41 protein-coding genes and 2 pseudogenes (1 of these 43 running past the window's edge) are annotated in these 57,671 nt (G+C 60.2%); 19 read left to right on the top strand and 24 right to left on the bottom strand.

Going from position 1 to position 57,671, the window contains the following annotated elements:
* The first annotated feature begins 337 nt into the window (after window positions 1–337).
* Complete coding sequence (locus tag NKJ57_RS24600; protein WP_352498603.1) at window positions 338–673, top strand: MucR family transcriptional regulator; 336 nt, start codon at window positions 338–340, stop codon at window positions 671–673.
* Here NKJ57_RS24600 and NKJ57_RS24605 read toward each other — a convergent pair.
* From NKJ57_RS24605 to NKJ57_RS24660, 12 genes are all read right to left on the bottom strand, one after another.
* Window positions 647–925 carry a DUF2274 domain-containing protein gene (locus NKJ57_RS24605; RefSeq protein ID WP_023669268.1) on the bottom strand — a complete coding sequence of 93 codons (279 nt, stop codon included), beginning with the start codon at window positions 923–925 and terminating at the stop codon, window positions 647–649. The genes NKJ57_RS24600 and NKJ57_RS24605 overlap by 27 nt on opposite strands.
* 13 nt (window positions 926–938) lie before the next feature.
* Window positions 939–2,156 carry a TraB/TrbI/VirB10 family type IV secretion system protein gene (locus NKJ57_RS24610; protein WP_023746228.1) on the bottom strand — a complete coding sequence of 406 codons (1,218 nt, stop codon included), beginning with the start codon at window positions 2,154–2,156 and terminating at the stop codon, window positions 939–941.
* A gap of 10 nt (window positions 2,157–2,166) precedes the next feature.
* Window positions 2,167–3,195, bottom strand: coding sequence for a P-type conjugative transfer protein TrbG (gene trbG, locus NKJ57_RS24615; RefSeq protein WP_023669266.1), 1,029 nt, complete (start codon window positions 3,193–3,195; stop codon window positions 2,167–2,169).
* Window positions 3,185–3,916, bottom strand: coding sequence for a conjugal transfer protein TrbF (gene trbF / locus NKJ57_RS24620; protein WP_023669265.1), 732 nt, complete (start codon window positions 3,914–3,916; stop codon window positions 3,185–3,187). The genes trbG and trbF overlap by 11 nt, the downstream gene beginning before the upstream one ends.
* Window positions 3,917–5,239 (bottom strand): P-type conjugative transfer protein TrbL, encoded by a 1,323-nt coding sequence (gene trbL, locus NKJ57_RS24625; RefSeq protein ID WP_023669264.1) that lies wholly within the window; start codon window positions 5,237–5,239, stop codon window positions 3,917–3,919.
* A 36-nt stretch (window positions 5,240–5,275) separates the two neighbouring features.
* Window positions 5,276–6,001, bottom strand: coding sequence for a P-type conjugative transfer protein TrbJ (trbJ, locus tag NKJ57_RS24630; protein WP_023669263.1), 726 nt, complete (start codon window positions 5,999–6,001; stop codon window positions 5,276–5,278).
* A complete protein-coding gene (gene trbE / locus NKJ57_RS24635) occupies window positions 5,998–8,448 on the bottom strand; it encodes a conjugal transfer protein TrbE (protein ID WP_023669262.1) in 2,451 nt (816 codons plus the stop codon). Before trbE ends, trbJ begins: the two co-directional genes overlap by 4 nt.
* Entirely contained in the window at window positions 8,442–8,714 is a 273-nt protein-coding gene (locus tag NKJ57_RS24640; RefSeq protein WP_023669261.1) for a VirB3 family type IV secretion system protein, read from the bottom strand. The genes trbE and NKJ57_RS24640 overlap by 7 nt, the downstream gene beginning before the upstream one ends.
* A complete protein-coding gene (locus NKJ57_RS24645; RefSeq protein ID WP_023669260.1) occupies window positions 8,714–9,022 on the bottom strand; it encodes a TrbC/VirB2 family type IV secretion system protein in 309 nt (102 codons plus the stop codon). Before NKJ57_RS24645 ends, NKJ57_RS24640 begins: the two co-directional genes overlap by 1 nt.
* Before the next feature lie 11 nt (window positions 9,023–9,033).
* Window positions 9,034–10,002 (bottom strand): P-type conjugative transfer ATPase TrbB, encoded by a 969-nt coding sequence (trbB, locus tag NKJ57_RS24650; protein WP_023669259.1) that lies wholly within the window; start codon window positions 10,000–10,002, stop codon window positions 9,034–9,036.
* Complete coding sequence (locus tag NKJ57_RS24655; RefSeq protein ID WP_023669258.1) at window positions 9,999–10,412, bottom strand: CopG family transcriptional regulator; 414 nt, start codon at window positions 10,410–10,412, stop codon at window positions 9,999–10,001. The genes trbB and NKJ57_RS24655 overlap by 4 nt, the downstream gene beginning before the upstream one ends.
* Before the next feature lie 117 nt (window positions 10,413–10,529).
* Window positions 10,530–12,560, bottom strand: coding sequence for a conjugal transfer protein TraG (locus tag NKJ57_RS24660; RefSeq protein WP_023669257.1), 2,031 nt, complete (start codon window positions 12,558–12,560; stop codon window positions 10,530–10,532).
* Between the two features lie 1,228 nt (window positions 12,561–13,788).
* Between NKJ57_RS24660 and NKJ57_RS24665 the strand changes: the two genes are divergently transcribed.
* A complete protein-coding gene (locus tag NKJ57_RS24665) occupies window positions 13,789–14,742 on the top strand; it encodes a hypothetical protein (RefSeq protein WP_023669254.1) in 954 nt (317 codons plus the stop codon).
* Between the two features lie 2 nt (window positions 14,743–14,744).
* Here the strand turns inward: NKJ57_RS24665 and NKJ57_RS24670 are convergent, their stop codons facing one another.
* Window positions 14,745–14,975, bottom strand: a complete 231-nt coding sequence (locus NKJ57_RS24670; protein WP_023669253.1) for a hypothetical protein — start codon at window positions 14,973–14,975, stop codon at window positions 14,745–14,747.
* Entirely contained in the window at window positions 14,957–15,124 is a 168-nt protein-coding gene (locus NKJ57_RS24675) for a hypothetical protein (RefSeq protein ID WP_023746223.1), read from the bottom strand. Before NKJ57_RS24675 ends, NKJ57_RS24670 begins: the two co-directional genes overlap by 19 nt.
* Before the next feature lie 498 nt (window positions 15,125–15,622).
* Here NKJ57_RS24675 and NKJ57_RS24680 point away from each other — a divergent pair, with 498 nt between their 5' ends.
* Window positions 15,623–20,428 carry an HNH endonuclease gene (locus NKJ57_RS24680; RefSeq protein ID WP_156936422.1) on the top strand — a complete coding sequence of 1,602 codons (4,806 nt, stop codon included), beginning with the start codon at window positions 15,623–15,625 and terminating at the stop codon, window positions 20,426–20,428.
* A 444-nt stretch (window positions 20,429–20,872) separates the two neighbouring features.
* On the opposite strand, the pseudogene NKJ57_RS30920 reads toward NKJ57_RS24680, so the two are convergent.
* The 6 genes and pseudogenes from NKJ57_RS30920 to NKJ57_RS24710 form a co-directional block, all read right to left on the bottom strand.
* Window positions 20,873–21,061 (bottom strand): annotated as a pseudogene (locus NKJ57_RS30920) (ATP-binding protein); the annotation flags it as partial.
* 314 nt (window positions 21,062–21,375) lie between these two features.
* Window positions 21,376–22,005: a hypothetical protein gene (locus NKJ57_RS24690; RefSeq protein WP_155922515.1), complete on the bottom strand. Its 630-nt coding sequence runs from the start codon at window positions 22,003–22,005 to the stop codon at window positions 21,376–21,378.
* A 100-nt stretch (window positions 22,006–22,105) separates the two neighbouring features.
* Window positions 22,106–23,137: an exonuclease/endonuclease/phosphatase family protein gene (locus tag NKJ57_RS24695; protein WP_156936421.1), complete on the bottom strand. Its 1,032-nt coding sequence runs from the start codon at window positions 23,135–23,137 to the stop codon at window positions 22,106–22,108.
* Between the two features lie 181 nt (window positions 23,138–23,318).
* Entirely contained in the window at window positions 23,319–24,668 is a 1,350-nt protein-coding gene (locus tag NKJ57_RS24700; protein ID WP_023746221.1) for a hypothetical protein, read from the bottom strand.
* A gap of 241 nt (window positions 24,669–24,909) precedes the next feature.
* Entirely contained in the window at window positions 24,910–26,232 is a 1,323-nt protein-coding gene (locus NKJ57_RS24705) for a DegT/DnrJ/EryC1/StrS family aminotransferase (RefSeq protein WP_023827285.1), read from the bottom strand.
* 230 nt (window positions 26,233–26,462) lie between these two features.
* Window positions 26,463–28,091 (bottom strand): AfsR/SARP family transcriptional regulator, encoded by a 1,629-nt coding sequence (locus tag NKJ57_RS24710; RefSeq protein WP_352512982.1) that lies wholly within the window; start codon window positions 28,089–28,091, stop codon window positions 26,463–26,465.
* Between the two features lie 360 nt (window positions 28,092–28,451).
* Here NKJ57_RS24710 and NKJ57_RS24715 point away from each other — a divergent pair, with 360 nt between their 5' ends.
* From NKJ57_RS24715 to NKJ57_RS24755, 9 genes are all read left to right on the top strand, one after another.
* A complete protein-coding gene (locus NKJ57_RS24715; protein ID WP_050588523.1) occupies window positions 28,452–30,524 on the top strand; it encodes an N-acetylmuramoyl-L-alanine amidase in 2,073 nt (690 codons plus the stop codon).
* A 36-nt stretch (window positions 30,525–30,560) separates the two neighbouring features.
* On the top strand, window positions 30,561–31,478 hold the full coding sequence (locus NKJ57_RS24720) for a DUF3616 domain-containing protein (protein ID WP_023669242.1): 918 nt from the start codon (window positions 30,561–30,563) through the stop codon (window positions 31,476–31,478).
* A gap of 179 nt (window positions 31,479–31,657) precedes the next feature.
* Window positions 31,658–32,593 (top strand): hypothetical protein, encoded by a 936-nt coding sequence (locus tag NKJ57_RS24725; protein WP_023807855.1) that lies wholly within the window; start codon window positions 31,658–31,660, stop codon window positions 32,591–32,593.
* A gap of 268 nt (window positions 32,594–32,861) precedes the next feature.
* Window positions 32,862–33,704, top strand: a complete 843-nt coding sequence (locus NKJ57_RS24730) for a matrixin family metalloprotease (protein ID WP_031214812.1) — start codon at window positions 32,862–32,864, stop codon at window positions 33,702–33,704.
* Window positions 33,705–33,822: 118 nt separating this feature from the next.
* Window positions 33,823–37,665 (top strand): DNA/RNA non-specific endonuclease, encoded by a 3,843-nt coding sequence (locus tag NKJ57_RS24735; protein WP_352512981.1) that lies wholly within the window; start codon window positions 33,823–33,825, stop codon window positions 37,663–37,665.
* Window positions 37,662–38,840, top strand: a complete 1,179-nt coding sequence (locus NKJ57_RS24740; RefSeq protein ID WP_023672411.1) for a trypsin-like serine peptidase — start codon at window positions 37,662–37,664, stop codon at window positions 38,838–38,840. Before NKJ57_RS24735 ends, NKJ57_RS24740 begins: the two co-directional genes overlap by 4 nt.
* Window positions 38,841–38,871: 31 nt before the next feature.
* The gene (locus NKJ57_RS24745) at window positions 38,872–41,031 is read left to right on the top strand and encodes a trypsin-like serine peptidase (protein WP_023672410.1); all 2,160 of its coding nucleotides are present in this window, start codon (window positions 38,872–38,874) and stop codon (window positions 41,029–41,031) included.
* Window positions 41,028–44,402 (top strand): P-loop domain-containing protein, encoded by a 3,375-nt coding sequence (locus NKJ57_RS24750; RefSeq protein WP_352512979.1) that lies wholly within the window; start codon window positions 41,028–41,030, stop codon window positions 44,400–44,402. The genes NKJ57_RS24745 and NKJ57_RS24750 overlap by 4 nt, the downstream gene beginning before the upstream one ends.
* Before the next feature lie 311 nt (window positions 44,403–44,713).
* Window positions 44,714–44,905, top strand: a complete 192-nt coding sequence (locus NKJ57_RS24755) for a hypothetical protein (protein ID WP_023672407.1) — start codon at window positions 44,714–44,716, stop codon at window positions 44,903–44,905.
* 423 nt (window positions 44,906–45,328) lie between these two features.
* On the opposite strand, the pseudogene NKJ57_RS24760 reads toward NKJ57_RS24755, so the two are convergent.
* Window positions 45,329–45,899: pseudogene (locus NKJ57_RS24760) on the bottom strand (DUF6088 family protein).
* A 244-nt stretch (window positions 45,900–46,143) separates the two neighbouring features.
* Between NKJ57_RS24760 and NKJ57_RS24765 the strand changes: the two are divergent.
* The 4 genes from NKJ57_RS24765 to NKJ57_RS24780 all read left to right on the top strand — a co-directional run bounded on the left by NKJ57_RS24765 (window position 46,144) and on the right by NKJ57_RS24780 (window position 49,095).
* Window positions 46,144–46,440, top strand: a complete 297-nt coding sequence (locus tag NKJ57_RS24765; protein ID WP_023672403.1) for a DUF2604 domain-containing protein — start codon at window positions 46,144–46,146, stop codon at window positions 46,438–46,440.
* The gene (locus tag NKJ57_RS24770; protein ID WP_023746214.1) at window positions 46,433–47,050 is read left to right on the top strand and encodes a putative metal-binding protein; all 618 of its coding nucleotides are present in this window, start codon (window positions 46,433–46,435) and stop codon (window positions 47,048–47,050) included. Before NKJ57_RS24765 ends, NKJ57_RS24770 begins: the two co-directional genes overlap by 8 nt.
* Window positions 47,051–47,148: 98 nt before the next feature.
* The gene (locus NKJ57_RS24775; RefSeq protein WP_245261414.1) at window positions 47,149–47,535 is read left to right on the top strand and encodes a hypothetical protein; all 387 of its coding nucleotides are present in this window, start codon (window positions 47,149–47,151) and stop codon (window positions 47,533–47,535) included.
* Window positions 47,536–47,538: 3 nt separating this feature from the next.
* Entirely contained in the window at window positions 47,539–49,095 is a 1,557-nt protein-coding gene (locus tag NKJ57_RS24780) for an E2 ligase fold family C protein (protein WP_023672400.1), read from the top strand.
* Window positions 49,096–49,293: 198 nt separating this feature from the next.
* Here the strand turns inward: NKJ57_RS24780 and NKJ57_RS24785 are convergent, their stop codons facing one another.
* On the bottom strand, window positions 49,294–50,709 hold the full coding sequence (locus NKJ57_RS24785; RefSeq protein WP_352512989.1) for a mannose-1-phosphate guanylyltransferase/mannose-6-phosphate isomerase: 1,416 nt from the start codon (window positions 50,707–50,709) through the stop codon (window positions 49,294–49,296).
* Between the two features lie 241 nt (window positions 50,710–50,950).
* Entirely contained in the window at window positions 50,951–51,937 is a 987-nt protein-coding gene (locus tag NKJ57_RS24790) for a nodulation protein NodZ (protein ID WP_023708037.1), read from the bottom strand.
* A gap of 995 nt (window positions 51,938–52,932) precedes the next feature.
* Here NKJ57_RS24790 and gmd point away from each other — a divergent pair.
* The 3 genes from gmd (at window position 52,933) to NKJ57_RS24805 (ending at window position 56,707) form a co-directional block, all read left to right on the top strand.
* Window positions 52,933–54,003: a GDP-mannose 4,6-dehydratase gene (gene gmd / locus NKJ57_RS24795; RefSeq protein WP_023672397.1), complete on the top strand. Its 1,071-nt coding sequence runs from the start codon at window positions 52,933–52,935 to the stop codon at window positions 54,001–54,003.
* The gene (gene fcl / locus NKJ57_RS24800) at window positions 54,003–54,947 is read left to right on the top strand and encodes a GDP-L-fucose synthase (RefSeq protein ID WP_023672396.1); all 945 of its coding nucleotides are present in this window, start codon (window positions 54,003–54,005) and stop codon (window positions 54,945–54,947) included. Before gmd ends, fcl begins: the two co-directional genes overlap by 1 nt.
* A 338-nt stretch (window positions 54,948–55,285) precedes the next feature.
* Window positions 55,286–56,707, top strand: a complete 1,422-nt coding sequence (locus NKJ57_RS24805; RefSeq protein ID WP_023746211.1) for a phosphomannomutase — start codon at window positions 55,286–55,288, stop codon at window positions 56,705–56,707.
* Between the two features lie 187 nt (window positions 56,708–56,894).
* On the opposite strand, the gene NKJ57_RS24810 is transcribed toward NKJ57_RS24805, so the two are convergent.
* Window positions 56,895–57,671, bottom strand: the 3' portion of a protein-coding gene (locus tag NKJ57_RS24810; protein ID WP_023672394.1) for a transketolase. Its footprint extends 1,620 nt past the window's final position; the window shows 777 of its 2,397 coding nt (coding positions 1,621–2,397); the start codon falls outside the window, past its right edge; its stop codon occupies window positions 56,895–56,897.

The raw sequence follows: 57,671 nt of genomic DNA on the forward strand, positions 1-57,671 counted from the left end.
TCGATGACCACCGCAAAGCCGCTCGCTCGCTACAGCGCTGTTGAGGGCGCGCTCGCGAGCGGCTTCGCTACCGCCGAGCTACACCACCTGTCGGGACGCGACCATTTGCAATCAGAGGACTAGGAGCGTGATGATGTCTGAAGAAGCCGGCAGTAATCTATTCGCACTTACTGCGGATATCTTTTCGGCCTATCCAGAGGAACGCGGTTCCGGTCTCTGGATTGCCCGATTTGATCGCTAGTCTAAATTCGGCATTGACTAAGATCGGACAGGGCGCCAACTGAAGAAACGGCTCCGAAGCCGTCATCCTAAAAGGTCCGTCCTCCCAGACTACATAATCAGTCTTGAAGATGGAGCAGAAATACAAGTCACTCAAGCGCCATCTGGCAACCCGGCACGGATGACGCCCGATGAATACCGGGCGAGGTGGGGACTGGCGAAGGACTATCCCATGGTCGCCCCGAACTATTCGGCCGCCCGATCAGCGCTGGCAAAATCGTTAGGTTTGGGGGAGGGAAGGCTGCTCCGGCCAAGAAACCTATCTCAAAGCGTAAAGCGAACGCCTGATATCAAATTTTGCGAAGCGCTTGCTGGGATCGGTGGCAACGCGGTCAGCATCAAGAACCTAGCGGTGCGACACCAAGCGTTACGCGTTGTCCGGTGTGGAAGATGATTGCCTTCGCGGTTTCTCCGACGCGCCGGCGCCCGGCAAACCTTCCTTTCTGGCCTTGGCAAATGCCCGGTCACCTTCCAGAAACCCGACCAGCATAAAGGGGATCAGGTCAGCCACGGTTTCGGACTCGCCATAGGTCCGACGGTAAAGAGCGGCATAGTCGTTGAGTGCTTGGCTCAACGCGGCGCCAACGGTGATGGTGATCTTCGAAGGTGTCCGATCCGGAAGTTTTCCGAGTTTCAGGTTCGCCATGAAGTCCTCCTGTTCACCCCGTGTATGGCCGCAACACGAGGTCCTTGTGCACGATGACGCGCAACGGCCAACCAGGGCGCACGGTGATCGTGGGTTGGACGTTCAGGTTCTTTTCAGTGATCCGTTGGCCCGCTTGACTGACGTTCTGCTGGGTGGATTCACGAATTGCCTTGACCAAGTCGCTTTCATTTTCCCCAAAGCTCAACTCGGTACCAACCCCCAGCAATGTGGCTACCGCGACGCCCTTGATCAACTGCCAAGTATGGAAATCCACCTTGTCCTCGAGCCCGGCATAGCCGGCCGCGTCGGTCACGGGCAGATTGTCGATTTCGGTAGAGGAGCCGTCCGGCATCACGATGCGTTGCCACACCAACAGAGCGCGCCTTTGCCCAATGGCTACAACGCTGTCGTAGGTGCCGATCAGCCGTGAGCCCTGCGGGATGAGCAGGATGCTGCCGGTGACGCTGTCGTGCACATTCTCGGTGATCTGGGCGACGACAAGGCCGGGCAGATCGGAATTGATGCCGGTGATCAGGCTTGCAGCGATCACGCTACCGGCCATGATCTGATAGGGCGAAGCCGGCGTCTGCAGTGCATGCGGGTTGTAGATCCCGCCGGTGTTCCGTTGATCGATGAAATCGAGCTTGCGCTGTTGATTGTTCTGGTCGCCCTCGGCCGGCGCGACGGAAGCTCGCTGGCCTTCGGTATCTGGCTGCGGAGACGCCGTCTCGAAAGGCGAACGTCCGCCCTGCCCATTGCCAAAAGCTTCCGTTTGCTGGAGTCGGGTTTCGATGCGGAACAGGACTTGCGACTCGCGCGCTTCAATCGCTTGTTGTGCAAGCCGCTGCGCCTCGGCGGAAACGTCTTGCCCGGGCGCGATGCCAAGCTGGCGCTGGTGCTCGAGAATAGGGCGGCCGAGATCGCCGGGCAGCGGCGGTCCAAGCACCGGAGCCTTCGGCTTGCTCCCGGAATAGTCCTTGGGCAGCGATTCAAGTCCCTCGGCGGTCGGCTTGCGGTCCGTGCTGTAAAGCTCTTCAGCCTGCTGCTTCAGGCGCAGTGCCGGCCCCTGCAGCGCCATCATCGTGACGCCAAAGATGGTGCCGGAGCCAACAGCTGCGATCGCGACGATTATGCCGCGCCTGAACCGCACCGCTCGGCGGGGTGAGGCTCGCAGCTGCAACTGTTCGGGATTGAGCTTCGGCGGAGCATTCGGGTGGGAAGTATCGGTCATGAGCCTCCCCTTACCTGCCAAAGCGCGAAAACAGCGAAACCCGCCGCGGCGGTTGCCGACCGTCGGTTCTCGTGATGCGCACCACCTGCTGCTGTTTGGTGCCCAGCCTTAGCTCGGCGGCAGCAAAGAGGCGATCGACGACGTAGTAGTTGCCGCGCATCCGGTAGTTCACGAGTTGGTTATCGCCGTCGGCTCCGACGATGAAGAGCGGTGGCGCCTCGCCCTGATCGATGCGCTTCGGGAACTCTATGTAGACCTTGCTGCCATCATCGAAGGCGCGCGTCGGTCTCCACGGCGGCGTGTCGCCGGTGATCGAATAGCGGAAGCGGATGTTTTCGAGTGCTACGTTCGAGGCCGCGGGCATTTCAGCCTCTGCCTGAGCGTTGCGCCGCCGAAGCGCCACGAGTTGGTCTTCGCTGTAAATCCAGGAGAGCGCCGCCATGGCAGTTTTCTCAGTGCTTTGAAGCTGCAGGTGATAGGATCGCCTGTCCGTCGTGATGACCAGATTGGTGGCAAGCCCCGGCGCGAATGGCTTCACCAGCACATGAGTGCGCTGGTCATCGCCTGAGCCACTAACGGTGTCACCGATCACCCAACGGACCGTATCGCCGGCTGAGACCGAGTTCAGCTTCTCGCCCCGCTGCAATGAGATATCGGTGACGCGCTCCGGCGCGGCGTAGAGCTGGTAGAGCGCGCCGTCGGCAAAGGGGTAAACCTGCACCGCATTGACATAGCCAAACTTGGTGGGTTGTTGCGTCGCCGCCTTGTTGGCATCGGCGACCTGTTCTTCCGGCGAGCGCTTATCTGGGGCGGGCTTGCCGGGTGCGGGCATCAACTGACCAGGCAACGGTAACGGTTTCGGCACTTCCACGACCTTGACCGGCTTCTCCGGCGCCTTCTCGATCGCGGCTGGTTTGAAGTCCTCGTGGTCATAGGAAATCTGAGGCGGCGGCACTGGTTTCGAGGCACAGGCCGAAAGAACCGCAGCAGACGCCGACAGGATCAAGGCAGCACGAAGCAATGGGGCTCTATTTGTCATTGGCGGGCTCCTTAGGGGAAACGGGGGTTGGCGCGGCGCTGTCGAGCTCGCGCGACCAGTCGATGGCGTTGATGAAGACGCCGAGCGGGTTCTTGCGCAGCTGCTCGGTTGTCCTAGGCGCGCGGATGAGGATGGTGAGGATCCCGATCCAGCGCGTCGTGCTGGCGAGGCTGCCGCGCTCGAACACCTGCTCGGTCCATTTGACCTGGAACGAGCTGTCGGAAGCCCTGACCACGCTGGTCACCTGCACTGACACGCTGCGCGTGCCGATTTGGCCGAAAGGGTCGTTCGCCTTGGCATATTCGTTGAGGAAGAGCGCCGCTCGGTCGGTGGCAAAGTCGTAGGCCGACAGCCAATTCTGCCGCACCAGAACCGCATCGGTGGAAACCGAACGGACATTCTGGATGAAGCGGCTGAGATGCCAGGCGATCTGGGCATCGTCGGGATGGTAGTTTTGGACTGCCGGCGCGACCGCGTGCGCCTCGCCAAAGCGGTCGACTTCGACGACATAAGGCACGACGCGGCCCTGCATCGACTGCCACAGAAGCCCACCGGAAAGCCCCGTCGTCAGAGCCAGGCAGCCAAAGGCCATGAAGCGCCAGTTCTTGGCCTGGACGCGCGCCGCGCCGATGCGCTCATCCCAGAGTTGGCTGGCCTTCTGGTAGGGTGTTACGGGTTCGGGCGTCTTTCCATAACGGTGAACGGGTCGCTTGAAGAGCATCTAGTCTTCCTTGTCATTGAGGGAGGGATTGGCGCCGCTTCCGCCCCGATCTCCATCGCGCACCGCCTGCGTGGCAGCATGGCGATGGGCGCGTGCGGTCTGTTCGGAACGCAGACGCCTTGCCCAGGCAGGCGCGGCTGCGGGAGCTATAACTGGAGAGCTTCCGCTCATCGAGCTGGTCGGCATGCCGCCGGTCGCGGTCCAGCCGGCATTGCGACCGGCGTCGGCACTACGGCGGAATGGTTCTGCTGCGGATCGCATTCCCCGCATCGCGGCGCCGCTAGCGGCACTCGCAACCCCCTGCAGCCCAGCAGCTACCCCGGACAGCCCGGACTCGGGCGATGTCGCGCGCCCCGTCTGCCAAGCGACGATGGCAGCGGACCCCATGGCGGTGCCGGCACGGACTGCGGCGAGGCCGCCGCCTGTTGCCATGCGCGCGCCGGCAAACGCAGCGCCTCCGGCAACGAGCGTTGATCCAGCTGCGGCCGCCGTTGTTCCAAGTGCCGCGCCGGCGCCAAGCTGCGGCGCGCCGGAAACAAGACCCGAGGCAATCCCGGGGCCGAAAATGCCGAGCCCAAGCAGCGCCAGCGCACCCAGTACCTGAGACATGGCCGCCGCCAGGTCCGGCTCCTGGCCCTGCAGGGCGGAAGCGAACTCGCCAAAGAGCGTGGAGCCGATGCCGACGATGACGGCAAGCACCATCACCTTGATGCCCGACGAAATCACATTGCCGAGCACGCGCTCGGCCAGAAACGCCGAGCGGTTCCAGAGCGCGAAGGGCACCAGGACGAAGCCGGCCAGCGTGGTGAGCTTGAACTCGAGGATGGTGATGAAGAGCTGGATGGAAAGAATGAAGAAGGCGATGAGGACCAGGAACCAGGCCAGAAGCAGCACGAAGATGGTGAGCGCGTTACCGAAGATCTCGGGGAAGCCTACTAGCTGGCTCGCTTGATTGAGGAGCGGCCAGGCGCCCTGGAAGCCGGCCGCGGCAATGCGGCCTGGCCGCAGGAGACTGTCGGCGGACAGGTTGCCGGGCGATGCGTTGATGCCGAGACCGGCAAAGGAGCGGTAAATTATGTCGGCGAGGTTCTTGAAATTGTTCAGGACGAAGGCGAAGGCGCCGACATAGAGCACTTTGCGAACAAGCCGGCCAAGTATGTTGGGCTCGCCGCCGAACGCCCAGACCAAGCCCGCGAGCGTGATGTCAATGCCGATCAGAATGGTGGTGAGAAAGGCGACGTCGCCCGAAAGCAGACCGAACCCACTGTCAATGTAGCGGGTAAAGGTCTCCATGAAGCGATCGATGACTCCGAGGTCGTTCATGTCGCCGCCTTCCTCGTTGTCTTGAAGAACTGCCGCTCAGTTGCCGGGATAAGCCGTGCCGGTGCCCAGGAAACGCTTCGTCGTCTCGCGAGCGGCTTCCTCAGACTGCGCCTTGCGCGCCGCATCCTCGGCCTCGGCCCGGAACTGGGTCGCAAGCAGCGTCTGGATCTGCATCTGCTGCTTGGTCGAAAGCGCGATCAGCTGATTGGTGGCCTGGCTTGCCTCGAGGGCACCTGCCGCGCCCTGACTGCGATTGACGAGGTCGGTAAGCAGGTCGCCATCGGCCTGCACGTTCTCGACTATCTGCGACTGCGCGCTCATGGTCTGGCGGAACGCCTGCATGGCGCTCTGCCAGCGCTCGCGCGCGGCGCTCGCCACATCGCTGACCTTGATGGTGGCGTCGTAGCTTTCCGGATATTGCTGGCGCCACTGGTCCTGCAGCTTGTCGAGATCGAAGCTCAGGCCGCTCGCCTGGGTCATCAGACCGTCAATCCGTTGGAGCGAGCCGGTAAGCTGGCCCACGGAAGAGAAATCCAGGCGCTGAAGGTTGCGCGCCATGTTCTGCAGCATGGTCGCCTGGTTCTGAAGCGACTGGATTTGGTTGTTGATCTGCTCCAATGCGCGTGCTGCCGACAGCACATTCTGCGTATAGTTGGACGGGTCAAACACGATGAGCGCATAGGCCGGCTGGACGTAGTCAGCCATCGGTTTGGCAATCAGGGAAACGGTGACCAGGCTAGTAAAAAGGCGGCGTCCGATCATGACGATTGCTCCTTGTTAGGTTGAGGAAATTGCTGGAGAAGCTCGGCAGCCCAATCCAGGCCGCGCGCACTGAAGAAACGGGCGGCAAAGCTGCCCTGCCCTTCTTCGGAAAGAATATTGTCGATCAGGGTCTGCGCGGCCGGGTCGGAGGCGCCGCAAAGCGCAAGAGCGATCGGGCCTAGCCCGAGCTCGAAGAGGCGATTGCCGCGGCGCGACTGCAGATAGTAGTGGCGCTTCGGCGTGGCGCGGGCGACCAATTCGATCTGTCGCTCATTAAGACCGAAGCGCTCATAGGCTGCCCGTGCCTGCGGCTCCACCGCACGATCATTGGGGAGAAAAATGCGCTGCGGGCAGCTCTCGATGATTGCGGGTGCGATAGAAGAGCCGGCGATGTCGGCAAGCGACTGCGTCGCGAAGATGACGGAGACGTTTTTCTTACGCAGCACCTTAAGCCATTCGCGGATGCGGGCGGCAAAGAGCGGGTTGTCGAGATAGACCCAGGCCTCGTCGAGCATGAGCAGCGTCGGCCGCCCGTCAAACCGGTCCTCAAGACGATGGAACAGATAGGTGAGCACAGGCAGCACAGCGCCTTGGCTGTGCATCAGCTCCTGGGTTTCGAAACACTGCACATCCGAGATGGCCAGCCGGTCGTCATCGGCATCGAGCAGCCGGCCGAATGGTCCGTCGAGCGTGTAGGGCATCAATGCCGATTTGAGCGCATTGGACTGAAGCAGGACCGACAGGCCAGTCAGCGTGCGTTCCTGCGCCGGCGCGGTGGCGAGGCTGGTGAGCGCCGACCAGATTGCCTCCTTCACCTCCGGGGTGACGGTGACATTCTCGTGGGCAATGAGGCCGGCGATCCATTCGGCCGCCCAGCTCTGTGTGGCCGGGTCGTCGATGTGGCGCAGCGGCTGGAAACCAAGCGCACCATTCGCACCCAACGCATGGTGGTCGCCGCCCATGGCAAGCGCGGCGGCGCGGGCCGAATTGCCTTTGTCGAAGACATAGATTTGCGCGCCAGCGTAGCGCCGGAACTGCAAAGCGATCAGGGCAAGCAGAACCGACTTGCCGGCACCGGTCGGCCCGACAATCAGCATGTGGCCGACATCGCCGATATGGGTCGAAAGCCGAAACGGCGTCGAGCCGCTGGTTTCGGCGAAAAGAAGCGGCGGAGCGTAATCGCCGGTGACCTCGGCAAGGTGCTCGTTCTCCGCTGGACCTGCCCACACGGACGACAGCGGCACGAGATGGGCAAGGTTAAGCGTGTGAACGAGCGGCTGGCGAACGTTGGCGTAGACATGACCCGGCAATGAACCAAGCCACGCTTCGACGGCATTGATGCTTTCGCGAATGGTGGTGAAGCCGAGCCCGTTGACGATCCGCTCGACGGCGCGAAGCTTTTCCGCGGCGGCTTTACGGTTCTGATCCCACACCGTCACCGTTGTGGTGAGATAGCCGAAGCCGACATGATCGCCGCCCAATGCCTGCAGTGCTGCATCGGCATCGAGCGCCTTGTTGTCGGCGTCGCTGTCGACGAGAGGCACCGGTTCGTTGGTCACCACCTCGCGCAGAATAGCCGCGATCGATTTGCGCTTGGCAAACCACTGCCGCCGGAGCCGAGTCAGCGTCTTCGTGGCTTCCGCCTTGTCGAGTGGAATGAAGCGCGTCACCCAGCGATAGGCGAAATCCTGGTTATTGAGCGCGTCAAGGATTCCTGGCCGGGTGACGTTCGGAAAGCCGAGAACTGTGAGCGTGCGCAGATGCTGCTCGCCCAGCATCGGCTCTAGGCCGCCGGTCAGCGGCGCGTCAACCAGGACGCCGTCGAGATACATTGGCGTTTCCGGCACGGCGACCGGATGACGGCGTGTCGAGATCGTGCCGTGCAGGTACGTCAGGGTCTCGGCATCGTCGAGCGCGCGCACCTCGGGCACGAAGCCCGAAAGAAGATCGAGAACGCGGTCAGTCTCGTCTCGGAACCGGGCAAGCTCCTGGCGCCAGTCTCTTTCCCCTCCCAAGTCATGCGAGTCGACGAGAGCACTTTCCGCGCGCGCTTGGCCATCGGGCCCAGGCATGAAGACCAAGGTCAGATGATAGATGCTCTCGAAATGCGCGACCTTGCCCTCGAAGGCCGCGCGCCGTTCCTCATCGATCAGCCATGAGGCAGCATCGGGAAGGGCCGAGCTCGCATAGCCCAGCGCTTCGATGCGCTCGGCCTCGAAGAATAATGCCCAGCCAGAGCCGAGCCTTCTCAGCGCATTGTTTGCCCGCGCGCATATGCCGATGAGTTCGGCCTCCGTCGCGCTTTCAAGGTCGGGGCCACGAAACCGCAATGTCCGTTGGAAGCTGCCATCCTTATTGAGCACGATGCCGGGCGCGACGAGTGCTGCCCAGGGCAGATGGTCGGCAAGCCGGTCGGCTTTGCCGCGGTATTCGGAAAGCTTCAGCATGCAAGCCAGCCCTTTTGACGAAGATGACGGACAAGCACGCTGGCAAAATCCGGATCACGCCGTGCGGCAAAGACCGCGAGCGTGTGGCCGGCGATCCAGAGCACTAGACCGCCAATCCACTGCTGCAGGCCTAGGCCGATGGCCGCGGCCACCGTGCCATTGAGGATCGCCACCGCCCGCGGCGCGCCGCCGAGCAGGATCGGCTCGGTGAGCGCCCGATTGATCAGAACCTCGAAGCCTTCGATATGCTGCTCTCCGGTGCTCATCAGACGACTGCCCCGCCGCCAAAGGAGAAGAAGGAAAGAAAGAAGCTCGAGGCCGCGAAGGCGATCGACAGGCCGAAGACGATCTGGATCAGCCGGCGGAAACCGCCCGCCGTGTCGCCGAAGGCAAGGGTCAGACCGGTGGTGATGATGATGATCACCGCGAGGATCTTGGCGACCGGCCCCTGCACCGATTCCAGAATCTGCTGCAGCGGCTGTTCCCACGGCATGCCGGAGCCGGCAGCGTGGGCCTGGGCCGTGAGAAGAAGCGCGACGGCGGCGAACGAAAGAAAGCGAAGCTTCTTGCGCATGAGGTGACCTTTCAGAGCTGCTGGAGTTGCGGAAGTGTGAGCGGGGTGACGGCGTAATCGCCGCTGCCGTCGAGACCCGTGACCTCGGCGATCGCGTCAACCCGGCGCGCGGGTCCTCTTCCGGCAATAAAGATGACCAAGTCGACGGCATCGGCGATCAGCCGGCGGGGAACGGTGACAACCGCTTCCTGGGCGAGCTGCTCAATACGATAGAGTGCGGAGCGTGCCGAATTGGCGTGAACCGTGGCAATGCCGCCGGGATGTCCGGTGTTCCATGCCTTCAGCATATCGAGCGCTTCCGCGCCTCTGACTTCGCCGACGATGATGCGGTCGGGCCTCAGCCGTAAGGTCGAGCGTACGAGATCGGCGAGTGTGATGGAGCCCCGCCTCGTCCTCATGGCAACGCAGTCCTTGGCCGCGCATTGCAGCTCGCGGGTGTCCTCAATCAGGATCACCCGCTCATCGCATTCGGCGACTTCTGCCAGTAGAGCATTGGTAAGTGTCGTTTTGCCCGACGATGTGCCGCCGGCGACCAGGATGTTGCGCCGCTCGCGCACTGCCTTCCTCAGGGCATCAGCCTGCAGCGGGAGCATGACGCGATCGGCGACGTAGTTGGCCAGCGTGTAGAGTTTTGCCGCCGGTTTGCGGATGGCGAAGCATGGCGCCAGCACGACCGGCGGTAGCAGACCCTCGAAGCGCTCGCCTGATGGCAATTCGGCACTGACAATCGGACTATCTGCATGCGCCTCGGCGCGTACATGGGAGGCGACGAGCCGGATGATGCGTTCCGCCTCGGCAGGATGCATATGCACGCCTGTATCGACCCGGCCTTCTCCCAACCGGTCGAGCCTCAGCGCGCCGTCGGGGTTGACCATCACCTCGATGACGGTCGGATCGGCAAGGGCCTCGGTGATCGCGGCGCCCATGGCTGTGCGCAGCATGGCTCGGCGGCGGTGGTCCGCTGCGGGATGAGAGTTCATCCTTCGCCTCCGTTGCCATTGCCGTAACCAAGCGAGCGCTTCCCGGAGGCTATCTGGCGACCGACCTGCTCGACGAATTTGTCAAAGCGCTCTTGGGCGATCGCCTGTGTCGCCCGATCCGGAATTGGCGTGTGCGCATGAAGCGTGATTGAAAAGCGGATTAAGAGCGCGAGGCTCTCCAGAGTTATTTCGGCGTCGCGCCTGACATGGTCGAGATCGCGGGAAAGACGGTCCAGCCGCTTGCCGTAGCGCTGGTCGAGCTCGTTTTCACCACGCCGTTCGATGAAGGCCTCGACCGCTTTCGCGACGATTGCCGATTTCGTGGTCGACGGGTTGCGGCTGAGGGTTTCCAGCTTCTCGCTCAATTCGGGTTCGAGCAGAAACTGGTGGCGAATGCGACGGGGCTTCATACGTCTCGTTCCGACTGGCCGGCGCTGATGCGCCGGTGCGAACGAACATCGCCGAGATCCGCAAAATCGCTTATGGGCGTTATCTACGCCGAGATACGCCTCAGTTGCGGAAAGCGTTCAGAAGCCGGGGATGATGTCCTTGTCGTCGCCCCTTCCCTCGTTGAGGCCGTAGGCGCTCGCCGCGGTAGAAACCCGGTCCATGACGCGCTTGTCTGCGAGTGCCTCGGCGTCATCGTCCGACAGATTGAAGAGGTCATCCTGATCAGGCTCCCGAGAGACGACGACGTGGTCTTCAGGCAGGCCGGGATGACGCTGCTGTTGCACGCCGCTCCCTTCTTCGATTGCCGCGCCGGCGTGTTCGTCATCGGCAGCGAGACGGCGGTCAACACTGCGGACTTGTCCGCTCCAATCGTCGGGGCGCGACGCAGGACAGTCCGCGTACAGACCGTCGCGCAACACCGGCGCCGGCAGCACCCGTTCGGTGAAATTCGGATCCTGGTAATAGCGCAACTTCTGGGCGCGGATCGGCGGCAACCCGGAAACAAGGATTAATTCGTCAGCTTGCGGCAACTGCATCACTTCGCCAGGCGTCAGCAGCGGGCGAGCGGTCTCCTGGCGACTGACCATGACGTGCGAAAGCCAGGGCGCCAGCCGGTGGCCGGCGTAGTTGCGCATGGACCTGAGTTCCGTCGCCGTACCGAGCGCATCCGATATGCGTTTGGCCGTGCGCTCGTCGTTGGAGGAAAAGGCAATGCGCACATGGCAATTGTCGAGAATGGCGTTGTTCTCGCCATAGGCTTTGGAGATCTGGTTCAAGGATTGCGCGATCAGATAGGCGCGGATGCCGTAACCCGCCATGAAGGCGAGCGCGGTCTCGAAGAAGTCGAGGCGACCAAGAGCCGGAAATTCGTCCAGCATCATGAGCAGTTGGTACTTGCGGCTTTTCTTCGGGTCACCTTCCAGCCGCTCCGTCAGTCGCCTGCCGATCTGATTGAGCACCAGTCGCACCAGTGGCTTGGTGCGCGAAATATCCGATGGCGGCACCACTAGATAGAGCGACATCGGTCGTTCCGCATCCATGAGGTCGGCAATGCGCCAGTCGCAGGCCGATGTTGCCGAGGCAACCGTCGGATCACGATAGAGCCCGAGAAACGACATTGCGGTCGAGAGAACGCCAGAACGCTCGTTCTCTGATTTGTTCAGCACCTCGCGAGCCGCCGAGGCCACGACGGGATGGACCCGAGGTGTGTCCGCCGTGCCGAGGTGGTTGGTGGTCATCATCCGCAGCAGTGTCGCGGCAAACGAGCGTTGCGGATCCGACAGGAAAGTGGCGACGCGCGCGAGCGTCTTTTCTTCTTCCGCGTAGAGCACGTGCAAGATGGCCCCGACCAAGAGTGAATGACTAGTCTTCTCCCAATGATTCCGCCGCTCCAGCGCGCCTTCCGGATCGACGAGAATGTCCGCGATGTTCTGAACGTCGCGGACCTCATCTGAACCCCTGCGCACTTCCAGCAGCGGGTTATAGCGCGCCGATCTCGAGTCGGTCGGATTGAACAGGAGGCAGAAAGAGAACTTCGACCGCCAGCCGGAAGTCAGCTGCCAGTTCTCGCCTTTGATGTCGTGAATGACGGCCGAGCCGGTCCAGGAAAGAAGCGTTGGAACGACCAATCCCACGCCCTTGCCCGAACGTGTCGGCGCAAAGGCCATGACATGTTCCGGCCCGTCATGTCGCAGATAGTGATCCTTCAGTTTGCCAAGGAAAACGCCGGCCGGCTCAAACAGGCCTGCCTTCTCGATTTCCCGAGCCGCGGCCCATCGTGAGGAACCGTAGGTGGTGACCAACCCCCTCTGCCGCGCGCGCCAGAGGGAGCCAGCTATTGCGGCCGCACACCCCAAGAATCCGCTGGCTCCGGCAAGCATGCCGGCCTTGTCGAAGACCTCAGGCGCATAGGCGTCGAAGTGAAACCACCATTCGAACAGTTTCCACGGCTTGTAGATCGGCCGGGCCGCCGCGGCAAACCATGGCGCGCCAAGCTGCGGCTGATAGTCCAGCATGTGGGCGCACCATTGCGTTGCCGCCCATACGCCAACGATGACGATGGCGAACACAACTACGATCTGGCCGACAAGGAGCTTCGTCGGTGTCACGGGCACAGCCTCCACTGTTTGGTAGTAGATGGAAGCAGCATGACGTGACGTTTCAGAAAATCGAAGATACCCAATATACGCGCCCGTGCGATGCAGTGAACGTTGCAGGCTTGGAAGATTGGGCGCCAAGAAGTGTCATCGCGAAGGCGACGAGCGAATGACTTGTTTTGGGCCGGAAGCGGACTGACAACTTACGATGCTCAAAAATGCAAAGCGGACGTTGCAGTGGGCTGACAAGACTTCTGCAAGTGACCCTTTCCAGTCGCTCCTAGGGCGTTGCGTGAACGACCGCTTCGCGCGCCCCATTCAGCCGTTGAGCAGGTTTCCGGTGTTACCTGAAGACTCGCACTCGTTTCCACAGTCACCGCCTGGATTTGAATGAGCCCCCCACCTAGATCAGATGTTGAACAGGAGCTTTTTCGACATGCTCTTCGTGAGCGGAGCGTACTCGACCGGAGTTCCGCGGCTGATGACGACCGTCCGCCACATCCGAGCGCTGTCGGGGGTCTGAACTCGCATCCTCGTTCGACGTCGACTTGGCGGGGGTTAGCGTCAGACAGCGGCTCCGTTGACCAAGCGCTGGTCAAGGACTCGGTCTCGTTCGTGTAGCTCTGTGCTGTGAAGTGGACGTGACTGGGTTGGTCCAGAACGACGGTTCCAGCAAGCGGATGGGGGCGGTCCTGTTCTCGGCATGACAATGGCGAAGCCGACGAAGAGTGCCAGCAGGAGCAGCCCGCCTATCGTTCGCCTTACCCAGGACGACGAGATCCGGATCGCCGGTGCGGATCCCGCGTCGTAGGTGGCCGGCTCCCCTTTAAGACCTGTCTTTGCTGCCGCAGGTAGGCGCTCACCTCGTCGTCATAGGACGCGGTGCACTCCTGGAAGGCGCCCGAGCGCGTCTTCCAGGTCGTCGACCGCGTCTGCGGCGATGATCACGAACAGGCGGTAGTCACGATTTCGCAGTCCATTCGAGCGGTCAGTCGACACGTCATCGGAGTCGGAGCGGGGTACGAGAAAGGGGCGGATCAGATCTCGTCCTTGCCGGAGCGGATCAGCAGGACGCAGACGCACTCCTGCACCTCAGGCACGCGTTCTTTCAGGCGCAAAATCAGGGCGCTGCGGATGAGCCAGCGTAGATGCATGCAGCCGCACAACGCCGGCGCCTGCACGGCTTTACAGTGAAGGTAGAAGGCTGTAGAAGCCGCGCCCCACAGCGGCGGACAGATCGATGGTCAAGGGCGACGCGCTCACCGAACAGTTCTACGCCAGAGCCAAACGCGGCTACAGCAGATGTCTCTGGCCAACCATGAAGTGCCCAAACAAGGCGATCAACGCGCACTCCGTGCAGCGGGCGACGGCGCTTGCGCTCATCGCGGAGAAGCGGAAAGTCATGGAATTGCGGTCGAAGATAGTCGAAGGTCAGCTTCGGTCCCGGTTCGAGAGTAGAGGATTGCGGCAGGCGTCCACCTTCACGGGACTTTGCGCCGAACACGACGCCACCGTGTTCCGCAGCATCGACACCCAACCGCTGGACTTCAACAATCCAGCGCAGATGTTCCTGATTGCCTGGCGCTCGGTGACGCGCGAAGTCCACGCCACCATGGCAGGCGCCGATAATCTGCAGAATGCCCTGCGCACCGCAGTCGAGGACGGACGCGTCTCGCCGGATGAGGACTCGCCGCCGCTACTCTGGGCGACCCGCGCTTTGATGAGAGCCTACGTGACCCACTGCTACCGGACCGAATACTATGACCGAGTGTTCGCGTCCGGGCGGTTTGGCGACATCCTGCATTCGGTGGTCCCAATTAAAGAGCGGCAGCCCGTGCTCGCCTCGTCATCATTCTTCGCCGTCGACGACCGGCGTCTGGAACGTGACCTTCCCCGCCTCGTCCTAAACGTGATCCCGTCCAGCCAAGAGGAGACGACAGTCATCTTCAGTTACCCCAGAACCCACGCCGATTCCTGCAGGGAGCGTATCCAGCCGATCCTTCAATCGTGCGGTGAGAACCAGCTCCTCGCCCTCTCGACCATGATTTTGGACGCGACCGAGAACTTCTTCGTGCGACCGTCGCACGTTGCTGGCTGGCCGGACCAGAAGCGTATGCGGATCGAGGAAGCCTTCAGGTCGACCGTCACACAGGACGCGGATCTGCAGCCCGCGAACGATCTGATGCTCTTCTGAGGCTAGTCGTCGCCCTCAACGATAATCAGGTCATCGGCGGCGTCGATCCGGTCGTAGAGCGCTCGGACCACCTCAAGTTGGTCCGCTTGATTGTCGACCACGTCGTAGACGGCATTCGGGTCGGCCTGGCTCCTGCCAGCTCGCCCTGCCGTTTCCTTCAGTTTCTGCTCATGGACGAGCAGTGATGTCAGGATCGCCTGCATCTCCGCCGTCGTCAGGTTCTTCGCGCCCATGCCCGTGTCCTCCTCAACCGCGGGAAGATGGCGCGCAATTCGGGCAGGTCGAGCCGCCGGAGCCCGTCGATCTGCTGCACGCAGTTGTCGCCGCCGTCCTTCTGCAAGTCGAAGTACTGGTATTCGTAGATCAACTTTCGGCAATGCATCCAACGCACACCTGTCATAGAGTGACTTACCAATCGTCACCAGTCCCAACCATTTAAGAAGCTGAGGTCAGCTTTCAAGACGCAGGCGGATGAGATCGAATGGCCGAAGTGAAGGCGCATTGCGGTCCGGCAGCCTTTGGGCCGCTTGCAGACCGGTAGGTTCGGGCGACGATTTAACGAATAGCAGACATTCAAGTTTTGCTCGCGGCGGGTCTCAGATCGATCAGAAATGCAAGTAGCTTATGAGATTAGCCCCGCTGCATAGCGCCTATCAACGATTGGGCGGTGCAGCGTTGCCGATCTGCACTCCCCGGCACTACACAATTCGCGGGATAACTCCGATACATTGGCTCTCACCGTATTCCCGCACCTAGGTCTGTTACATAAGCTGCAATCCCTGTTTTTTGCCCACTTGCAGAGCGTATCTGGCGCACCCCGCTGAGAGGTTTTGTGGCCCCAAGGCTTGAGACGAATCTAGTCAAGTTTCTGCAATACGGCGTGTCACAGGAGCTGGGACAACGCGCGGTGACGGCTGGGCTTACGATCACGAAAGTCAGGACAGCCAGTCAGAAGGACATCAAAGACAAAGGCTTCACGGGGGAGGAAGCCAAGGCACTCAAGGCCGCCGTAGTACGTCAGCCAATTGATGAGGCGTTACTGCTCTCGCTTCTCGAAAACAGCAACTACCTCTGCAACTGCTGCAAGGGCGACAAAGGTCAGTCCTTCATCGTTCATCACATCGAGGAATATTCGACCTCACAGGACAACAGCTACGACAATCTGATTGTCCTCTGCCCGACCTGCCACGACCAAGCGCATCGTTCGCCCACACAGCTCACGCTTTCGATCACGCCGGAGATGCTGAGGTACAACAAGGCGAACTGGGAGCCGGAGGTTGAGAGAAGAAATGCCGAGCGCGCCATTCGAAAACGCGAGAGCGAGGTATCGACCGCTGAGCCGGGTGAAGCACTCGCCCTTCCAAAGGTGAAGAAGGTTCAGACGCGCGTCATTGTTCTGAATTTCGAAGGCGATGCGGACGACTTCCACGTTCAGAAGGTGGACGCGATCATCGAATCTCTCAGGCACATAACCGGCAATGCCGGGATCGAACTTGTCTCGACCGAGCGCGGTTCTTTCCTGATGCTCATTCGCGCGACTAGCGACGACAAGGCAAAGATCGACACACCCGAAACAAAGGCGTTGCTGCTCCAGGAGCACAACGCTGTTCTAACAAGTGTTGTAGACGAGCAGTCCTTCCGGCAAGTGCAGATGAGGGACGACGAACTAGGCCGTGTCCCGCGCGACCTGCTCGAGTGGTCGCAGACACTTCCGGACGGTACCCACTTCAGCCGCCCGGAGAAGGACCAGATTCTCGAGACTATCGCGGGGCAGGAGACCACGACGCAGGCCGTCCTTGGGCTTCCGGGTTCCGGCAAGTCAGCGCTGCTCGCCGAAGTAGCCAACGCGCTCATAAAGGATGGCATCAGGGTTCTGGCCATCAAGGCCGACCTGCTCGACTCGGCAATCGAAACCGAAGACGATCTCGCCGAGTGGCTTGGACTTACCATTCGTCCCAGCGCGATGCTCTGGCGGATAAGTCAGTTGCGACCGGTCGTTCTTATGATCGACCAGCTCGATGCGCTCGCAGGCTACACGGACATAAAGACTGGGCGGCTGAGTGTACTGCTGAGCCTGGTCCGGCGCGTCAGCGGCCTGACAAACGTGCACGTTGTCCTGTCGGCTCGCGAGTTCGAGTACGAGCACGACGTCCGTCTCAAGACCATCACGGCCGAAACAATTCACTTGGACCTGCCGCCCTGGTCCGAGGTCGTTCCTGTGCTGGAGCGCCATGGATTCGAACCCGCAGGCTGGCCTGCCGACGCGCAGGAAGTTCTACGGTCGCCCCAGGCGCTGAAAACGTTCCTGAAGCTGGAGGAGAGGAGCAGCGAGCCCTTCCGCAAGTACCAGCTCATGCTGGACCAGATGTGGGCGGAGACGATAACGAGGCAGCCCAGCGGGTCGCGGCTTGCGAAGCTCGTCACCGACATCGCAGACCAGATGGCGGAGAAGGAAATCCTGTGGCTCCCCGCCGCGCGATTTGACCAGGACTCGGAGGACATAACCTATCTCGTGAGGGCGGGAATGCTCTCAGACCTGGGCCAGGCCGGAAGCAAGATAGGCTTTTCCCACCAGACCATGTTCGAACATGCCCTCGCACGATCCTTCACCCGCAGCCAAGGACGGCTATCGGAGTTCACAATCGCCCGGCAGACTTCGCTGTTCGTGCGGCCGAAATTGTGGTCCGCCCTGACCTATCTTAGGGAGGTTGATCCGACTGCCTACGGCGTGGAGATGCAATCGCTCTTCCATACCCAGGATTTGCGGCTTCATCTCCGGACACTTCTCGTTGAATTCCTCGGTCAGCAGCCGACGCCGGACGGCGTGGAGGCACGCCTGTTCGACGAAGCGCTTGCGTCGGACAGGCGACCAACGGCTTTCATGGCAATGGCAGGAAGTCACGGATGGTTTGAGCGGTACAAACACACTGAGATTGTCCGTGCGATGAACGACGACAAGGAAGCCACCCTGGCTCTGGGCGTTCTCAATCGCGCTTGGGTATTTGCTGCCCGCGAGGTCGAGAGGCTGATCGCCGAGAACTGGTCGGCGTTGCCGGGCTGGGATGGCTTCACCTGGGCTGCCCTGGGTCAGGCGCGGGTGTGGACGCCGGGCATGGTCGAGATGGCGAGGGCGCTGATTGCGCGTACCGCAATGCACGCGCATAGCCTCGAATTTATTATCTCCACAATCGGCGTAAGCCAGCCGGAGGTTGCGGTTCAGCTTCTGCTCGCAAAGCTCGACCAGGAGCTTCAGTCGGCAAAACAGGAGTCGGCCAGAAGGATAGCGTCCGCTCCCAAAGAGGACGGCGACGGCTCCTGGACTTCGCGCATATCCTCGTCTCCCAGAGAGCCGATCAAAAGTGTCGTCGAGCAGGCGAAAGCCTGGGACACCCTGGAGGCACTTGGAAAGGAAAATCCCGCGCTGTTCCTTGGAGCCCTGTGGCCTTGGCTGACCGAAGCGATGGTCGCGCTTCGCGATCTTGACAGCGAGGAACACAGCCTCTCCTATCCGCTGCAGCACACGCTCGATTTCAAATTCGAAGAGGAAGAGCGGAGTCAAGGGCGTTCTGACCCCCCCATACTCAGCGCCATTCGCGTTGCGTTGGAGACCCTTGCCCTCAACGACGAAAAGAACTTTCTTCAATGGCTGTCAGAGCATGAAGGAGATGAATTCAATCCTGCCCAGCGGCTGTTCGCGCATGTACTATCGCTCTACCCGGATCAGTATGCGCAAGTCGCGTATCGTTTCCTTCAGGGCGATCCGAGACGATTTAGGCTCGGAAACCACGAAGACCCTTCTGGGACAACAAAGCGCCTCATCGCGGAGGCGAGCCTTCACTGGTCCGACGCGGATGTCGAAGCCTTTATCGCCGCCGTCAACGCTTACGCACCGACAGCTTATCCCGATCTGGACGTCAAAGGCCGCAAACTTTTCAGCGACAGGGTTCGTCGCATAAAGCTGGGCCTCTTATCGGCACTGCCTTCCGAACGCTTGCCGGGAGCGACCCGCCGCCTTGTGATGGAAGAACGCCGCCGCTTCCCCGGTTCGGACGAGGGAATACGGCATTATGGGCCGTCGTGGATAGGTTCGCCCATTTCGGCGGAGCAGCTCGCAAAGGCGCAGAACGACGAAGTTCTCAACGCTTTCCGCCAGTTGCCGGACAAGTATGAGTGGGACCATCCCAACCGCATGATGGAGGGCGGCAACATACAGCTGTCGCGGGCCTTCGCGGAGTTTGCAAAGACCGACCCCCAGCGGGCCGCTACGCTCATACGCAAGTTCGAGCCGAGCTTTGGGACCCGCGCAGCAGGCTACGCGCTGGAGGCCATCGCCGAAGCGGGTGATCCTCAGCTTGTGATGAATCTCATGGCCGAACTCGACGGGCGTGGATTCACCGGCGATGAGTTTCAGAACTCGGCGTCCGAGGCCGTCAGCCGATTGGTCCGCCGGGAGATTGCGGTCTCACCGGAAACCCTCGACATCATTGAGAAGTGGCTCAATGAGCCTGCCGCTCCAGACACCGCTACAGCGCAGCCTAAGGAAGATCGGAGCGACGATCAGGATCAAGAACTCCTCGACACGGGAGAGGAGAAGGCCAGCGAGAAGGACGCAGGAAGGCGGGAGCAAAGCATCCTCTGGGGAATGGGCTCCGCCTTTACACTTCCCGCTGGAAGCTTTCCCAAGCTGGATGTTCTAGTCCATGCCCTGCTGCTGGCAGGGCAGCACGACCGCGTCCTGGCCGTACTGACACGCGCCAGCGAGCGCGGAGAAGACGATCGGGTATGGAGGGCCATCCTTCATTGGTTACGCTACCTTAAGCCGACCAATAGGGAAGAGCTTGAGGGGCTCCTGGACACCGTCTTCAAACGCTACCCGGCTCTGCTGAGGACTACCGAGCTTGCCATTCTGTTCGCCTACCTTCACTGGAGGCATGCCGGTTTCGTGCGTTCTTACCTGGAGAAGTGGGCCGCCTCCGGCGACGAGTATTTCGAGCAGCTTGCAGGTGAGCTGACGCCCTTGATTGCGTTCCTGCAACCGAAGCTGCCCTGGACGAAGCCATTGCTGGAGCAGGTCGTCTTTGGACCGGGTACGGACTCGACACGGCTTGGAGCCATCAATGCCGCCGTCAACCTGTTTCCGGATCTTGAGTGTCGGGAGCGCGCGTCTGAGCTACTCGTTCGCGTAATCCCCCAGATAAGCGGCGTTGCCTGGAACAACCTTTTCGACGTGTTCCGGCTCGTAGACGAGATCACGCCCGATCCGAGCTGGGTCGCGTTGCTCACTGCCATTGAGGCCAACCTTGAAGGCGCTCCGAAAATCAACGCGACGTTCGTCGTGGATCGCCTCCAGACACTTCTCCCCCATTGCGCTCTCCTCGTGGCGAAGATCGCCAGGAGACTGATCGAGACCTGGCGTGACGAACTCGGGGACATCCAGACAGGGATAGCGGGCTCCGCTTCCGAGCTGGTTGACCTTGCGATTACGCTTCACCGCATTGGCGACGATACCCGCGAGGTAGGGCTGGAGCTTTTCGAGCAGCTGGTCGAAATCCAGGCTTACACGGTCAAGGAAACGCTTGAGCAGATCGACAACAGGTTCAGAAACCAGGCTCCGCAACGCCAGCGGCTGCCTCGCCGCAACCGGGCCGCCCGCCGACGCGCGGCGCGACGGGCGACCTCGTCTTAGGCGGCAGTGCCGACAGCTGCGTCCCATCCCTTAGCGCGAAGATACCGCGCGGGCACCTACAGGGAGGTCCGCTCACGAAGCACGGAAGCGATTGGATGGACGCCCGATTTGATCCTCAACGAAGTCTCCGATGTCTTCATGAACGAAGTCGGCTTTCAGGAGACGACGCTACAGACCTGAACGGCCGAAATTGGGCGCAAAGCTGCCATTCACGTCGTGGAGAACGTATGAGAAGGCGACCTTGACTGCTGAGTGTACTGCATCAAAATCTCTAGTCCTTCCACTTATCAGATTTTGCTTTGGTGATAATTGCCTTGGCGCGTTCGACAAGCTGCCCCAGTCTTTCGATGGTCGGGGGCGCTTCGGTGCCTGCCTCCGTATGACTATGGTGTTGATTTTCACTGAGAACTGACCCGGCGTTTCCACCGAGATTTGACCCGCCTTTCATGTATGTTTCGGTTCGGGATTGAGGGTCAAGGTTCTGGCTTTCTCCTTCGCTTTTTTAGGCTCGTGGGCAGAGCTGTTTTTGAATCGGAAGCTGTCGTTTCCGGTTTCGCGGATGTGGCAATGATGGGTCAGCCCGTCGAGTAGCGCGGTTGTCATCTTGGCATCGCCGAAGACACTGGCCCACTCGCTGGGCTATTGGCGATCTGGCCCGATCGTCCCTGTGCCTTCTGCTGTTCCAGCGCATTGACCAGCTCGACCGTCGAGAAGAAGCGAACCCGCTTGTGATGATGCTTGGCATATCTTAGCGCTGATCCTTCTCGACGTCTCAGAGCAAACCCGACACTCCAGACCGTGCGCTCTTGCGCGTCGAGGCACTGACACTTAGGTGAGAAATGAGCCGCCTGCAGAACGACGGGCAGCAGCTGAATATCTCGGCAACACCGGGACGTCCTTCCTCGTCAGCATATTCTTGCGCAACGTCTGCGAAATCAGCACTGACATTATACCGGCACCTTCACTTGCAAGCGTTGAATGCGTGGCTCTGCGCCCGGTTTTGGGACATCGGATATGTCGACGAATTGTAAATCGCAGAGCTGATAGGTGATTTTGACATTCTGCTGGGAGCCTTCCGGGAGAGGAAGCCCGCCCTGGGAGTCAAAGCGGATGATCTTCGTGGATTGGCCGTCGACGGTCGTATTGTCTGCGGTCGTAATAAATATCTCTGGATATGATTGACCCGAGCTGTCCACTACCTGCTTGTCATCTTCGGTATAGGAATAACATGGGTACCGCTTGAAAACGATCGCCGACCTGAGCCCGTAGTTCACGAACAAGATTTCAACATACCCGGCCTCCCCCGGGCTGGACCCTCCGCCCACAAAGCTGGCAGCCACAATGGCACGATTTTCCGTCACTTGTTTGGTTAGTGCCGGAAGTCCGACGACCAGAAATGTGGCGATTGACGCCAAACCGGTGATTATAGCCAAGACCGTTGACGCGTTCCCAAGATTGCCCCACCAGCTCTTCTTTTGAGATGTGCCACAGTGAGGACACTTTTCGGCGCCGTGTTCGATTTTGAGCCGGCATGCCATGCAGCGGTCTTCTGAGAAATCTGCAGCTTGAAGTGTCACGGTTCCCTCTCCTTTAAGTTAGCAGGTGCAACACGCTGCGTTTTGGCGGGTGGCTGCGCGCCTTTTCGATGAGTGATTGCTCAGGATCCGCCAAAACCGTTTATGGGTCGTAGGTGGTCACGACTGCGAAGTGATCGGACCCGTGCAACTGACAAGCTTTCGCCGCCCAATCGGTCTGCGCCAGGTCGACGCCGGCGTTGCAACCAAGCGTCGGCGCTTTGAAATCGGCTTGATCGCCAGCCGGCACAGCCATGTGATCGATTGCAGCGTCGGCAAAAGCGGTGTCCTTGTAAGTGCGACCCAGCCCCTGTGTAAGCAACGCAAACGCGCTTGCACCGATGAGGGGTGTCGTCAGGATTGCGAAAGTATCGTCGAACCCGTCGCCGGCGACGCAGGCTGCGGCGGGAAAGGGCGCTTTCTTGCATTCAAACGGCTGGAGATTGCAGTCCGCGAAAGCGGACCCTGCTTTGCCCTGTTCAAGACTCGTATTGAAGTCGCCGGCGATGATCGTTGTGCGGCCTTCTGCGGTCGCTTTGTCGGCGACGACCTTCACCGCGGCGATCACGCGTTCTCGCTCGGCCGCGTTGCGTTTATCGGCATCTACTTGACGGGCAAAGCCTTGTGCTATCGCTGTGATGAGCTTGGCTGGAACATCGATGGCCATATTTTCCAATGCCCGGTTTGCGTCCGTCGCGTCGGAGCATGCATTGTTGATATTGCTCTTCAGATGCACAGGAAAGATCGTAAGGCCGTTCGCCAGATCCACGCGCAGGGTACCGCGGTCGTTGCCTCCTGTTGGCTGGACCTGCGAAAGACCGCTCGAAGTTAGAAGTTCTTCCGCCACTTGCAGTCCGCCGAAGCTTCCAAAGACCTCATGCGTCCGCCCGTCGAGTTTCACATCGTACTCTGTGACGCGGATCATCGGAATCTTGGAGATAACCGCGACCTCCAGGCCCTCGTGGGCTGCTGTATTTGGAACCGATAGGTCGGATACCGCCACGTGATAGTTTGACCACCCTAAGTGATTGGCAACGATTTCGGCGCCAGTTCGCCCGATCACCTCGACCATTACGACCACATCGGGTGACAATTCAGCATCCAGGCCCGCGAAGTCAGCTTGCCGGCCAAGCATGGACTCCTCCAACCCACGACCTATGTTCCAGGATACAATTGTGGTCGACTGTGCAAAGACAACAGCCCGTCCACGCACAAAGCCAAGCGAAAGTCACAATTGCACGCATCAACGTCGTTCCTCCACTAGGTGCTCACCCTGCGGTGGGAGACCTCACACCGGCAAGTTGGGTAAGCGTTCTTCATGGTTCGTCGCGGGAAAACGGCGAAGGACCCACGTGGGACCTGTCTTGTGTCGGCGGCAGTATCCTGGACAGTGCTGCTTCGGCGTTGCCGCTCTTTTCTGCTTCAAAAATGTAAGGGGCAACATCGCGCGTTTCCGCGGCCTGGGATGAAAACTTTAGATCCACCCAACGGCGAAAATTGAAAATGCCACCCGCAAGCTGGAGTGAATAGTCGAGCGACTGGGTCTCGGCGACGAATGGTTCTGTGGGTGCGCGATTCTTGAAATAATGTCTCAGCGCCTGTTCATCGTAAGGATTGATGGTGAACGGCAAAAGGCCATTCATTTCATCAAAAACAGGGCCTTCAGGCGGAATTCCCCGACCCCAATCGAGGGCACGCGCATGGCAGGCAAGGCATGCAGACTTGAAGTTGTCGACGGGTCCATTGAGGCGCCCAAACAGTCCAAGATGGTGCCGAGGCAGCGAGAAAAACCGGGCAGCTACCGTGGGATTGACCCAGCTCTCCTGCACGGTGCCTCCATCTTCCTGATACTTCTTGGCAGTCAGTTCAGGGTCGTTTCCCCACATCAGTCCCACGGGAACGAGCTTTGACCAGACATCGTCACCAGGTGCATAGGCGTCGTACATGAACGTGCCAAAAACCCAACCTGTCAGGGCGCCAGCCGCTGGATCCTTCACCGCAACATCCACCTGCAAAAGGCGCATTTCCTGCACGGAGCCGCCTTCGCCAATGGCGGCGTTCCATATTTTCGACCCGGTTAGATATGGCACCCGCGAAACCGGCGCGGTGGTGAAGAGCAGCTTGATTGCAAATGTGTTGGGCGGGAACACCATGGCCTTGGTCTTCGGTCGCGCGGGGTCCCCCCAAACCTGACCGAGCCCATAGCATCCAACCCCGTTGTAGAACCCAATTGCCCAGTTTTCGTCGCGAGAGCGTTGATGCTCCGAGAGTTCGAAGAGGCGCGATCCTCGCTCGCGGGTCATACCGTGAATGCGCTCGCGAATATCCTGAAACCACGGCGCGTGGCACCAACTTTGCGATCCTTTCTCGATCCTCCAGTCAATAGAGACATTATCCTTCAGCCCATAGGCAAGAAGAGTGCGAAGGTAACGCTCAGGCTGTACTCGAAAGTCGATCCCACGCCATGGAGTCTCCACGGCTGGGAGGGTCTTCGGAAAGGAAAAATTGGCAACGAACTCCTTCTCCCCGGCAGGCAGACCAGAAAGAGCCATAGTGCTTGAGCACTTGAAGAGGATACTCGCCGCCGTATCGAGCGAGGCGTTCTCCGCAACGTCGCAGGCGGCGTGAGCCGGCCGAGGCGCAATAGCAAAGATGCCGAGCAACATCCAAATCAGCGTTATAGCATTTGCACAGACACGCATCCGCGTCCCCCATTGGTGTAGTCACCGGTCTGCCAGATTATGTTATACCTGCAGTGATCGTTATTTTAATACCGCAAGGTCCCTCAGTGTCGTCAGGCATAAGGTCTGGCAACCCGTTGCTTCGGGCGACGGTGTTCTACCTCAGGGGATCGCTCTCGCCTTCGACGATACCCCGTCCCACTGTCCATTTTCTGGGCGATCCGTGTTAGATAGACAGTACGGTCTCAATTGCATCAGCAACGATGTCGGCGTGATGTGGTTCATGGCCGTCGTGGAACACTATCTGCAACGAGCTTTCGATCCACCTTTCAGCTTCCGGGCAGTGTGTCTGCTTATAGTCAAAGACAGTCTCGGGGATATCCGGAAAGATTTGTCGGGCAACCAGCTCGGCCGGCCAGATTGGAGTTTCGTTGTTGGGTTGTCCGAAAGTGTCGAAAAAGTTTCGGTTCCTGAACACCCCAGTCCGATAAAGGGTCTCATCGCCGTAGGATTTACCGACGCCCATGCCGACCGAAGTCGCAGCGGCGCGCATTGCCTTCAGCACATCTTCCCGGCGCGCTACAAGATCCGGCTCCAAGCGAAACATTTGAAAGAAATAGCTGGAGATCGCTTTGCCGTGGTGTTGCTGCGGCCGCACACCGGGGATCTTTGACAGCCTCTCATCAAGCCGTTGGCCAACGGCTGTAAAGCGAGCCGCTACTTTAGCCAATTTGGGAAGCTGCGCCAGGAGCATGGCGAACTCCAGGTCGCTCATCCGGTAATTCACACCTGACCCGTTGTATATGTAGTGCTCGCTATTGGGATCCGTGACGCCGGTCCGGTTGCGGTGCTTGTCGGAGAAGTTGAGGCACCGCAGGAAATCATCCTCGCTCCTTACGAGGACAAAGCCGCCCTCGCCACACGTGATGTGTTTTTGGGAGTTGAGGCTGAAGCAGCCAGCATCGCCTCGCGTTCCCGCGGGACGTCCTTTATAGCTGGCCCCCTGAGCCTGCGCAGCATCTTCGATCACTTTGATATTGTGTTGCCGACAGAAATCAAGAATCGGATCCATATCTGCAGGCGAGCCCCCCAGGTGCACGACAATGACCGCCGAAGTGCGACTGGTAGCGACGCGCGCGATCGTTTCGGCCGTCAGCAATCCGGTATTCGGATCAAGATCGGCGAACACGGGAATCGCGTTCTGAAAGATCACCGGCATGACAGTTCCCATGTCGGTGATTGGTGGAACGATAACCTCCGTTCCGGCGGGAATTTGGAGGCCGCCAAGCGCGACGTGGATGGCGGCGGTGCCAGATCCCGCCGGGACGGCGCGGAGACGCTCGCCGCTCGTGTCGCTATAGTAGTTTTCCAAAGCCTCACGGGCCTCGTTCCAGAAATTCCGCTTTGGATCGCCGCTGCTGGTATAGGGCCATAGTTCCTGCCCTGCCAACGCGGCGTCAAGCAGTTGCCGCTCGGCACTGTCAAATCTGCGTCGCTCAGGTGCGGTCACAGGCTGTCCTTTCTGGTCGCGGGTTGTCGTGCGCGACATGCGTCGATTTCTTCACGCCCGAGGCGATCGCGACGTTCGGGCAGTTTGTTTGTCCACCCAGGCAACAAGGCCTCCTAGCTGAACGCGATTGAAGCTTTCTTCGAGTAAATGCGCTTCAGGAAAAAAAGGATAGTGGGCGCTGGGGCTCTTCAGGCCGTCGGGGACGAATTCACGACGATTTCACGCAACGGCGGTAGGACGCCAGACCGCGTCGCTAGCGGATGGGCCAGCTACGCTTCCAGCCAGTCATCGGCCCGGCCCGCAGCCTTCTTTTCTATTGCTGCCATGATCGGCAGCCGCCGCAGCGTGTTGACCGGATAGGCCGGATCAAGCAGCGCCGCTGGAGCAAAGTCGGGCTCCTGCTCTCGCAGAGCCTTAACAGCTTGGCGAAGCTGGGGCACTTCAACGCGGCGCAGCTGCAAGGCCACCTCATAACGCCGTGTCGAGACAAAATCCGGGCGGAAGCGAAGCGCCGTTCTGGCGTGCAGCAGCGCCTGATCGTAGTCAGCCAGAGCGGTTGCGGCCATGCAAGCGAAATGCTCGAAATAGAACTGATAGGGACTGTGCTTTGTAAGTTCCAGAGCACGCCGGGCTGTCTGGTATCCTTCTTCCAACTTGCCGTTTGTGCTCAGGGCGTTGGAGAGCAGCGCCCATCCCAACGGGTCCGTCGGATCGCGCTCGACGCCGCGCTGCGCCATCACGAGCGGGGTCCGCAGATTGCCTTGGTGAATATATTCAATCTGCGAACTGATTGTCTGGACAACGGCATCGTCGGGCGAGTGGCGGAGCGCCTCCGCAGCGAGCTCGGTGACCGGCGCAACGTTGTCCAGGAATGACATCGTTCGATGTTGAAAGAATGCGGCATTGCGCAAGAAGCCCCGCCACACCAGGTACCGGCCGCGCGGCTCTATCTCAAAGGCGCGCTTGAACAGGCTGTCAGCAGCAACGAGGCTTTTCTTGTCAAGACGAAAAAACAGGTTCCGCGCCTGGTGCGCCAGGACAGATGCGCAAGCATCCGCTCCATCAATCGATGCCGATTCGGCAAAAGCTTCGCAAACCCGTTCGACTGTGTTGAGCGCAAGCCTGTCCAAGTCGACCGACTCGTGCATCGCGCCGATGGCGCCAGGTACGCTTGCATTGTCGGACCACAGCCGTCTTCCATTCTGAATTTCGCAGGACAGGAAAACGTCACCACCAACCGCAACGGAAAGCACCCGGATCAAGAGCATCGCCTGCGGTTGGCCTGCGGGTGCATCGAGATCATCCGCGCCGCCGTCCCCGTCCGCACTCATGATCTCCAAATCGTCCATCTGCCGCAATGCGCTCAGAATCCGATTCTGCAACAATCGTGCGCCGACATCGGCCGCTGGCGCTCCTCGTGCATCGCTACGCACCAGCACGATGCGTCTTCGGCGCGGCGCTGCCCTACGCTGCTGCATCCATCTCTCGAGGACATGGCTGCGCACCTCGCGGATAACATGTTCGAATTCATGGTCGTGCACGTCGACGTCTTCAAAGGCCTCGACCGTGCCTGCCCGCCTCATGTCGGCAGACGCTTCATACACGACCTTGAAGCTCGCTGGGTCTAGAGTCACGGCATGGCGCGAGGCCACCAGCAGTTGGCCGTGCGGCCCCAACGCGCGGCGTATCTCACTAAGGGCCGCCCGCAAACTGCCTGCCGCTTGTTCCGCGGCCCGGTCGCTCCACAGGCGCTGCTGCAGCCATGCCCGCGTGCGGGTGTGACCAGGCGCGACGGCCAAAAGAGCAATCGCGCCGCGCGCCTTGCTACCTTGTGGCGCGAAATCACGCCCCCCCTCATCGGTGAGGGTAAGCCTGCCGAGAGCATTTAGCTTTAGCATGTCCGCCCTGCAGAAGTATTCTGTGCCCATATTTACTTACTGCAATTTTCTGCGTCCCGCTATCCATTAGAAGAAGCAAATGTTCATGCGTCCTTGCTGATCCTCGTGGGGAAAAGCAAAATCCTGCTGCTGAAGGGAGCGAAGTCCGTTCGGCAAGAGTTGCTGGGTAAGCGTGAGCTGACACACGCACAATAGCGGCTCCATTCACCCCTTAAGCTCGCATCGATGTATTTCACGGTGTTTTCACGCCCGCGATTTTTTTCCTGATCTAGGATTGCGAGCATCTCGAACGAACAATTTTGCAAAGCCGATTTGGTGAGATCGTTCGAACGATTGAATTGCCCATCGAAGGAGGATGCGTTGGATACCCAGGCACCGAAAACAAAGGTCAGATCGAATACCGGCTCGCACCGGGCAACCAGCGCGGCATCCGCCGATCCGCTGGGCATCATTGTCGACCTCTTGCCACCGGGTTTCCCGACGCGGCCTGGCACACGGATACGGCCGACCACTATTACCATTCACAACACCGACAACCCCGGTCCGGGCGCCGATGCCGACGCGCACAATCGATACATTCGCGGCAGCGACGCAGTCGCGCGCAAGGTATCGTGGCACTTCACGGTGGACGACAACGAGATCTACCAGCATCTCCCGGTCAACGAGATGGGCTGGCACGCCCATGCTGCCGCCAATGCATCCAGCATTGGCATCGAGATCTGCATGCATCGCGGCATGAATGAAGCAGCCGCATACGACCGGGCGGCACGGCTTTGCGTGTTTCTGGGCATGCAGCTCGGCATCACCGTGCCCGAGGGCCTGCGCCAGCATCATGACTGGACCGGCAAAAACTGCCCCAGCGTCCTGCGCGGGCGGCCAGATGGCTGGCAAACGTTCCTCGACCGCGTCGCCTTCTACAGCAGGGGATCGCGCAGGCGCGCAATGCCCGACGTCACCTTTGTCGCAGCGGCAAAGGCGGGAGCCGCGAGCAAGCTAGCTCCAGAGGCCATGGACGACGCGCTCAGGTCCATCGATCATCACTTTGCAGCGCATGCCGACGCCGGCACCGCTGCCGAGCAGGCCCTGCCGATCCCGACTGGGGACCCGATTGCGTTCGCCGCGTCCACAGCAAGCACAGTCTATTGGCCTGTTGTGACGCGCCATCCGCGCGCCTTGGAAGTCAACACGCGACTGGTCGGCGGAGGCGCTTCGGGTGCCAACGCCTCACGTCGCTTCCTTGCCGATCGAAGCGGCGGCGCCCGCTATCACTGCGCGATCGATCTCTATTGTTCCGAAGGAGACGCGATCGTCGCCGTTGAAGACGGCAGAATCGCAAATTTCTACCCCTTCTATGAAAACACCAACGCGCTCCTGGTGCAGCACGATGGATATGTGGTCAACTACGGCGAAGTCTCGCCCAACTCGCTCGCATCGCTCGGCCTGAGCGTCGGCGACCGGGTGAACGCCGGGCAGCGGATCGGCACTGTCGGCCGATTGAACATGCTGCATTTTGAAACTTATTCGAGCGGCACGACCAAAAACTATTCCTGGCCGAAGGCCAACCCCCGCCCGAGCCGGCTGCGCAATCCAAGCCAGCTTCTTCTTGACCTCGCTGTATCTGCCGTGCGGCTCGATGCCGATCACGCCACGACTGCCCTCAATGTTGCAAGATCGGACCGCATGCAGACTGTCAGCGCGCCCTCGATTGCTTTCGCGCCGACGGCCGTCCCGCCAATGGATGAGAAGGATTGGCATCCTTTCGGCAACGGAACAAGGGAATGGCGGTACGACGCGCGTGGCCTTGCCACCCGCGAGAACGGCACCGTCGAGCAACAGCGTTCGGAGCAAAGTCTCGATACGATAAGGAAGATCATGCAATACATGGGCTCGGAGCTGCTTGCCGCGAGCGCCAAACACGGCATACCGCCGGCGCTGCTCTTGATGACGGTGGCGACCGAGACGCACATCTACAAAGCCGACAAGTTCACAGGCCCGAAGACATTTCGCTGGGAGGCGCATGTCGAGAACGATGACGTCAATCCGCCGACGCTTGGGGACTATTCGGCGGGCCCCGTGCAATCGCTCGGCACGACGGCGCGCTGGGTCATCCGCTCGAAAGGCACGGCGTTCGGCCTCAACTACGATCCTTTTGCGGTCGCACCGGTGTATCCGGCCAAACCCCACCCCAAACCGGACAGTCATCCGCTGTATGACTTTGCGACCAATCTTGATCTTGGCGCTGCAGAAATACGGATCCGGCTCGACAAGAGCGGCATTGATCCGATCTTCGTGGCAGCCGCGTTCAACGCCGGCGGACTTTACAGCAGCGCGCATAGTCCGTGGGGTCTGCGCACTTATGGCGATCATCTCGACCGGGCGGCAAAATGGTACGGCGATGCCTGCGCGCTTTTGATTGAAATCGGGATTGTCTAGCCGGCGGGTCCGACAGACGGCAGCAAGGAGGCAGCTATGAACAGGAGCGTCGGCATCGCTATCGTTTTCTTTTGCGGAGCCGCAGCGGCCGGATCGACGGCCGACCTGCAGCGATACAGTGGGATTTGCGAGCCCTCCGGCGGAGCGTTTATCGGCCCATCAAGGTTCGCCGTCGCAAGCGACGAGTCGAATGTGATCCGGATTTATGAGCGCGGATCACCCACCATCTCTGCTTCCGTGGATCTTACGACATTCACCGGGTACGAGAAGTCTGATCTCGAGGGCGCCACTGCGAGAGGCGACACGGTCTATTGGACTGCCTCCCAGTCCAATAGCTCGGGCGGTAGCGACAAAAAGAGAAAGGTGATCTTCGCGACCCGGATTGTGCAGGGCAACGGCGGCACGACGCTCGAACCGACGGGGGTCTTGCGCGAGGATCTGAAGCCGCAGCTGGTGAAGCTTTCAGGATCATCCGACGGTCGCATCAACATCGAGGGTCTCGCCGCCGCACCCGATGGAGGCTTGCTGTTCGGGTTTCGTAATCTCGTCGACGGCAAGGCGGCGGTTGTGAAGCTGAAGAACGCCGACCTGGTGCTCGCCGCGAAAGACAGTCTGGCTGAATTCGGCGATACGGCGATGCTCGACCTGGATGGGCGCGGCATTCGCAGCCTGGAACGGGTTGGGGATCGCTATTTGATCGTTGCTGGCAAGGCCAGTGACGCGGCAGCCGTCGATTACGCGCTCTACTGGTGGGATGGGGAGCCCGAGCACAAAGCGGTGGCTTGGGAGACACAACCGAATCTCTCCGGTCTTGATCCGGAAGTTGCCATGGTGCTCCAGGACGGACGCGCGCTCCAGATTATCAGTGACGATGGAGACCGTTGTGCGGAAGTCGAGGAGGAGGATCCCCCTTCAGATCAGCGCGGCTTCTCCAGCATTGACGTTCCCCTCTGAGCGGCAGCGAGAACTACGAACTCGGATCGAGGCGATCAACTAGATGCGGCTGCGGGGCCTAGCCGCCGAGTACCGTGAGCTGACAGCAAATGAAAAGCGGCAGGTGTGTCGTCAGCGTCTCACCGCCAATCGCAGAAACACTTACGATGTAACCTGGAGCTAAGGGTATGAACTCTCCGATGACTGCATTCTTCGGCAGTGTTATCGCAGTACTTCTTCTATGCCTGTTTTCGTTTTCGACGTTTTATGTGATTTCGTTGGTCGTCGAAAATTGTCGGTCCATGCCGGTATGCGAGCCGGCATCTCCGTTATTTGGAGACGGCTTCAAGTATGTCGTCACCACCGTAGGCGGCTTGGTCTCTGCATTGGTCATTGCCCACCTGACGGTTACCGAACCAGGAAATGCGCCCACCGTTGGTTCCTTCGCGCCGGAATCCAAAGCCGCCGTCTACGCGACCAATACCGTTGTTGTGCTCTACCTTCTGGCATGGATCGCAACTGGCTTGGCCGCACTCGTTGTCGGCGTCATGCTCTACCCAAAGGCCAGTTCGACCCTTTCCGATATCGGCTCCACCTGGCTTGGCCTGGCAGTATCAGCGGCGTACGCATATTTCGGCATCAGGCCTTCATCCGATAGACGGGTAGGCGGCGGTCCTGCGACATTTACCACTGGCGACCTATCGCAGGGTCAAAAGGTCCCCAACGCATCGGAAGTGGTGACCTGCGGTCCGATCACTAAAAAAATTACACGCACCGATCCCGAATTCGCCGGTCTTGTCACGAATACAAACGCCAAGATCGTATTCAAGGACGAGGAAAACACCGGCGCGGATCGCATGATGACGCCCCGCCTCAAGAGCAAACTGGATTCCCTTGCCAATGTGGTTGCGTCGGAATGGCCCGGCGCCAAGCTGCGGGTTACGGAGGCTTGGGATGAGGACAATGAACATGCCGACGCCTCGCTCCATTACGAAGGCAGGGCCGCCGACCTCACGACCAATCCGGTCGACGGTGCAAAGCTCGGCAGGCTAGCTCGCCTGGCGGTGGATGCGGGTTGCGACTGGGTTTTCTTTGAGGACTCGTCCCACATACACGTCTCGGTGAAAGCTGGATAGGCAAACAAGAAGGTCGCCTGCAGCGGCAGGTGTTTCTCGTCACCGCGACACACGTAAGTTATTTCTGGCAGCACAGATCAGCTTGATCGAACTGCCAAAGGTCTTGTGTTGAGTCGCATAGATACTGTTTTTATCATAATATACTGTTGTATCATACAAACAAGTATGACATATATTATAATTTCTAACTGCCGTAATGTGTAAGATGCGTAAAACTGACGTCAGCGCAAACAATGCGCATGCACCGAACGTATTGGAGGATAGGTCGATGGCACGTTCACACGCGAAGACTACGGCGTCCAAACAAGCTGGTAACGCCAATCCGTTCAAACTGACGAGAACGAAAAAGGCGCAAGTCAAAGACGCCCACATTATTAGAGAGGGTGTGCGTTGCGACACGGAAAAGAGGGGGCACACAACGCCACACGGACGCACGCCGCTAGAAATTGTGGTCGATGCGTCCGAGGGCTTTATTCCGCTGTGGGCCAAGGGCACCACACTGCGCTGGCGTTTCCGTGACAATTCCTTCGCAGTGTTTGAAAATCAGGCCGCGGCGAAAGCGGCTGTAGAAGAACTGCTCGGCCAAGCCATCTTAAAGTGGGGCGACTCGGCTCCCGTCAAATTTGCCAAGCGCGACGATTCCTGGGACTTCGAAGTCGTCATGAGATCGACGGACGATTGCGATGACAATGGGTGCGTCCTGGCCAGTGCGTTTTTCCCAGACGCAGGGCGTCACAAGCTAACGCTTTATCCGCGTATGTTCGAACAGCCTTCGGAAGAACAGGTCGAAACGCTTATCCATGAGATCGGCCACATATTTGGCTTGAGACATTTTTTTGCATTGATCAGCGAAACCGACTGGCCTGCCGAGATTTTCGGGGAGCATAAGAAATTCAGCATAATGAATTACGGCAACGACAGTAAGCTAACCTCCCAGGACACATTCGATCTCAAGCGCCTTTATCAGATGGTGTGGAACGGCCTGTTGACGGAGATCAATGGGACACCGATCAGAATTGTAAAGCCATTTCATGCGAGCGGCGCGGCCACCGAAAGCGCGCTCGCGCTTGCGGCAACGCGGACCGTTGTCGCGCCATTGCCCGGGGCTTGAGATTCGCGACAGCGGAGCGGGTTTCGCCAGTGCAGACCCAAACCGTCGGCAAACCACCCATATTCTGAACTCAGATAGTTCTGCACTGGAAATTGACGCAAGAGGCATCGAATCGGTCATGACTTCCTTTGCATCGCAAAATCAGCTGCGCGAATTCCTCACGAAGACGACGGCGTCCAAAACGATCGAAGAAATGATGCCCGGTGCTTCTGGGCCGGAAAGCGCGGGGGCGGCTGAAACTCTGACCCGCACCACACTTCAGAAGCTGGACCGTGGCGAAATGCTCGATCCCCGTGAACGCTACCATCTTGAAGCGGTCATCTTGCCGGCGAAGCGACCCGCCATTGACATTGTGGGCGGCGACTTCAGCACACGACACCCCGATTGGCTGCATCTGAACAAGCCGGAACTCCGCGACCGACTGAAGGCGAAGTTCCCCGGCATCGGCCGGATTGAACTGCCAAATCACCCCACGCTGCCTTATGGCGGCACCGGCTTCGTGGTCGGACCCCGACTGCTCATGACCAACCGGCATGTCGCGGAGACATTCGCGGAGGGCCTCGGGACGTCGGGTCTGAATTTCATTCAGGGGCTCGAAGCAGGCATCGATTTCCTGAAGGAGCGCGGTCTCCCAGCGACGGCCTATCTGCAGGTGTTGCGGGTTGCTATGATCCACCCCCATTGGGACATGGCCCTCCTTGAGGTCGAAGGTCTACCCGCGATCCGCCAGCATCTGCGTCTCTCAACCCTCGATCCCGGCGCGATGACGGGCAAGGAAGTCGCCGTGATCGGCTATCCGACCTTCGACATTCGCAACCCCGCCGACATCCAGAACGATGTGTTCGCGGGGGTCTACGGCATCAAGCGCCTTCAACCCGGAAAGATACGCGAGATCGCAGCCGTCGACACCTACTACAACCGCGTCGTCGACGCTGCCCTCCATGACAGTTCCACGCTCGGCGGCAATTCGGGGTCGTGCGTGCTCGATCTTGAGACCGGCGATGTGCTCGGTCTCCACTTCGGTGGGTGTTACGCCGTCGCAAACTATTGCGTTCCCGCGGGCGCCCTGGCCGCCGACGGGCGCGTCATCGACACGGGCGTGACCTTCGCAGGCCCGGTCACGCGCAGGGCGACCGCATGGGACGACGCCTGGCGCCAAGTGTCCACCGGCTCGGCTCGGCCCGAGCCCGTCGACATCACGACTGGGCCTATCGCCGCGGACGCATCCCCATCATCTGGCTCAGGAGGACGTGCAATGGCCGCGAATGGCGAAGAAACGCGCATCACCATACCGCTCGAAATCACGGTCCGCCTCGGCCAGGCGCAACTCGGTGCCGCGTCCGTGACCACGCAACAATCCAACGCTACCGCGACGGTTATCGTCGAGCGCGCCGTCGAGCCGGTGCACGAGACCGACTATTCGACACGCAAAGGCTATAATCCGACATTCCTTGGGGTCTCCGTCCCCATGCCGAAGCCGCGACGCCCGAACGAACTGGTCCGCATGGCGGATGGCAGCCACGAAATCTCCTACCATCACTTCTCAGTGGTTATGCACAAGGCGCGACGGCTGGCCCTTTTCGCGGCGGCAAATGTCAGCGCCGATCCCGCCAGGAAGAGGCCGGGCAATCGGCCACAAGCGGACTATGGCCGCAAGGGCCTCGGCGGCATGGGCAAGGACGATAGCGAGAAATGGTTCGGCGATGGGCGAATCCTCGACACCGAGCAATTGCCGGACAAGTTCTACAACAAGGACCGCAAGGCCTTCGACAAGGGTCATATCGTGCGGCGGGAGGACGTCGCCTGGGGCGACACCTACGCCGAGATGCAGAACGCCAATGGCGACACGTTTCATGTCACCAACTGCTCCCCGCAGACAGCCCGTTTCAATCGGCCCGACGAGGAGGCCGACAATTGGGGCGCGCTTGAGAACCTGGTGCTGAAGAGCGCGCGAACCGAGAACCTGGCGGTCTTCGGCGGACCTGTTCTCGCCGGGGACGATCCGATCTTTCGCGGCGTCGACACGGAGGGCGAGATCGCGATCAAGATCCCTCGAAAGTTCTGGAAGCTGATTGTCGCCAGCACCGAGGGCCGGCTGCAGAGCTACGGCTTCACACTGGAACAGGACCTGTCGGGCGTCGACACCGAGTTGGTGGTGCCCGACAAGTGGGTCAAGTACATGCGCCCGATCGCCGAAATCGAGCAACTCGCAGGGGTCGATTTCGCCCGCAAGATCCGTGATGCGGACCAGTTCACCACCGCCGAGGGCGCCGGCATCATGGCGTCGGCCGGGGTCGCCGCCGGGCTGGCGGCCGGCGAAGGTCCGGCCGCGCCGCCTCCGCCGGCCGGCGCCGACATCGCCGATATTGTGGCCTTCTGGGGCGACGTGCAGAAAAGCCAAAAGCCCTCCGCCGACGATATTCGGCTCGTCGTCACCCTGTCGACCCCGATGACCGACAGCACTATTCGCGCTGAGGTCAGCCGAGCGCTCAACCTCGATGTCGAGGTCGGGCCGCTGTTCGATGCCGATCCTCAGCTCGACCGTTTCCGTCTCATCACCATCCCAGGCGTGGTCGCCACTGATCGCTCGGACCTGTTCGACGTCGCTCGCCACCTCAACCATCTGCTCGGCAGCGAAACGGTGGAGCCGGACCTGTCGACTAACTATTTCGCCGTCGGCGCGGCGCCGCCGGCGGACGGCACCGCCGAGAGCGCGAATTTTGCCTTCTGGTGTTGGGTGGACGAGAAGGACGACGCTCCGCTGGACCCGGACTGGGCAATCAACAAGACCAATGTTCGCCAGGCCTGGGCATTCTCGCAGGCGCAGGGGCGCCCGCGCGGCGGCAAGGGCATCCTCGTGTTCCAGCCGGACACCGGTGTGGTGCCAACCCACACGGAAATGCCCACGAAAGTCGACAAGGACAAGCGCTCGGCCAATTTCATCGAGCCCGGCAAACCGCCCGTCGATCCGATGAAGGGCTCTGGCAACATTGGCCACGGCACCTCGACTGGCAGCGTGGTTGCCAGTCCCGAGGCTGGCGCGATGAGCGGCAGCGCGCCGGAGGCCACCCTGATACCGATCCGCGCCATCACCTCCGTCGTCGTTATCGACCAGAGCCGCGTGGCCCAGGCGATCAACCATGCCAGGCTGCAGGGCGCGCATGTGATCACCATGAGCCTGGGCGGGCTTTTTGGTTCGGCATTGCAAGCCGCGGTCCGTAAGGCGGTGGACGCCAACATCATCGTCCTCGCAGCAGCCGGCAACTGCGTCGGGACGGTCGTCTGGCCGGCGCGCTATGACGAGGTCGTGGCGGTTGGCGGCATCAATGAGAAGATGCTGCCCTGGAAAGGCTCGAGCCACGGCCAGGCCGTGGATATCTCCGGCCCAGCAGAACTTGTGCTGCGCGCTGACGCGCGCGATCCGACCAATGCCGGCAAGGTGGGCGGCGGCGAGGGAACATCGTACGCGGTCGCTCACCTGGCTGGCGTCGCCGCGTGCTGGCTTGCCCACCATGGGCGCAACCAGCTTGTTCAGAACCTCAGGCCCGGAACGAAGTTGCAGTCTGTGTTCAAGGCGACAGTGCAACGAAGCGCCCACGTACCACCCGGCTTCGACACGGACGAGTATGGGGCAGGGATCGTCAACGCCGAAGCGCTGCTGCGCCGCGCGCCCGACTTCGCGGGGGCACCCGAAGCGGCCGGTGCTCGCTCGACGACGGATCAGGTGCGGGATCTGCTGGCGGAGACCGGAGCCTTCAGCCAGCTCGAGGCGGTGGCCCCGCTGTTTAGCGACAATCAGGGCTTGCTGGAGCTTGCCTGCATGGGGCTCGACCGTGCCCGCATGGCGCGTGCCCGCGAGGGCAGTCTGGAAGCCATGCCACCGGCGCGGATCTCCAGGGGCTTGCGGACACAATTGGGGCCGTCTCTGACACGCACCACCGCCACGGGAGGGCGGCCATGAGCGATATCGACACGCTGCGGCTTGAGCATACAGCGAGCCGCGTACACAAGATCCTTGGGCGCGCCCCGGGCCAGCTTGAGGCAGGCGGTGTGGCGAAACCGATGGGTAGTCTCGAAAGCACTGGCGCGGAGTCGGGTGGCGCGTCCAGCGGCGGTCCCGCTGACCGCGACGTCCTAGCCATCGCCAGGCGACTGATGGCCTCGCGTGTCCAGGAAGGCCGACCTATCGGCCCCGCGGAGGCGGAAGGGATCGCCCGTACCATCGTCGCCAGCGCCAACCGGGCGCTTCTGAAACTCGACGTAGCGTCCAACGGAGCACTCAACCAAGCCGAGGCGATCGCTCTGGAGGCGGTGGTCCATGTGCGCGGCCGCCCTGCGGTCAGGGTGCTGTCGGAGGGGTTGGAGGACATTGGCGTCTACCCGGAGGCCGGTCTGTGGAAACTGCTCGCCGATGAGCACTTCAAGAACCTTTGGACGGTCACGTCGGCAACCGCTGCAGTGCGGGTCACCGACCGGCTCATTGCCAACCGGCCTCCCTGGGTCCAGGGAACGGCATTCCTGATCGGCCCTGATCTGGCACTGACCAACCGCCACGTCCTGTTCCCGCCTGACGGTGGCGTACGCATCGCGCGGCGTTTCCCTGGCACGAACAAGGCCCGCATGAAGGGTGACTACGAGGTGCTGCTCGACTTCGCCTTCGACAACGGTGCGGCAAGGCAGATCCTCTACCGGATAATGGACGTGCCGTTTGTGGCCTCCGATTCCGATCCTGTCGACGCCGCGCTGCTGCGCGTCGAGTGTGTGCATGGCGCCGGCCCGTCTCCCCTTGCCGTATCACGCGCCGATGTGTTCGACATCGACCGACTATATATCGTCGGCCACCCCGGCTATCTGGAGAGCGTGCCCGACGACATCATGGCGGTATTCGGCCGCCCGGACGAGCGTAAGCGCGTGAGTTTCGGCGAGTTGATGGACCCGGTAGCCCCGGAACAGACGCACATCGTCCACGACGCCTCCACGGTCGGCGGCTATTCGGGGGCCGCCGTCGTCGGCTTTGCCGCGCCGGACGTCCGCGCGCTGCACTACTGGGGAGACTCCAAGTCCGGCAACCGCGCCATCCCGGCGGATGACATCGTGAACCACCCCGAACTGGGCAATCTGCTGCCGCGGCCATGAAAAGCCAGCGTCTTGCCCCGAGACTGCGAACATGAAGCTGACGCCAGCAGAACTGGACGTCTTTGCCACTGCGTGCGCGCGTGACGTCGCGCCGAGCCGTCTTGAACGGGAAGTGCGCGCCTTCGAGATTGTTCCCGACTACGAGGCGTTCGTGAAGGAGAAGTCCGCCGGGCAGGCTGACCCCGTGCTTGCCCTGTTTCGGGCGCTCCTTCATGAATTCAACGAAAGGGGACTTGCGTGCGATCTCGCCGAGAGGCTCTTCTTCGAAATCTCATGGTCGGGGGATCACCAGGAAAGGATAGCGGCATTGGCGCGATCGGTTCGAATGCCGGCCGCGCCGCCAAACGCCCTCCAGGCGCTGCTGAAAAAGCGCAGCCATTTCATCACCGACCGAGGACTTTCAGAGCTGTTTACCAAGGTCCGCCCACGGGTGGCCATTGTGGTGGGAACATTCCTCAACGCCCAAGGTCAAGCTGTCTCGACAAGCGGGACCGCCTTTCTCGTGGGTCCCGACCTGATCTTGACGGCTCTACACACCTTCGACCCACTGCTTTCATCAGGTCGGTCCGCCCAGGTGCCTCAATCGTTTAAGGTCGTTTTCGACTATTGGGCGGGTGATCCGATTCAGGGCACGGCCGACCTCGCCAATCTCCATGGCGTGCGCGTGGTTGGATTGCACCCAACCAACTGGTTGGTTGCACAAAGCTCGCCCGTTCCATGGGCGGGCACCGTGGCGGCGCTGAACGACGAAGAGCTCGCGCAGCTGGCAACCGATCTTGATTTCGGGCTTATCAGGCTGGACGAAGCTGTTGGAAACCTTCCCGTCAGCGGCGGCTTCAGGGCGCGACGTGGCTGGTTCGCCGTGGACATGCCTGCGCCGCCGGCCTACGCAGTCGAGAGCCAGGTCGTCATGCCGCAGCATCCGCAAGGCATGTCAATGCAGCACGCATTCGGCAGGATACTCGGCAACTGGGATCCCAACACCCGTGTGATCTACGAGTTGGAAACTGACGAGGGCTCTTCTGGCGCCCCCTGTCTCAACAGCCGGATGGAACTGATCGGCATCCACAGCGCTGCATACAGGCCTGCAGGGGTACTCAAGGGAAATCTGGCCGTCCGCATCGATGCAATCCATCCGAAAGTCCTCACACATCTTCCGATCAACTCCGTGCAGCGAGCGGCAAAATCGATCTGGCGCGTGACACGGCCCGGAAGTGCCTTGGTCCCGGTGCTGGGCAGGGATAAGCTTCAGACGTGGCTCGACAACGCGACAAGTCCATCGCCCCAGACAAGGAGCCGCAGCAACAGGGTTTATGTCGCCGATGCGCCACAGAAGGGTGCCGGAAAGTCGTTCACGGCGGACATCGTGAGGACCTTTCTGGCGGCCGATGGAACGCAGAATATTATCGTGTTGGGCGGCGACACCGAGCTCATTCCCGAAACTCTGGAGGACTTCGTGCTCGCGCTCGCAGCCGGATTCGGGATGTCGAAGGAAGACCTTGGCGCCTTCCCACCAAGGCCCAGCGTTGACTTGCCAAAAGACGCCAAGGACGGGGACAAGGTCGATCGCTGGGAATCCCAGGAGATGCCGGAGTGGTTTTCCAAGCGGCTCGCCGCGCACCGCACGACCACGGTCAACACGACCGAAGTCTTGAAACGAATTGTTCAGGACAACATCGCGCTCGGGCGTCCCAACACACAAGAGGATCTCGCCATCGCAAACGCGAATCCGCCGGTGATGGTGTCGTCCGTGAAATGGGCGAAAACTTGGATACTGTTGGACGACCTCGACCAGCGTCCGCTGTCATCTCAGGTCCGCAAGTTCACAGCCGGCCTTATCGGCGCCGACATTGATGAGGGTGCGGTGACGGACGTGCGCGCCGAGCTGCAGTGGTTATTCCTAGGAGCCGTTCCAGAGTTCCTGACCTCGCAAGACATGTCCGTCGAGACGTTTTCTCCGGCCGACGTGCAAGTCCAGCATATCTCGGCCACATTTCAGGCAGCTTTTGACGAGGCCGGCATCCTGCAGGATCCGCTCGCCCTTGCATCGGGCGTACTGCTGCTGGTGCCCGGCGTTCTGCAGGGCGAACACGCAAAGGGCAATCTTGACCACACGCCGTTGAGCGTTTGTCAGCAGATTCTGGCAAATCTCATTGCCGGCGCCTACCAGAGCAGCGGGCACAAGCTATGAAAAGCCTCTCCGCCGACTATCTGACCAATCTCCTCGCAAGGTCGGACATTCGCGACCAGTTGGAGAAAGCGGTCGGAAAGACTGCTCTGGAGACGATCGTTCGGTTCGACGCGGCGTGGACGGGCCCCAACCTACCATCGTTCGAGCCGGCACGACCAGGCTCGGACGTGTCGGAGTTCGGAGCGCAGAAAGGCGGTCCCGACTTGCCGGCGCTTGAGGCAGCGGGCCTGTCCACGCCTGCCGATGCCGCGACACCCCCGCTTGATATTTCTGGGGCGTTGCTGCGCGCGGCCATCAGCTACAATTACCACCTCGACGCACTAAACCCTGACGTCAGGACGCGAGCATGGCTGCTTCGCCAGTCGGTTCTTGTTTGTGCTTCGGGCGCCAAACACCTGCGTCTTTTGAATGCCGAGCGACAGCGATTGCTGAATTCGGTCGACGCGACACTCGCGCTGCCTAGCTTGCTTGGTGAGTACGAGGCCGACGACCGCGCCATGCTGTCGACCCCGAACGCCGAGCTCGAGAAACTCGCCGACACGTATCTGCGCGAATTCCTCCGCGGACGCAGCGTCTCGGATGCGCTCTTGGCCAATCACCGCCGTGCGATCACGGCCGCCCGCGAAGAACTCGAGGGCGTCATGAACATCTCGCCCTCCGTCCCCTCGCTGGCGGAATGCCGGCGACGTGCCGGCCTGGCGGAAATCCTGATCCCGCTCGGCATTCTGATCGGAGTAGATCCGGCCAAGGCGCCAAAGAGCGTGGGAGACCGGTTCGTCGGGCGGGCCGAGGAACTGCTCATTTTGCGCAGCGTTGTCGATGAGCTGGCTTCGCACTCCGTCCTGGAATCGGCCAGCCGCGGCTTTCATCGCGTAATCCGCAGCAAGCCGAGGCTGCTTTCTCTTGTCGCGCGCGGCGGCCTAGGCAAGACGGCGCTGGTGGCGAAGTTCCTCTACGATCATGCGACGCTTTCCCGGCAGCAATTTCCGTTCGCGTATCTCGACTTCGACCGCTCGGATGTCCAGCCTCGCGGCCCCGGCTTGATGCTGCTGGAAATCTGCCGTCAACTGTCCTTCCAGTATCCGAACGCTGAGCAGGCTCTCCATCAATTGAGCGAACAAATGCGGCAGTCGCTCATGGGCCGGGCGACCGGCGACCTCAGGCAATGGTGCAAGACGTTTCGCAGCATCATCAGAACTGCGCTCAGGTTGAATGGCGCCGCGACGTTCCTGCTGGTGCTCGACACGCTGGAGATAGTGGAGTCCGACCTGGCAGCGACGGAGGGCGTCGTCATCTTGCTGCGTACCCTGGGCGCCGATTCCGAGGATCCATTTCTCGAATTCTGCGTTGTTGCCGCGGGAAGGTCTGGTGTCGACCAGCTTTCGGTCGGCGATGCGTTTGAGGTCACCCCGCTGAAGCTACAACCGCTCTCAGTAGACGACGCGCGGGGCATGGTCGAGCAGTTGGGCAAAGACCTGCTCCCCAATGAATGGGTTGAAAGCTGGTCGCGGCGGATTGCGGGGCGCAAGAAGGACCCCGACAGCCGTCGGGAGCCGCTCAGCCTGCGAGTAGCGGTCGAGATGGTGCGCGACACGAAGCCCGACATGCGAGCGACCGTCGTCGACGACATCGTCCGGCTGGGCGAAAGCGCCGACGACAAGTTCGTCGCCGCACTCTATCAGCGGCGCATCCTGGACCATGTCCGCGACGAACGCGCCCGCAAGCTTGCATGGCCCGGGCTGGTTGCGCGCAACGTCACGCGCCACATGGCGCGGGAGGTGCTGGCGCCGGTCTGCGGACTTGATGCGTCGGAAGCTGAGGTGGCTTTTGATCTCTTGTCCCGGGAGACATGGCTCGTCGAAGGACAGCCCGGCGGTGACAGCATTCGTCACCGCAGGGAACTCAGGGCGCGCACGCTCCCGCTGATGCGCCGCCGCGATCCGGAGAGGTTCAACCGGGTAGTCGAGGCGCTGATTGTTTACTACGCCGACCGGGACCCCGTCGAGCACGTATACTATGTCCTGCTGCGGGGCGACAAAGAGGAAATCTACTCGGATCGGAGCCTTCACGGTTACCTCCCCGAGTTCGTGGTCGACATCCAGGATTTCGAAACCGGTTCTCCAGCCTGGAATCTGATTCAAGCGAAGTTTGGCAAACGATCACTCGAATTCGACCATATGAGTCAGCTCCCGGATGATCTCTTGTGGGAGCATCTCGGTCGCACCGGCAGCGGTCTGCGCGGCATAAACGACCGCAGGATCGAGCCGCGTGTACAGCTTCTGGCCGAGCGCGACAGGCCGGCCTCGTCCGACGATGTTGGACAGCAGAGTGCTTGGCAGGCAATCCAGATCAAATGCGGATTCTGGTCGCGCCTCGACCCGGCCGCTCTGGTGATCCCCTCGGCCCAGTTCGATCTCACCCAATTCGCATTCTACGTAGCCCAGCTCTCGCTTGCCGGCGAACGCCCGCCAGCGTATTGGACCCAACGCTATCCTGCGTTGATCGATTCGCTGTACAGCAGCCGCGGCAACGACAACTGGCATGCGCTGACGCAGTCGTTGATCACCGCAGGACTCTACGACCCCACGCTTTTCGCCCACATCGAATGGCGCCTCGGCGATTCGCTCGCCGGCGCTTCCGGCCAGGGCCGTATGCGGGAATGCTCGCTACGATTCCTGCTGCAGGTCGGTTTCGAAACCCAAGGCACTGCACTGACGATCTGGGCAAAGGCGGAAAAGGATCGCATACTGGGCGGAATCTCATTTGCCGAATATGCCATTCTCGTCCACTGGGCGGGCGGCAGCGGTTCGCGCGGACGCGGAGCCTCCGACAAATTCCGCGCTCTTGCAACCGAGCATAGAGACGCTATCGAGCGCGGCTCGATGGCGGAGGTTCCAAGGCAGATACTCAAGGAGCGCGACGTCATCGCTGAGGCGACAACCCTTTTGAGCGCGATCGCGACCTGGGGTGACCGCAGCCGAATTCAGCGTTTCGCGCGACAGTACTGTTCCGTCAGGCAGCCTGAGTGGATCGTGCCGTTCGCCTATTTGCTCAACGCCTGCTTGCCCCAAACTTGGCAACAGGTGGTAGGGCAGGAGGTTTCATCAGATCGATACGACCCCGGGCGCCAGGGGTTCTTCGGCCAGATCACGTCGACGCTACGGCGCTCACGGATACCTGCGGACCTGATCGAATACTTGATGCTTGCTGATCGTGCGGGCGACTTTGATACTGTAGTTCGGCGCCTGTGCGAGTTGATCGATGCCAATCGAAATGTTGACATCCAGAGTTTGGACAAGATCCGACGGCAGGCACGCACGAAAATGGTAAATGTCGAGATGGTCGTTCCCGGGCATACTCGCAACGGGTGACAATGGCCAGATGCCCGAACAAATGTGGCGTTCGCGGTCTCAAGAACCGGCTGCGCATGATCCCGCCTCCGTCCATCGGCCCGGGCCGGCTCGGGCGCTTCCTGTGCCGACCAGGCGTTCCACCGGCGTTACGCTGTCAGCCCGAGAAGCGCCTGCGTTTCAGGGATGACATCTACACTTCTACGCAAGCGCCTGGGACAGGTCGTCGTGTTCGAACGCCGACGCCATGCGGTTGACTTCGGCCTTGCCGATGCCGGCTTCAGCAGCGACGCCGCGCCAGTTCTCGACGGCTTCACCTCGCCAAGCGGCTGATGAGCCAGACCTTCGCGATTTTCGAGATCTTCGCCATTGCCGGCGTGCTCTACCTCGTGATCAATCTGCTGCTGATCGCGATCATCCGCGCCATAGAGCGCTCTCTCATGCGCCACGAGACCTCCTCTGGCCGAGATCTGGCGGCGGCGCAACCAAATCGATCGACCGTGGGTTCGTGGCGCCCCTGCTAAGATAGAGCGATCCGAAGACAAACTTGTCCGCTCAAGCACACACTCGAACTGAATTTCGCTGTCGGGGACGTCCGCTTTCAGGCGGCGGCTACGAGGCCCTGGACGGCCGAGACGGGGGCGCAAAGCAGTGGTTGGCGAAGTAAAAAGATCGAGAACTGTTCCTGTCGCCATCACGCCACCGCCAGTGCCGGCCGATTGCCCCAATTGGAACGGGCCCTGTATTCGGCCGTACGCTGCTCAGACTTGAATTACTCGTCCGGCTTCTGCAGAACGGGCGACGAGGCATTGGTGGTTTCTTTAAATTTCCGGTGACGCGAAACGACTTCGTCGCACGACAGTGGCTTTTCATCGAACATACGGCGGCATGCCACGGTAGTCGGAGCGCAGGTCCGCAGTCGCATTTCGGACGGCAAGAGGGCAACCTTATCCACCAAGGGCACCACTTGCGTTGTTGGCGATGGCGACGAGCGTCGGCCGCATCCATGCAGGTGCCCGAGTGGCGCCAGCGACAAGTGCTTTCTTGTCGCTCACCGATAGCTGGCGCGCGGCCACCTGGGCAACGTCGTGCGCAAGCATTGGATCCAGGTGACGCAGAGCGTGCACGACGGTGCCAGCGGCGCTGCCCGGGGCGATCAGATGCTTCGGGGAGGCGTGACGCAGATCCACAACAACGCGACGAGAAGGCCATCGGCCAGGTAAGTGCTCCTGGCCGGAACTTGCGTCAGAGGCCAAGCACGCTCGCAGCGCGAGCGCCCGCGATCTGCACCCGCGAGCCGATCTCGCGAGCGAGGGCCTGGGCGACGTTGTCAGGAGAGGGCGAGAGCGGGCCCAACCCAGGCGCGTTATTCCAAACGAGCAGGGACAACTTGCGGGGGTATTGCCGACTTCGACGTTGGATATTGGGGCGTGGGTCCATTTTGCATGTTGCCAACTGAATCACTGAGTGCCCGAGTTGCACGCGGCCAGTGGAATGAGCAAGCGGCGGCGGGTTTATGAATAGGTGGGGGCCGGTATTTTGCCAATGCTCAAATCGATTATAGTTGTGAAGAGCAGTTTCGGCCGTTTACTTGCCGCACAAGTCCCCATAAAAGGAGACAGCATCGATTCGATGTTATCCCTTGTCTTTCGCGTACTCGCGGTCCGTGGCGCCGAGTGGACGATTGAGGACCGCCAGCCCGCTCACTAGCAGGTCTGCACTGGCGGCTTGGGGCCCGTTGGTAAGCCACAGGAGTAGGACAATGTCGAAGGATTCGGGCAAGGGCGAAAATCACGGCGGCGGCCCCGGGAAGATCGAGATCACGGTGGTGGTGAACGGCCAGCCCACACAGGTCGAAGCCAATCCCAACCAGCCGCTTCACGTCGTCCGCACCAAAGCGCTTGAAAATACGCAGAACGTCGCCCAACCGGCCGAGAATTGGGAATTCAAGGACGAGGCCGGCACCTTGCTCGACGTCGACAAAAAAGTTGGCGATTTCGGTTTCGCGACCACTGTGACCCTGTTCCTCAGCCTGAAGGCGGGCGTCGCAGGTGCCTGAACTCCAAACTGTGGACCCGGAGGTGTCCCGAGCGAAGTTCGGTCGGCAGATCGGCTGGTTCCAAACACAAGCAGGTATTTACCGGGCTCAGGGTTGTTTCCTAATCGAGGCGAGCTTCCCGACGGCCTTCTTCATCTTCGTACCGCCGAAGATAAAGCCACAGATCATCGGTGCAGCTGTCGAGATCGACTTCTCCAATTACGACCTCCGACCTCCGTCGGTGGTCTTCGTAGACCCCTTTATACGCCGGCCGATTGCCCGGAAGGATTTGCTGCTCAGGATGCTGAGACGACCGCATCTACCCGGAACCCCACCGGATATGATTTTGGTCCTCATGCAGCAGAACGCTCTGTCGCTGTCGGACTTCATCCAGGCCAACAGTGCGGAACACACGCCATTCCTGTGCATGTCAGGCGTCCGGGAATACCACGACAATCCAGCCCATTCAGGTGATTCATGGCTTCTCCACCGGGGTTCTGGCGAAGGCTGTTTGGCCTTCATCCTGGACAAGATCATCAAGTACGGGACCGGTCCCGTGGAGCAGCTTCAGTATCAGTTCCAAATCTCAGTGGGAGCCATGATAGCACCCCTACCCGCCATTCCAGAATGACCGAGCTCAAGGATGTCGGGACAGTCGCTCTTCCCCGAGACTGTCTTTCAAGTGTCCAGGCGCACCTGCGCTCAGTTGGGCGACAGGGCCATGAGGGGATGGCGCTCTGGGTCGGCGTTCAGCAGGACCAGCACTTTGGCGTAACAGAGACCGTTATACCGGCACAGCGTCACATTCGGACGGGCGACGGCGTTTGCGTGATAGTTCCGGCCGAAGAACTACACCGGCTCAATGTCTGGCTCTACAAGAGCAGCCTTAAACTCTTCGCCCAGATCCATAGCCATCCGGGCCGAGCCTACCATTCGACGACCGACGACGCCTACGCGGTCGCTACGACGGTTGGGTGTCTGTCGCTGGTGGTGCCCAATTTCGCCCGCGAGCCTTTCGATCTTGCTCGGGTCGCCGCCTATCGACTTGACGCGAAGGCGAACTGGAATGAGGTCCCATCCGCGGCACTCAGGCGGATGATCACGATAACGGGTTGAACGATGGCACTCGCTAACTTCATCGACCGCGCCGCCACGGCAGCTTCTCAGGTGCTGGCCGACTTTCATCTATGCGACTTCAAAGCAGCCCTCGAAAAGCAGGTCGTGGCTGTGGCCTTCGACAGCCAAGCCGCTTCGTGTGCCGAGGGCCAGGCGACGCTTGACCTTACGGTCAGGTTGCTTGCCAGACTTTATCCGGTTCTGGCCATACTCCCCCTGGACATGGCCGCGAGCTCTCAAGCCCAAGCGCTCGAGCGCTTGGCAAAGTCGATCAATCCAAAAATCAGCATCCGGCGTTCCGGCAAGTATGCGACGGTCTGTGTAGCTGCAGGCGCGGTGCACCCATCACTTCGGTGCCCAACGTTTTTCATGGGATCGCAGGGTTGGGCGGCAAAGCTGTCGCGTACGGACCCGGTGGGCTCTGGCTCGAGCTTGCTGCCCTATGGAGCCGGCGCCGCAAGCTGCTTTGCCGCCGCCAACGTCTTTCGAACCGTCTTTGCTTCCCAGTTGACCGGCGCCGAGCTGGACGAGAACATCGACCTCTCTTTATGCACCTACAACAAGAGCAACGCCGGCGATTCCAGCCCCTTAAATTTCCCTGTCGACCTTGGCGAAACGCACCTCGTTGGGCTCGGCGCGATAGGCCATGGCTCGCTCTGGGCGCTGGCGAGGCAATCCGGTCTGTCGGGGCGCCTGCATGTAGTTGATCACGAAGCTATCGAACTCTCAAACCTGCAGCGCTACGTGTTGGCAGGTCAGGCGGAGGTCGGCCTCTCTAAGGCGGCCCTAGCAACCCACGCCCTTCGGTCCACCGCCCTTGAAGTGGAGGCGCACCCTATGAAGTGGGCAGAATATGTTGCGCGCCGGGGCGATTGGGTATTCGACCGAGTGGGTGTGGCGCTTGACACCGCCGCCGACCGTCTAGCTGTCCAAGGTGCTCTGCCCCGATGGATCGCGAACGCCTGGACTCAGGAGCAAGATCTAGGCATCTCGCGGCATGGTTTCGATGACGGCCAGGCTTGCCTTTGCTGCATGTACATGCCGACCGGGAAATCCAAGGACGAACACCAACTGGTCGCGGAGGAACTCGGAATGCCGGAAGCACACGAGGAGGTAAAAACGCTCCTGCAGACCAATACCGGAGTCCCCAATGAGTTCGTAGCTCGGGTGGCTACGGCGATGGCTGTGCCGTTTGAGCCGCTCGCCGCGTTTGTTGGCCAGCCCCTCCGTTCCTTTTATCAGCAGGTTATCTGCGGCGGCCTGGTGTTCCAGCTTAGCGATGGAAGTCGTCTCCTTCGAACCGTGGTTCCGATGGCCTTTCAATCAGCGCTTGCCGGGATCATGCTTGCCGCAGACCTGGTCAAGCATAGTGCGGGTTTTCCGATGAGTCCGACGACCAGCACTCGCGTGAATCTACTGCGCCCCCTTGGTTCTCACCTCCATGATCCGAAAGCCAAAGATTCCAGCGGCCGCTGCATCTGCAGCGATGAGGATTTCGTTGCCGCCTACAGGCTGAAATACGGCTGTGCCGTTGAACAGCTGAGCAACTGGTCCGCCTGAGAAAGATCTGAAGTCTTCGTTACCGCGGACGGCGCGCTGTCAAGCGCTCACCGACGTTTTCGACCACGATCGAGTGCCTGGAGAGCGCGGGGCGGATACTATGACACGCTCGGCCCGCTGCTTGCCAATGTCAGGCCCAGAACCCACGACAGAGATCCTTGAGCGACGCCTCGTCGTTTAACTTTTTTGTACTGTTATCTACGTTCGACCATATTCGTCGTCGAAGCGAACGATATCATCCTCGGCGAGATAATCGCCGCTCTGCACTTCGATGATCACCAGGTCAATTCTGCCTGGGTTCTCGAGCCGATGCTTATGGCCGCAGGGGATGTAAGTAGATTCGTTTGTCCCCAGGAACAACTCCTGCTCGCCATTGACGATCTTGGCGGAGCCGCTGACCACGACCCAGTGCTCCGAACGATGATAGTGCATCTGCAGGCTCAACTGGCGACCGGGCTTCACCTCGATGCGTTTGATCTTGAAGCGCTCGCCTTCCTCCAGAACCGTATAGGAACCCCAGGGCCGGTGTACCGTGCTATGGACCAGATGAGCTTCATGTCCCGAAGCCTTGAGGCACTCGAAGAGCTTCTTAACGTCCTGAACGCGGTCGCGGGATGTGACAAGCAAAGCGTCCGGGGAATCCACGATCACCAGATCGCTTACGCCCACCGTGCCGATGACGCGCTTGTCGGAGCTCACATAGGTGCCGGTCGTGTCGACCATGTGCACATCGCCGTGTATCCTGTTCCCGCTTTCGTCGGGGGCGATCAAATCGGCCATTGCGTTCCAAGATCCGATGTCGCTCCAATCCATGTCGCAGGGAATCACGGCAAGTTTGTTAGTTTTCTCCATGACAGCGTGGTCGAGCGAGATCCGCGGCGCGGAACCGAAATGCTCAAGCGCGAGTTCGATTTTGGCAAAGCCTCGGCATTGACTGGCGCGGCCGTTCTCGTAGCTGTCGGCGACGGCCTGGAGCACCTCGGGACAATGCAAAACCATCTCGTCGAGCATGGTTTGCGCACTGAAGCAGAAGATGCCGGCGTTCCAGAAGAAGCGTTGAGACGCGACATAGGCTTTGGCTGTATCCAGATCCGGTTTTTCAACGAAACGGACGACGTTCTCACCATCTGCTTCGATGTAGCCGAATGCCGTGTCCGGTCTGGTTGGGGTGATGCCCAATGTGGCGATCCGCCCGAGCTTCGCATGTTCCATGGCCAGGCCCATGACGTCTAGAAACGCAGGCAGGTTGCTAATCAGGTGATCGGCCGGGAAAACGCACAGGATCGCGTCAGGGCCTTGCGTTACCCTCGCATGGATCGCGGCTGCAGCCACGGCGGCGGCCGTATCCCGAGCTTCGGGCTCGAGCAGAAAGGTGCGTGGCAGGACCACGGAATCCAGTTCGTCAAATTCGTCCTTGGTCAGGAAGAGGTGTTCCCCGGATGTCACAGCGACGAGTTCCACGACACCTTCTATCGAAGCGGCGCGCAGCACAGTGTGCTGAATGAGAGAATATCCATCCGCTACTTTGAGGAAAGGTTTGGGGTGCGATTGCCTTGAGGCGGGCCATAGCCGCGATCCGGCTCCGCCGCTGATGATCACGGGAATCACTTTCATAACTAACCTCGATTTCGTCTCTGGAGTGATCGCCCGCGTTCTTTCGAGCGTCAGCGTCACGATCGCCGTCGCTCTGGCTTGTCTGCGGCCCCCCGCGTAACAGCGAAGTTCTGGCGCGTTGCGGGCGGCGCCAGATGACGACCCTATCGGTAATGTACGACGCCTCCACTGGCGTCGATGAGAAATGCGCATTCAACTAAGCCTGTTGGTTGCCTCTGCCGAATTGCGCAGGTCGCGGGTCTTAACTGAGATCAGAGACTTGGCTGTCTTCTATCAAAGTCAAACGACTTGGCTCCTTCAGATCGAATTCAATTACCCGTGGTGCGAATAGACGTGCATATCGTGTAAAGGCGCTCGTCGGGGGAAACCGAATTACGGTATCGCAGCGCCCGAGAAGATACATCTCAACGAGGGCGGAAATTCCGCCGTCAATCCCGAGTGCTGCAGTGTGTAAGGGGCCACCTTGATTGGATCCGAAGTGCTTCGGGACAGTGAGCAGATCGGGAAACCTGGCCGACAGAAGATCCAGTATCCGCGCGCTGTCCGTGCATAAGAACAGCCGCACAGGCCTAGGGTGCGGTAACGCCTTAGCCTTCTCAATTGCAGCGCACACTTGCCGAACGGCGAGCTCCGGATCGGCCCAGTAGGGCGCATGCTCCATGATGTCTTCACCGTTGCCGTGCCGAACATGAATCCCGATGATGCTGTGCCCCTCAAAACATTCCTGATAAATGGCATCTATGCGGGCTTGAATTTCTGGCCGAGGCTTGACACTCTGGAACACCTGCCGCTCTGCTTCCTCATCGCACCGCCACATCAGACAAGCGTCACACACTACTGTGTTCGCTTCGACATCGTGTTCGGCCTGAAAGAGCTCGCCCAACTCATCGCGCTCTTGGAAAATCTGCTCATCTGGCCGGTAAAGGCACTCGATCGCCGGCCTGTTCCACCACTCTGGGAAGAATGGACCAGGGAAGGAAACGTCGTTGATCCGGTCGTCGGAAATAGCCGGCACCCCAGCGATGTCATTGATCGGCTGGAAGAACACCGGAAACGCATTTGTGAAGGGTTGGTCGAGGTAGCAGGCCCCCCGCCAGTCGATGGCTAGAGTTCGTCCCGACCGCTGCGCGTAGCGCCAAGCGGCCGCCAACGACCACAGACAATCACCGAACCCCGTACGCCTCCGAGAGACGACGAACCGGCGCTTTTCCAATCCACTAACATGCATTTTCGGAAATCTCGTTTCGGAGAGGAGGTTGCATCCGGTTTGGAATCCTTAGTCGACACTAGTAGACCCTGACGCCGGGCCCTTGGCAGAGGCCGGGCCACAGGGCAGAAGAGCTCACTCAGCACTGCCCACTAATCCCGTGACGCTCGCAAAGCTTGAAGCCGATGCCCTCGCTTAGGGTTGCCCTCGCTTCCGGTTCAGCCTTCTCTACTGGGCCTCCGCCGCATATGTAAAATCTATTGAGTGGATGCCGGCCATCCATGTGTTGGATGCCATGATGAAGGGGCTCGGCTGACGCGGGCCCGGTCAATAGAGCCGAAACAGCCGGAAACGCTACGACACTGCCTGCCGAAGCAAATCATTCCGTCGACGCCGTACGCCAAGGGTGCAAGGCTGCATACAGCAACCGGTACCGGGCGAGATGAGGTCGATGGCTCGACGCGCCTGGAACCAGCTGATCGACAGAATCCGCAGTCGGCTCCCAAAGTTCTGCACGACCTGTGCCGGATGCTGTGGTGACGCTCGCGGCCACGAACTTTGTCCTCGCCCCGAACGGAAGCTCGCGCTACGACTCCGGGCCGGCGATGCGCCCCCGCTGCTCGCTCAGACCATCCATTCTGTGGATGCACTTTATCCAAACAATCGATTTCACGGATCCAAACAATTCCCATTAGAAGACGCTGAAGCAAGAAAGAAAGGCGTCCTCACTCGCTGATAGAAGAGCAAATCAGCTGCAAGGTGCTGGGAGTACATGTCGCTCAGGGCGTGAGCTGAGCGGCACTCAGACCGCATGTACGAGTCCGACAGGTTAGCGGCGCGACTCTATTTTTGCTCGTGACTCTAAGCAGAGCAGGTGTGCTCGGCTGGCGGACAGTCAATGACGATCTTCGCGCCGCATCTGTCGAAGTGCTCCATGGGGCACGGGGCGGGCCGCACATTGTGTCGGCGTGGCGAGCCGGAGCCGAAACTTTAAACTTTAATTGAGCAGGAATAGAATGGGTGATAGCAGGAAAGTTGCTCTTATTACGGGCATAACTGGACAGGATGGTGCCTATCTTGCCCGTCTTCTTCTCAAAAAAGACTACATCGTTCATGGGATTAAGCGACGTTCCTCTTCCTTCAACACCGGTCGTATCGAAGACCTCTACCAAGACCCGCACGAATCCGATCCGCGCTTAATCTTGCATTACGGTGATCTCACTGATTCGACTAACCTCATCCGCGTGGTTCAGGAATCTCAGCCAGACGAAATTTACAACTTGGCTGCTCAGAGCCATGTCCAGGTGTCGTTCGAAACACCTGAGTACACAGCAAACGCGGACGGTATCGGTACATTGCGACTTCTTGAGGCGATTCGCCTCCTCGGTCTGACGGACAAGACCCGCTTCTATCAAGCCTCGACGTCAGAGCTATACGGCCTCGTGCAGTCCGTACCGCAGAACGAAACGACGCCCTTTTATCCGCGCAGCCCTTACGCCGCCGCCAAGCTCTACGCCTACTGGATGGTCGTCAATTATCGTGAGGGCTATGGTATGCACGCTTCCAACGGCATTCTTTTTAATCACGAAAGCCCCCTCCGTGGCGAAACTTTTGTGACGCGCAAGATCACCCGCGCTGCCGCTGCTATTTACCTGGGCAAGCAGGACAAGCTTTATCTCGGCAATCTCGATGCTCAACGCGATTGGGGCCATGCGCGTGAGTACGTGCGAGGTATGTGGATGATGATGCAGCAGGATCAACCGGATGATTACGTGCTGGCTACGGGCAAAACGACTCCTGTCCGCCAATTCGTCGAGTGGGCTTTCGAAGATGTCGGCGTCGAGATCGAATGGCGGGGCAAGGGTGTCGACGAAAAGGGCTATGATCTAGCGAGCGGCAGATGCCTAGTCCAAGTGGACCCACGCTACTTCCGCCCCACGGAAGTCGATCTTCTCCTGGGTGACGCTACCAAGGCGAAGGAGAAGCTCGGCTGGGTGCATGAGATATCCGTGCGCGACCTTGCTGCGGAAATGGTCCGCGAAGACCTGAAGGTCATGCAGACATCTGTAGTCATGAAGGAAGCGTAATGTATGATCTGAACGGAAAAACCGTGTGGGTCGCTGGCCACAAAGGTATGGTGGGCAGCGCTGTTGTACGCCGACTCGCGTCTGAAGACTGCAAAGTTGTGGCCGCCCCTCGCGGAGAGCTAGATCTCAAGCGACAGACCGAGGTTGAAAACTTCGTGGCAGTGATGAAACCGGACGCTATCATTATGGCGGCGGCAAAGGTAGGTGGTATTCTCGCGAACGCCACCTATCCGGTCGACTTTCTTTACGACAATCTGATGATCGAGGCCAATATCTTCGCGGCAGCCCACGAAAACAATGTCGACCGCGTCCTCTTCCTCGGCTCGTCTTGCATCTATCCGAAGATGGCACCACAGCCCATTCCTGAAAGCGCGCTTTTGACCGGGCCACTAGAGCGCACCAACGAATGCTACGCCGTCGCCAAGATCACCGGCATCAAAATGGCTCAAGCCTATCGCCAGCAATATGGCCGCGACTACATCTCCGCTATGCCGACGAATCTCTACGGGCCAGGCGACAATTATGACTTGCAGTCAAGCCACGTCATCCCAGCGCTGATCCGGAAAGCGCATGAAGCTAAGCTCATAAGTGATAAGCGAATCACCATCTGGGGCACGGGCACACCACGTCGGGAATTCATGCACGTCGACGACTGCGCCGACGCATTAGTCTTCCTTCTGAAGAACTACTCTGACCATGATCACGTCAATCTCGGCTGCGGACAGGACATCACGATCCTAGAGCTGACCAGAATGATCTGCCGTGTAGTCGGATTTACTGGGGAGATCGCGCATGATCACTCTAGACCTGACGGTACACCGCGAAAGCTGATGAGCGTCGACAAGCTGCGCACTTTGGGATGGGCAGCAAAGATCACTCTCATGGAAGGCATCGAGAGTGTCTATCATGCATTTCTGAACGGGAGCTACACCGAACGGCGATAGATAAGAGGATTTGCTGTACGCGCTTTCGGGACCCAGAGCTAATGTAGACTGAGACAATCACTCGATGGCGATAGCGCTCATGTGAGCCAGCCGCGAGGAGCCCTGCCGGGCCCGGACCCCATCCGCTCCAACTCGTCGCCGTGAAGGTCACGGTGCGCTGCCCACGCCGACGCCGACTGCGTCAATCCTCACAAGGGTAACCCTCGATAACCGAGCGCGTCTACGGTAACCGAATGTACTTCTTGTTCTCGTCCGAGGGATCTGTCGATGGGCATTCCGGACGAGCCAAAGTTTGAGCATGTTACCCTCAAAACCCGGTTAGCAACGTCGGATTTGGTATGAAATTCGGAACAAGTGGATTACGGGGCCTGGCGACAGAATTGGCAGGAGCCGCCTCTGCCCTATATGCAACGGCATTCGCGACATTCCTGCTGGAATCCGGCCTGGCCAGAATTGGCGACGAGATACTCATAGGGCGCGACTTTCGCGCCTCGAGTCCGGCCATCGCCGCCGTCTGTGCGGCGGCACTGTCTGCGCTCGGCTTCATCGTAGTCGATTGCGGCGCCGTCCCCACCCCTGCCCTGGCACTGTATGCTCAGGCGCGTAAGAGTGGTTGTTTGATGATCACAGGCTCGCACATTCCGGCCGACCGTAATGGAATAAAATTCTATCGACCCGACGGTGAGATCGACAAGGGTGATGAGCGGGAGATAACGCGCATCGCCTTGCAGTTGGAGAAGCGCGGATACGTCCTTGAAGGTGCTGTTGCACGTCGGCAGCACCGGGAGGCCGAATGCAAGGCCTTTTTCATGGCGCGCAATCGAAAGCTTATGGAGATTAATGCTCTAAAGGGCTTAACGGTGGGCGTATATCAGCACAGCACAGTCGCGCGCGATCTCTTGGTTGACATTCTCTCATATCACTGTGCGACGGTCGTAACCCTGGGACGTTCGGAAGGTTTCATTCCTGTCGACACTGAAGCGGTCTCGGACGAGACTGCTCAACAGTTCAAGCTCTGGGCCAAAGAGCATCGGCTTGATGCGGTCGTCTCGGCAGATGGCGATGGTGACCGCCCACTGGTAGCTGACGACCACGGAGACCCCCTTCGCGGTGATTTGTTAGGCCTGATTACGGCGAACTTCCTGCAAGCGAAGGCAGTCGTCACGCCGGTCACATCAAACTCTGGTATCGAGACCGCAGGTTCTTTTAAAGTCGTGCGTACCAAGGTTGGATCGCCATTTGTTATTGCTGCCATGCTCGATTTGGTTGCGTCGGGTCACGAGCGCGTGGTTGGTTTCGAAGCAAACGGTGGTTTGTTGACCGGCACGGACTTTGACCCGAACGGAACTAAACTGCCAGCGCTACCTACACGCGACAGTTTTCTCCCCATCCTTGCGGCACTTTCCCTTGTTAATACAAGTGGGCAGCCACTGTCGGAGATTGGCAGTTCCTTTCAATTGCCAGCGGCGGTTGCGGATCGCTTGGAAAATTTTTCCGTCGAAAGCAGCACTCGCCTCATGACATACCTTCGTACAGCGGAAACTAACATCGCCGCCTTCGTCGGGTCGATTGGAGTGGTAAGCAAGGTTAGCGATGTTGACGGGCTTCGTATCACTCTCGCGGATAAGCGTGTCTTGCATTTGCGTCCATCCGGAAATGCCCCGGAAATGCGGTGCTACGTCGAAGCCGAAAATCGGGAGGACGCGGAGCTTTTGCTCCGGACTGGATTGGATCGAATTCGTAATTGGACGCAAGGCTAAATAAAAGCCGCCTCCCTGCGTATTCCAGGTGACCCTGGGGGTCGCACGAGCTACTCTAGCGCGATCAGAACGTCCACAGTGTCCCTGGCAGCTGTCCGCTTTGAAGCGAACCGGAACGCCCGTGGAAATGGCCGGGCGGTGGACGTGAGCCGATCCGTACCGGCCCGAAGCGTCCGGTAGCTCATGGTCAAGGCAGCGCCTTCCGGTAGCGAACAGCCGGTCCCGCACTCACCGCCTGTGCCGCATGTACGATGGCGTTGGTGTCCAGGCCGTGGTGACGGTAGAGGTCCGCAATAGTCCCCGTCTGGCCGAAATGCTCGACCCCGAGCGCCTTCACGCGATGCCCGTTAACCCCACCGAGCCACGCGAGCGTCGCCGGGTGGCCGTCGATCACGGTGACGATGCCGCAGTCACGCGATAGCGGCGCGAGCAGCCGCTCGATATGACTCAGGGCGCCAATCGCGCCACGCTGCCGGGCTCGTTCCGCCGCCTGCCAGCCCGCATTAAGCCGGTCCGCGGAGGTGATCGCGAGCAGCCCGACATCGCGCCGGTCCTCCGCCAGAAGACCCGTCGCGGCAATCGCCTCGGGCGCGACAACGCCTTGGTAAGCAATGACGACACTCGCGTTCGGCCCGGGCGGACGCAGCCAATAGGCGCCGTTGACGATGTCCCGCGCGAGCGCCGGTTTCATGTCGCGCAGCGGCTGCTCGAGCGGCCGGGTTGACAGGCGAAGATAGACCGATCCTCCGGTCTGATCACGCAGCCACGTCATCTCATCCGGATCCCCCTCGCCATTACGTTGCATGTAATCGAAGGCAAAGCGCATGATCACGGACAGTTCGTCGACGAAGGCCGGTTCGAAGGCGCAAAGCCCATCCTGCGCCATGCCGATCAATGGGGTTCCGATCGACTGGTGTGCCCCGCCCTCGGGCGCCAGCGTCACGCCCGAGGGCGTTGCGACCAG

This window comes from Mesorhizobium sp. M0077, from assembly GCF_040322955.1.
GTDB lineage: Bacteria > Pseudomonadota > Alphaproteobacteria > Rhizobiales > Rhizobiaceae > Mesorhizobium.

Excerpts from the sequence above, each read along its gene's own strand:
- NKJ57_RS24750 (WP_352512979.1), top strand. The coding sequence starts at position 41,028 with ATGAAAAGCCTCTCCGCCGACTATCTGACCAATCTCCTCGCAAGGTCG.
- trbL (WP_023669264.1), bottom strand. The coding sequence starts at position 5,239 with ATGAACGACCTCGGAGTCATCGATCGCTTCATGGAGACCTTTACCCGC.
- NKJ57_RS24785 (WP_352512989.1), bottom strand. The coding sequence starts at position 50,709 with ATGAAAGTGATTCCCGTGATCATCAGCGGCGGAGCCGGATCGCGGCTA.
- NKJ57_RS24640 (WP_023669261.1), bottom strand. The coding sequence starts at position 8,714 with ATGAGCACCGGAGAGCAGCATATCGAAGGCTTCGAGGTTCTGATCAAT.
- NKJ57_RS24665 (WP_023669254.1), top strand. The coding sequence starts at position 13,789 with ATGGTCAAGGGCGACGCGCTCACCGAACAGTTCTACGCCAGAGCCAAA.
- NKJ57_RS24740 (WP_023672411.1), top strand. The coding sequence starts at position 37,662 with ATGAGCGATATCGACACGCTGCGGCTTGAGCATACAGCGAGCCGCGTA.
- NKJ57_RS24790 (WP_023708037.1), bottom strand. The coding sequence starts at position 51,937 with ATGCATGTTAGTGGATTGGAAAAGCGCCGGTTCGTCGTCTCTCGGAGG.
- NKJ57_RS24725 (WP_023807855.1), top strand. The coding sequence starts at position 31,658 with ATGACTGCATTCTTCGGCAGTGTTATCGCAGTACTTCTTCTATGCCTG.
- NKJ57_RS24765 (WP_023672403.1), top strand. The coding sequence starts at position 46,144 with ATGTCGAAGGATTCGGGCAAGGGCGAAAATCACGGCGGCGGCCCCGGG.
- trbE (WP_023669262.1), bottom strand. The coding sequence starts at position 8,448 with ATGCTGAAGCTTTCCGAATACCGCGGCAAAGCCGACCGGCTTGCCGAC.
- trbJ (WP_023669263.1), bottom strand. The coding sequence starts at position 6,001 with ATGATCGGACGCCGCCTTTTTACTAGCCTGGTCACCGTTTCCCTGATT.
- NKJ57_RS24730 (WP_031214812.1), top strand. The coding sequence starts at position 32,862 with ATGGCACGTTCACACGCGAAGACTACGGCGTCCAAACAAGCTGGTAAC.
- trbB (WP_023669259.1), bottom strand. The coding sequence starts at position 10,002 with ATGAACTCTCATCCCGCAGCGGACCACCGCCGCCGAGCCATGCTGCGC.
- gmd (WP_023672397.1), top strand. The coding sequence starts at position 52,933 with ATGGGTGATAGCAGGAAAGTTGCTCTTATTACGGGCATAACTGGACAG.
- NKJ57_RS24670 (WP_023669253.1), bottom strand. The coding sequence starts at position 14,975 with ATGGGCGCGAAGAACCTGACGACGGCGGAGATGCAGGCGATCCTGACA.
- NKJ57_RS24720 (WP_023669242.1), top strand. The coding sequence starts at position 30,561 with ATGAACAGGAGCGTCGGCATCGCTATCGTTTTCTTTTGCGGAGCCGCA.
- NKJ57_RS24755 (WP_023672407.1), top strand. The coding sequence starts at position 44,714 with ATGAGCCAGACCTTCGCGATTTTCGAGATCTTCGCCATTGCCGGCGTG.
- NKJ57_RS24780 (WP_023672400.1), top strand. The coding sequence starts at position 47,539 with ATGGCACTCGCTAACTTCATCGACCGCGCCGCCACGGCAGCTTCTCAG.
- NKJ57_RS24675 (WP_023746223.1), bottom strand. The coding sequence starts at position 15,124 with ATGCATTGCCGAAAGTTGATCTACGAATACCAGTACTTCGACTTGCAG.
- NKJ57_RS24700 (WP_023746221.1), bottom strand. The coding sequence starts at position 24,668 with ATGTTGCTCGGCATCTTTGCTATTGCGCCTCGGCCGGCTCACGCCGCC.
- trbF (WP_023669265.1), bottom strand. The coding sequence starts at position 3,916 with ATGCTCTTCAAGCGACCCGTTCACCGTTATGGAAAGACGCCCGAACCC.
- NKJ57_RS24695 (WP_156936421.1), bottom strand. The coding sequence starts at position 23,137 with ATGCTTGGCCGGCAAGCTGACTTCGCGGGCCTGGATGCTGAATTGTCA.
- NKJ57_RS24645 (WP_023669260.1), bottom strand. The coding sequence starts at position 9,022 with ATGCGCAAGAAGCTTCGCTTTCTTTCGTTCGCCGCCGTCGCGCTTCTT.
- NKJ57_RS24745 (WP_023672410.1), top strand. The coding sequence starts at position 38,872 with ATGAAGCTGACGCCAGCAGAACTGGACGTCTTTGCCACTGCGTGCGCG.
- NKJ57_RS24705 (WP_023827285.1), bottom strand. The coding sequence starts at position 26,232 with ATGTCGCGCACGACAACCCGCGACCAGAAAGGACAGCCTGTGACCGCA.
- NKJ57_RS24610 (WP_023746228.1), bottom strand. The coding sequence starts at position 2,156 with ATGACCGATACTTCCCACCCGAATGCTCCGCCGAAGCTCAATCCCGAA.
- NKJ57_RS24655 (WP_023669258.1), bottom strand. The coding sequence starts at position 10,412 with ATGAAGCCCCGTCGCATTCGCCACCAGTTTCTGCTCGAACCCGAATTG.
- NKJ57_RS24805 (WP_023746211.1), top strand. The coding sequence starts at position 55,286 with ATGAAATTCGGAACAAGTGGATTACGGGGCCTGGCGACAGAATTGGCA.
- NKJ57_RS24710 (WP_352512982.1), bottom strand. The coding sequence starts at position 28,091 with ATGCTAAAGCTAAATGCTCTCGGCAGGCTTACCCTCACCGATGAGGGG.
- NKJ57_RS24605 (WP_023669268.1), bottom strand. The coding sequence starts at position 925 with ATGGCGAACCTGAAACTCGGAAAACTTCCGGATCGGACACCTTCGAAG.
- trbG (WP_023669266.1), bottom strand. The coding sequence starts at position 3,195 with ATGACAAATAGAGCCCCATTGCTTCGTGCTGCCTTGATCCTGTCGGCG.
- fcl (WP_023672396.1), top strand. The coding sequence starts at position 54,003 with ATGTATGATCTGAACGGAAAAACCGTGTGGGTCGCTGGCCACAAAGGT.
- NKJ57_RS24735 (WP_352512981.1), top strand. The coding sequence starts at position 33,823 with ATGACTTCCTTTGCATCGCAAAATCAGCTGCGCGAATTCCTCACGAAG.
- NKJ57_RS24775 (WP_245261414.1), top strand. The coding sequence starts at position 47,149 with ATGGCGCTCTGGGTCGGCGTTCAGCAGGACCAGCACTTTGGCGTAACA.